General features: G+C 56.7%; 34 protein-coding genes (1 of these 34 running past the window's edge). 17 read left to right on the top strand and 17 right to left on the bottom strand.

Annotated elements, in window-relative coordinates; genetic code table 11:
• Both LHAB_RS02525 and manD read left to right on the top strand, forming a co-directional pair.
• A protein-coding gene (locus LHAB_RS02525; protein ID WP_090043864.1) for a mannitol dehydrogenase family protein crosses the window boundary here: on the top strand, positions 1-477 show its 3' end. 927 nt of this gene lie to the left of the window's left edge; the window shows 477 of its 1,404 coding nt (coding positions 928-1,404); its start codon lies off the left edge, out of view; its stop codon occupies positions 475-477.
• A gap of 3 nt (positions 478-480) precedes the next feature.
• Positions 481-1,701: a D-mannonate dehydratase ManD gene (manD, locus tag LHAB_RS02530; RefSeq protein ID WP_090043779.1), complete on the top strand. Its 1,221-nt coding sequence runs from the start codon at positions 481-483 to the stop codon at positions 1,699-1,701.
• A gap of 157 nt (positions 1,702-1,858) precedes the next feature.
• Here manD and LHAB_RS02535 read toward each other — a convergent pair whose 3' ends face one another.
• Entirely contained in the window at positions 1,859-3,112 is a 1,254-nt protein-coding gene (locus LHAB_RS02535; protein WP_090043780.1) for a putative Na+/H+ antiporter, read from the bottom strand.
• A 229-nt stretch (positions 3,113-3,341) separates the two neighbouring features.
• Positions 3,342-4,106 (bottom strand): helix-turn-helix domain-containing protein, encoded by a 765-nt coding sequence (locus LHAB_RS02540; protein ID WP_090043781.1) that lies wholly within the window; start codon positions 4,104-4,106, stop codon positions 3,342-3,344.
• Between the two features lie 94 nt (positions 4,107-4,200).
• On the opposite strand from LHAB_RS02540, the gene LHAB_RS02545 reads away from it, so the two are divergent.
• The 5 genes from LHAB_RS02545 to LHAB_RS02565 are packed head-to-tail and all read left to right on the top strand — an operon-like array spanning position 4,201 to position 7,728.
• Complete coding sequence (locus tag LHAB_RS02545) at positions 4,201-5,076, top strand: AEC family transporter (RefSeq protein ID WP_090043782.1); 876 nt, start codon at positions 4,201-4,203, stop codon at positions 5,074-5,076.
• A gap of 32 nt (positions 5,077-5,108) precedes the next feature.
• Positions 5,109-5,804: a glutathione S-transferase family protein gene (locus tag LHAB_RS02550; protein ID WP_090043783.1), complete on the top strand. Its 696-nt coding sequence runs from the start codon at positions 5,109-5,111 to the stop codon at positions 5,802-5,804.
• Positions 5,805-5,807: 3 nt separating this feature from the next.
• Entirely contained in the window at positions 5,808-6,506 is a 699-nt protein-coding gene (locus tag LHAB_RS02555) for a glutathione S-transferase N-terminal domain-containing protein (protein ID WP_090043784.1), read from the top strand.
• A gap of 20 nt (positions 6,507-6,526) precedes the next feature.
• Positions 6,527-7,228 carry a haloacid dehalogenase type II gene (locus LHAB_RS02560; RefSeq protein WP_090043785.1) on the top strand — a complete coding sequence of 234 codons (702 nt, stop codon included), beginning with the start codon at positions 6,527-6,529 and terminating at the stop codon, positions 7,226-7,228.
• An 8-nt stretch (positions 7,229-7,236) separates the two neighbouring features.
• Positions 7,237-7,728 carry a DM13 domain-containing protein gene (locus LHAB_RS02565; RefSeq protein WP_090043786.1) on the top strand — a complete coding sequence of 164 codons (492 nt, stop codon included), beginning with the start codon at positions 7,237-7,239 and terminating at the stop codon, positions 7,726-7,728.
• 39 nt (positions 7,729-7,767) lie between these two features.
• On the opposite strand, the gene LHAB_RS02570 is transcribed toward LHAB_RS02565, so the two are convergent.
• Both LHAB_RS02570 and LHAB_RS02575 read right to left on the bottom strand, forming a co-directional pair.
• Positions 7,768-9,852: a reductive dehalogenase domain-containing protein gene (locus tag LHAB_RS02570; RefSeq protein WP_090043787.1), complete on the bottom strand. Its 2,085-nt coding sequence runs from the start codon at positions 9,850-9,852 to the stop codon at positions 7,768-7,770.
• Between the two features lie 33 nt (positions 9,853-9,885).
• A complete protein-coding gene (locus LHAB_RS02575; protein WP_090043788.1) occupies positions 9,886-10,422 on the bottom strand; it encodes a peroxiredoxin-like family protein in 537 nt (178 codons plus the stop codon).
• Positions 10,423-10,916: 494 nt separating this feature from the next.
• On the opposite strand from LHAB_RS02575, the gene LHAB_RS02585 reads away from it, so the two are divergent.
• Positions 10,917-12,206, top strand: coding sequence for a D-alanyl-D-alanine carboxypeptidase family protein (locus LHAB_RS02585; protein WP_090043865.1), 1,290 nt, complete (start codon positions 10,917-10,919; stop codon positions 12,204-12,206).
• A 64-nt stretch (positions 12,207-12,270) separates the two neighbouring features.
• On the opposite strand, the gene slmA is transcribed toward LHAB_RS02585, so the two are convergent.
• The 4 genes from slmA to rfbB all read right to left on the bottom strand — a co-directional run bounded on the left by slmA (position 12,271) and on the right by rfbB (position 15,879).
• On the bottom strand, positions 12,271-12,894 hold the full coding sequence (slmA, locus tag LHAB_RS02590; protein WP_090043790.1) for a nucleoid occlusion factor SlmA: 624 nt from the start codon (positions 12,892-12,894) through the stop codon (positions 12,271-12,273).
• A 36-nt stretch (positions 12,895-12,930) separates the two neighbouring features.
• Complete coding sequence (argB, locus tag LHAB_RS02595) at positions 12,931-13,830, bottom strand: acetylglutamate kinase (RefSeq protein WP_090043791.1); 900 nt, start codon at positions 13,828-13,830, stop codon at positions 12,931-12,933.
• A gap of 67 nt (positions 13,831-13,897) precedes the next feature.
• Positions 13,898-14,788 (bottom strand): dTDP-4-dehydrorhamnose reductase, encoded by an 891-nt coding sequence (rfbD, locus tag LHAB_RS02600; protein WP_090043792.1) that lies wholly within the window; start codon positions 14,786-14,788, stop codon positions 13,898-13,900.
• Positions 14,785-15,879, bottom strand: a complete 1,095-nt coding sequence (gene rfbB, locus LHAB_RS02605) for a dTDP-glucose 4,6-dehydratase (protein WP_090043866.1) — start codon at positions 15,877-15,879, stop codon at positions 14,785-14,787. Before rfbB ends, rfbD begins: the two co-directional genes overlap by 4 nt.
• A gap of 110 nt (positions 15,880-15,989) precedes the next feature.
• Between rfbB and LHAB_RS02610 the strand changes: the two genes are divergently transcribed.
• Together LHAB_RS02610 and LHAB_RS02615 are read left to right on the top strand one after the other, a co-directional pair.
• A complete protein-coding gene (locus LHAB_RS02610) occupies positions 15,990-16,493 on the top strand; it encodes a phasin family protein (protein ID WP_090043793.1) in 504 nt (167 codons plus the stop codon).
• A gap of 22 nt (positions 16,494-16,515) precedes the next feature.
• Positions 16,516-17,175, top strand: a complete 660-nt coding sequence (locus LHAB_RS02615; RefSeq protein WP_090043794.1) for a TetR/AcrR family transcriptional regulator — start codon at positions 16,516-16,518, stop codon at positions 17,173-17,175.
• Positions 17,176-17,247: 72 nt separating this feature from the next.
• Here the strand turns inward: LHAB_RS02615 and LHAB_RS02620 are convergent, their stop codons facing one another.
• Positions 17,248-18,012 (bottom strand): type III pantothenate kinase, encoded by a 765-nt coding sequence (locus LHAB_RS02620; RefSeq protein WP_090043795.1) that lies wholly within the window; start codon positions 18,010-18,012, stop codon positions 17,248-17,250.
• 117 nt (positions 18,013-18,129) lie between these two features.
• Here LHAB_RS02620 and LHAB_RS02625 point away from each other — a divergent pair, with 117 nt between their 5' ends.
• The gene (locus LHAB_RS02625) at positions 18,130-19,560 is read left to right on the top strand and encodes an amidase (protein ID WP_090043796.1); all 1,431 of its coding nucleotides are present in this window, start codon (positions 18,130-18,132) and stop codon (positions 19,558-19,560) included.
• Positions 19,561-19,627: 67 nt separating this feature from the next.
• On the opposite strand, the gene LHAB_RS02630 is transcribed toward LHAB_RS02625, so the two are convergent.
• Both LHAB_RS02630 and LHAB_RS02635 read right to left on the bottom strand, forming a co-directional pair.
• Positions 19,628-20,950: an acetylornithine deacetylase/succinyl-diaminopimelate desuccinylase family protein gene (locus tag LHAB_RS02630; protein WP_090043797.1), complete on the bottom strand. Its 1,323-nt coding sequence runs from the start codon at positions 20,948-20,950 to the stop codon at positions 19,628-19,630.
• A gap of 66 nt (positions 20,951-21,016) precedes the next feature.
• A complete protein-coding gene (locus LHAB_RS02635; protein WP_090043798.1) occupies positions 21,017-21,451 on the bottom strand; it encodes a rhodanese-like domain-containing protein in 435 nt (144 codons plus the stop codon).
• Between the two features lie 195 nt (positions 21,452-21,646).
• Here LHAB_RS02635 and icmF point away from each other — a divergent pair, with 195 nt between their 5' ends.
• Together icmF and LHAB_RS02645 are read left to right on the top strand one after the other, a co-directional pair.
• On the top strand, positions 21,647-24,937 hold the full coding sequence (gene icmF, locus LHAB_RS02640) for a fused isobutyryl-CoA mutase/GTPase IcmF (RefSeq protein ID WP_090043799.1): 3,291 nt from the start codon (positions 21,647-21,649) through the stop codon (positions 24,935-24,937).
• A 35-nt stretch (positions 24,938-24,972) separates the two neighbouring features.
• On the top strand, positions 24,973-25,836 hold the full coding sequence (locus LHAB_RS02645) for a S1 family peptidase (RefSeq protein ID WP_090043800.1): 864 nt from the start codon (positions 24,973-24,975) through the stop codon (positions 25,834-25,836).
• Positions 25,837-25,881: 45 nt separating this feature from the next.
• Here the strand turns inward: LHAB_RS02645 and LHAB_RS02650 are convergent, their stop codons facing one another.
• Genes LHAB_RS02650 through LHAB_RS02660 form a run of 3 tightly spaced genes read right to left on the bottom strand, consistent with a single transcriptional unit; the run spans position 25,882 to position 30,791 of the window.
• Complete coding sequence (locus LHAB_RS02650) at positions 25,882-27,303, bottom strand: TolC family protein (RefSeq protein WP_090043801.1); 1,422 nt, start codon at positions 27,301-27,303, stop codon at positions 25,882-25,884.
• 3 nt (positions 27,304-27,306) lie between these two features.
• Positions 27,307-28,647: an HlyD family type I secretion periplasmic adaptor subunit gene (locus LHAB_RS02655; protein ID WP_090043802.1), complete on the bottom strand. Its 1,341-nt coding sequence runs from the start codon at positions 28,645-28,647 to the stop codon at positions 27,307-27,309.
• The gene (locus LHAB_RS02660) at positions 28,644-30,791 is read right to left on the bottom strand and encodes a type I secretion system permease/ATPase (protein WP_228763321.1); all 2,148 of its coding nucleotides are present in this window, start codon (positions 30,789-30,791) and stop codon (positions 28,644-28,646) included. Before LHAB_RS02660 ends, LHAB_RS02655 begins: the two co-directional genes overlap by 4 nt.
• A 321-nt stretch (positions 30,792-31,112) precedes the next feature.
• Between LHAB_RS02660 and LHAB_RS02665 the strand changes: the two genes are divergently transcribed.
• Genes LHAB_RS02665 through LHAB_RS02680 form a run of 4 tightly spaced genes read left to right on the top strand, consistent with a single transcriptional unit; the run spans position 31,113 to position 34,743 of the window.
• Positions 31,113-32,333 carry a tetratricopeptide repeat protein gene (locus tag LHAB_RS02665; RefSeq protein ID WP_090043804.1) on the top strand — a complete coding sequence of 407 codons (1,221 nt, stop codon included), beginning with the start codon at positions 31,113-31,115 and terminating at the stop codon, positions 32,331-32,333.
• Between the two features lie 26 nt (positions 32,334-32,359).
• Positions 32,360-33,163, top strand: a complete 804-nt coding sequence (locus tag LHAB_RS02670; RefSeq protein WP_090043805.1) for a hypothetical protein — start codon at positions 32,360-32,362, stop codon at positions 33,161-33,163.
• Positions 33,160-33,900: a hypothetical protein gene (locus tag LHAB_RS02675; protein WP_090043806.1), complete on the top strand. Its 741-nt coding sequence runs from the start codon at positions 33,160-33,162 to the stop codon at positions 33,898-33,900. Before LHAB_RS02670 ends, LHAB_RS02675 begins: the two co-directional genes overlap by 4 nt.
• A gap of 3 nt (positions 33,901-33,903) precedes the next feature.
• A complete protein-coding gene (locus tag LHAB_RS02680; RefSeq protein WP_090043807.1) occupies positions 33,904-34,743 on the top strand; it encodes a glycosyltransferase family 25 protein in 840 nt (279 codons plus the stop codon).
• 187 nt (positions 34,744-34,930) lie between these two features.
• Here the strand turns inward: LHAB_RS02680 and LHAB_RS14595 are convergent, their stop codons facing one another.
• From LHAB_RS14595 to LHAB_RS02695, 3 genes are all read right to left on the bottom strand, one after another.
• On the bottom strand, positions 34,931-36,193 hold the full coding sequence (locus tag LHAB_RS14595) for a class I SAM-dependent methyltransferase (RefSeq protein ID WP_194943055.1): 1,263 nt from the start codon (positions 36,191-36,193) through the stop codon (positions 34,931-34,933).
• Between the two features lie 106 nt (positions 36,194-36,299).
• On the bottom strand, positions 36,300-36,620 hold the full coding sequence (locus tag LHAB_RS02690) for a hypothetical protein (RefSeq protein ID WP_194943056.1): 321 nt from the start codon (positions 36,618-36,620) through the stop codon (positions 36,300-36,302).
• 178 nt (positions 36,621-36,798) lie between these two features.
• Positions 36,799-43,011 carry an Ig-like domain-containing protein gene (locus LHAB_RS02695; RefSeq protein WP_304438209.1) on the bottom strand — a complete coding sequence of 2,071 codons (6,213 nt, stop codon included), beginning with the start codon at positions 43,009-43,011 and terminating at the stop codon, positions 36,799-36,801.
• Between the last annotated feature and the right edge of the window lie 14 nt (positions 43,012-43,025).

The following is a 43,025-nucleotide window of genomic DNA, read 5'->3' on the forward strand; positions in this document are numbered from 1 at the left end:
CAAGAAGTTGCCCCGCACCTGAGCCGAACCGACTGGCGCGAGTACCGCGACGCTCTGATCGCGCGCTTTGGCAACCCCTATCTGAAGCACAGCGTGCACCAAATCGCCACCGACAGCTCGCAAAAGATTCCACAGCGCTGGCCGCCCTCGGTGCTGGGCCAGATCGAGTGCGGTGCAGGGTTTGAACACCATGCACTGGCTGCGGCGGTGTTCGTGCGCTACACCCTGGCCGAGGACGAAAACGGTCAGGCCTACACCCTGAACGACCCACAAGCCACGAGCCTCATGGCCTTGGGCGCCGCCCAACGCACCGAGCCCGAAGCCTGTGTGCGGGCGCTGCTGTCCCGCGAAGACCTGTGGGGCAAGCGCTTGCCTGCCCACGCCGCATGGATCGCCCGCGTGGTGCATTGGCACCAACAGATTTTGCAAGGCGGTGTGGACGCCACGGTGCAAGCCCTTGTGCAAGAGAAGTCCTGAGCCATGAAAATCACCGCCGCCCGCGTCATCGTCTGCAGCCCCGGCCGCAACTTTGTCACCCTCAAGATCGAGACCGACCAGGGCGTCACCGGCATCGGCGACGCCACACTGAATGGGCGTGAGCTGGCGGTGGTCAGCTACCTCGAAGACCATGTCATCCCTTGCCTGATCGGGCGCGACCCGCAGCAGATCGAAGACATCTGGCAATACCTGTACAAAGGCGCTTACTGGCGGCGCGGCCCCGTGACCATGACCGCCATTGCCGCGGTGGACACGGCGCTGTGGGACATCAAGGCCAAGATGGCGGGCATGCCGCTGTACCAGTTGCTCGGCGGGCGCAGCCGCACGGGCGTCATGGTCTACGGCCACGCCAACGGCCGCGACACCGCCGAGACGGTCGACGAGGTTTTGCGACACAAGGAAGAAGGCTACATGGCCATCCGCGCCCAAAGCGGCGTGCCGGGCCTGAACAAGGTCTATGGCGTGAATGGTGCGAACAGTGCCAACCGCATGTACGAACCCGCCGACGGCACCTTGCCCAGCGAGCACGACTGGAGCACCGAAAAGTATTTGCGCCACACCCCCGGCCTGTTTGAAGCCGTGCGCGAAGCCGTGGGGCCTGACATCCATTTGCTGCACGACGTGCACCACCGCCTCACGCCCATCGAAGCGGGCCAGTTGGGCAAGGCGCTCGAGCCCATGCGCCTGTTCTGGATGGAGGACCCCACCCCCGCCGAAAACCAGGACGCCTTCCAGTGGATACGCCACCACACCACCACGCCCATTGCGGTGGGCGAGATTTTCAACAGCATTTGGGACTGCAAAACGCTGATCGAAAAACAGCTGATCGACTACATCCGCACCACCGTGGTCCACGCGGGCGGCATCACGCACTTGCGGCGCATCGCCGACCTGGCGAGCCTCTACCAGGTGCGCACCGGCTGCCACGGCGCAACCGATTTGTCACCTGTGTGCATGGGCGCGGCCCTGCACTTTGACACCTGGGTGCCCAACTTTGGTGTGCAGGAATTCATGCCACACAGCGAAGAAATGCTGTCGGTTTTTCCTCACGACTACCGTTTTGAGCGCGGCCTGATGCACTGCGGCGAATCCCCCGGGCACGGGGTGGACATCGACGAGCAACTGGCCGCCAAGTACCCCTACCAAAGGGCCTACCTGCCAGTGAACCGGCTGCAGCACGATGGGACGCTTTGGAATTGGTGAGGTACTGGTGAATTAGATGAGCGGCTTTGCAGCGGTTGCAGACATTGAACGTCGCAAGCTGAACTGCAGCTTCAAGCCACAAAGAGTCATTCATACGGACGCATCCAAAAATATCTTTATCAGCCCAAAGGTTCGAGGGGATTTAGATTCACCCAAATCACAGAAGCCTGAATGCCATTGCCGCCACCATCGTTGGAGGAATTGCTGCCAATAACAATTTACCCGCGCTGACAACGCCCTCGTCAAACTTGCCTTTTAGAATCGCAACGCCAGCCGGGTTGGGGGCATTGGCTATCACGGTCAGGCCACCACCGGTCACGGCGCCCGCAACGATGGCCACCTTGAATTCATCACTCAAACCTGGAACCAGAGAAGCCAAATAGGTCAGTGCTGCATTGTCCGTGATGGCAGTCAGCACAGTGGCTCCATAAAACACTTCGTCGGCGCTCAGACCCATGAGCAGCGGCTGAAGCCACCATGACTGCTGGCCACCCAGAACAACCAGGCCTGCGAGGAAAAAGGCTACTAACAAGGCTTCCCGAAGTATCAGCCTATCTTGATGCACGGCATAGGCACTGGCGTACCCAATGAAAAACAGCAGCAAGCCCATGAACACCACCGGGTGGTGCGCGAAAAGTACTATGCCAAGCAAAAAAGCCAAGTGAATTGCCACCATGATGGGGGGGACAGCCATTCGAGCAACTGCGGGCTCCCCAAGGCCAAGCAGTTCCCGTCTCATTAAAAGTGTCAGCAGGACAGCATTGACAAGGACTGCAATTGCAGCCTTCCAGCCGAAGGTCTGGAGCATGAAACTCAGATCCCATTGCCACGTGGAAGCAACCATCAACACTGGCGGCGCAGCAAAAGGCGTCAAAGTTCCACCAATCGAAATATTGACGAACAGTACCCCCAAAGTGGCGTACTTCAATCGCTCGCTAACTCGCGCGGAGAACACAGAGTCGCGCAGCATGAGCGCTGCAAGCGTCATGGCTGCAGGCTCTGTGATTAAAGAGCCCAGCAATGGCACCACCGAAAGCAGGAGAAAGTAGTTGACCATCGCCGTAGGCAAAGGTGCTAGGCGTGCAATCTGCTGGACCAACACGCCGCAAGCTTGCAGGATCGGTCTTGTGCCTGCTACCACCATGATGGCAAAGACAAAGAGCGGCTCAGTGAAATTGCGCGAATCGAGGTATTCAAGGGTTTGCACCTTACCAGCCAAGGCAAACATGGCTATGGCCAGTACCATTGCCCATAAGCCAAAAACCACCTCGACTTCCCCAAGTAGGTGCCAGATGCCTGCATGACGCGGTTGTGCGTGTGCCAGGTGTTCAAAGTACTTGGTACTGAAGGTGTGAAGGACTGCCAGCGCGAAAATGCCAACTGCGATCCAAGGCAGGAGTGGGTGGTTCATCAATGGGTCTCCAACGGCTTAAGCCGTGCAGTGAGGCGGCCCGACCTTCACCCAACCTGATGCATGAACATACATGCACCACCCATTCAAATGCTATCACGCAAGAAGACTCTTAGTCCCTACCAATGATTTATGCACTTTCGTAATGACGGAATTTAAATGCCTGATGATCACCATATTTTGCTTCGCACAAAAGCAAACAGCACGTAACACGATGCCAATTTGCTATCTAAGAACTGCGACCCAGAGCCCTAGACAAAGTCGATGGGCTGGAATAACCAGTTCGCGTGGCAATTTGTTTCAATCCGATGCCTGTCTGAACCAATTGCCGGGCAATCGCTAACCTCAAGTTTTCTAAATACTTTCCTGGTGTCACATGCATCATGTCTTTGAAATTATTTGCAAATGATGTTCGCGACATGCCAGCCAAATTAGCCAAACCTTCCAAAGTCCAAGGATGCGCAGGCTTGGAATGCATCGCTACCAAACTTCTGGCAATTCGCGGGTCTGACAAGGCCTGAAACAGCCCAGAGGATTGTTGTGGTCGAGACGTCAGGTGACGCATCAAACTGACCAACAAAATATCCCCAGCTCTGTTGATGAAGAAGGGTTGTCCACAACGACTGGTCTGCATTTCACTCGCAATCAACGTCACGACTTGTAAAAGTGATGGATCAGCATCTTTCATAACGATTGAAATTGGCTGAGATATCTCTACCAAGAAGCTTTGTCCCATGGGCCCATCAAAAACAACATCAAAGCTCATCAGGCATTGCTGATCGACTCCAAGAAGCATCTCAAGCGTGAATGTTGTCGGGCAAACCAACAATGACAAGGCCTCTGGCTGAATACCCGAGAAGCTATCTGTTGCGTGTTCAGAAGTCCCCATCTTGATGATGTGCAACGAAAACCCGTTTGGCTTGGTTGTCAATGTGACTTTAGGACTAAGGCCTTCCAATAAGGCGGTGAGTCGATCTAGACGAGGAGCGTCCATTTTGTACGATTTGCAAATTTATATGTACATATTGTTGCACCAAGTGCAGCATACTGCAACGGACTCCAGCTTTTTACTCACCGAGTGAGGGTTCATGTTTTCAAAAATTGCAGCCATCACACTCCCCATCTTTACGTTGGTACTGGTCGGATTTCTTTACAGCCGACGGGTTAAGCCAGACCTTGGGGGTGCCAACAAACTGATCGTCGATATCGCACTTCCCGTGTTGATATTTATTTCTCTGTCTGCCAAATCGTTCGATCCGATAGCTGCCTTGTCATTCACTGGAGCATCCATCGTATTGATTTTTCTGAGCGGGTTGATCGCCTGGCCGTTGGCAAAATTCTCAGGTGCAACGTCGCAAGCGTTTTTGCCCTGTGCCATGTTCACCAATGTTGGCCCGATTGGCATCCCCTTGATCGCCTTAGCCTACGGACCAGAGGGAATGGCAACAGCTGTGGTTTTGCTGGTGATCTCCAACGTTTTGCATTTCACGCTTGGCGCAGGCGTCATGAGCGGCAAAGTGGACTGGCGAATGGTTTATGCCAACCCATTGGTTTGGGCGACGGTGCTGGGTGTGGCCAGTTCTCGAATGCAGTTGGTTTTACCTGATTGGGTACAAACGTCATGCACCATGATTGGTAGTGTGTTGGTTCCAATGATGCTGATGTCACTCGGGGCAAGACTTGCAAGCAGTCAAGTTGCAGATGCGTGGGTAGGTGTCCAGTCAAGCGTGTTGATTTTGGTCGTCAGACTCGCCGCAGTGTTTTTGGTCCTTTGGTTGATCCCCTTGCAAGGCCTAGAGCGCGGGGCTTTGATTTTGTTTGCCTGCTTGCCACCCGCAGTCTTTAATTTCATGCTCGCAGACAAATTTCAGGTGGCGCCTAACAAAGTGGCATCCACCGTCATCGTTGGGCATTTGTTGAGTTTGGCTTTCCTGCCACTCGGCATTTGGCTCGCTTTCGTTTAGTTTTCTTTATCCCTCAGTAAAAGGCATCAGACATGATCAAGTTCTATTTCCATCCCTCACCCAATCCTTTGAAGATTGCGTTGTACTTGGAAGAAACGGGCGAGCCCTATGAGCTCATTCCCGTGGACACGCGCAAAGGTGAACAGCATTCAGATGCCTTCAAGGTCATCAATCCCAATTCGAAAACACCAGCCATGCTGGACGACGATGTTCGCGTTTTCGACAGCAATGCCATGTTGCTTTATTTGGCTGAGAAGATCGGTAAGTTCGTCCCCGCAGACACCCCGAAGAACAAAGCTGAGATGTATTCATGGTTGATGTTTGTCGCCACGGGCATCGGCCCTTACTGCGGCCAAGCTGTTCACTTCAAACATTTCGCGCCAGAGCCCAAAGAATATGCCGTGAATCGCTATGACTTTGAAGCCTGGCGTCATTGGCTTCTGATCAATGACCACCTGGCAAATCAGCCTTACATGATGGGCAATGAGTACACCATTGTGGACATGTCGGTTTGGGGCTGGGCTCGCGTCGTACCCTTTGTTTTAGGCGCTGATGCTTGGGAAAAACTGCCGCATGTCAAACGATTGCTTGATGAAATCAACGCGCGACCAGCGGCTCAGCGTGCAGAAGCATTGAAAACCAAGTTTGCATTCAAGACCGAAATGGATGAAGACGCCCGTAAAAAGCTTTTCCCATCTAACGAGCGCCTCAAAGCCTCTGGAGTGTGACGCATGATTGAGTTTTATTACTGGACCACGCCAAACGGCCATAAGGTCACGATGTTCTTGGAAGAGTCAGGACTGGACTACGACATCACACCCATCAACATCAGCAAAGGCGAACAATTTGCGCCTGCTTTTTTGAAGATTGCACCCAACAATCGGATACCGGCAATTCTTGATCACGCACCAGCAGGTGGCGGCGAACCCATTGGCATTTTTGAATCGGGTGCCATTCTTTTGTACTTGGCAGACAAGACGAAAAAATTCATCCCTCAAGACTTACGTGGTCGAAATGAATGCCTGCAATGGTTGTTTTGGCAAATGGGTGGCTTGGGCCCCATGGCAGGTCAAAACCATCACTTTGTCCAATACGCACCAGAGCAACTGCCCTATGCCATCGATCGTTATGTCAAAGAGACGTCACGCTTGTATGGTGTGCTGAATAAACATCTGTCCGATGGCCGTGAATACATTTGCGGTGACTACTCCATTGCTGACATGGCTTCCTATCCATGGGTTGTCCCACACGAACGGCAGCGACAGGACATGAGCCAGTTTCCCTATCTAACGTCGTGGTTTGAACGGATTGGAAATCGTCCAGCAACCCAAAAGGCCTATGACATCGCCAAGTCAATCAATACAGCGCCGACGGTGGACCAAAATGCAAAGTCCATTTTGTTTGGTCAAGATGCAAAGACTGTCGTTTGATACCCACCTAGGAAAGTTGCATGTCCATAAAAGCGGTTGTTTTTGATGCCTACGGGACCTTGTTTGATGTTTACTCCATCCAAGTATTGGCTGAAGAGCTTTACCCGAGCCATGGCGCTGACATTGCATTGAAGTGGCGCGATAAACAAATTGAGTACACAAGATTGATTACGCAGTCAGATCCACACAACGGATCCGGCAGTCAATACTTCCGCCCGTTTTGGGAACTGACGCGCTTGTCGTTGGAGTACACGTTAGACCGACTGAAACTGAACCGTGCATTCGGGCAGGTTGAAAAACTGATGCAGCAATATGCGCACCTGACTCCATTTTCTGAAAATCTGGCGGTCCTACAAACGATCAAAGCAAAAGGCCTCCCCACTGCCATCCTCTCCAACGGCAGTCTAGACATGCTGACTGCCGCAGTTAAGAGCGCCGGGATGGAAAATGTCTTAGACCATGTCATCTCAGTCGATCCGATACGCCTTTTCAAGACCTCGCCGGAAAGCTATGGACTTGTTCAAAAAAATATTCCTGTTAGCAAAGATGAAGTTCTGTTTGTATCCAGCAATGCTTGGGATGCATTGGGAGCTACTTGGTTTGGTTTCACAACGCACTGGGTCAATCGGCAGGGCTTGCCGTTTGAAGCTTTGACACCCCGCCCTCATTACTCAGGGCCGGATCTCAAGTCTGTCCTGCACTCGCTGAAGTTCATTGATTGATCATTGCCATGAAATTTCAACTGCTTTTAAGTTTCACACTACTCTGCACAGTGCCAAATGCACATGCGCAGCTGCTGGATGCAATTCGCGGTCACGCTCAGGACATTAGGGTGCGATTTGCTGATCATCAAAAGATTGAAGGTGAACTCATCAAACGTGGGCAGATTGACAAAACAGCAAAGGGTCAGGACTTGATACACAACAGCTCTGGTGAGTGGTCTGTTATCAAAGTAGGAAATCAATTATTTTTGCAATCCAGCGAGAACTTCAGATCCAGCCCAGGCCCCGACTACCATGTTTACATCAGCAGCAAGCCTGCGATCAAAGACAACGACGAATTTAGCACTCAGCAAATTGAAGTGAGCCGCCTGAAAAAGCCCAACGGTGCGGCTTTTTACCTCTTAACAACGCAAAACCCAGATGACTTGAGCAGTATGCTGATTTGGTGCAAGCAGTTCAAAGAGTACATTGGATCGGCTGACTTCAAACCTGCGAAATAGGCAAGTTATGCGGGGCGACAAGCCTTACGTCTGGCGGCATTATTTCTTTCTCTTCCTGGCCTGACTGGGTTTTTCGGCATGGGCATAAGCATCAAGCCCAGCTTCACGGTCCAGTGGCACCGTGGTTGCAATGGTGGTCTCTGTACGCGGTTGCAGATGTGGTGGGAAAAATGCCAACTTTTGATTTTTAGCGAGTTTATTTGTTCGCTCCAAATCCAAATCACGCTCGTTCACACCGCTGGGTGAAACACAAACACCGTTGACGATTTCCAAGTCAAACCACCATCTCTTGACCGAATTGCGCATGCCTGCGCCGATTTGATCGTCGTAATCAATGAGCGCTCTTCTGGCACTGGGCACCTTGATTGAAAGCTCAAGGAGTCGAGACGATTCAACAAGGTCTTCTCTGTTGTAGGGACAAGTTTTCATGCAACGCCCACAGGCCGAACCCTTCATGTTCGTTAAGCGGTACTTGCCACATTTCTCAACATCGGGTTTCCATATTTCGTAGCCGTTGAACATCACCTTGGGGCCAAAAGGTATGGCATTGCATGGGCACTCGCGTGCGCATTTCAGGCACATGTTGCAAACAGATTGCAATCCAAAATCAATGGGCTGATCAAACGCCAAGGGCAAGTCGGTGGTCAACAAAACGCTTTTTGAACGAGGCCCGATGAATGGATTTAAAACCAACTCACCAATGCGAGACAGTTCGCCGAGACCGGCCAACAAGGTGGCTGGAATGTGCAGTACATCCGATTCTGCGTTGGTGTGCGCTCGGGAAGAAAAACCCAGGCGACGTAAGTGTGCGCCCATGACACCCGCTATAAAAGCGCCACGCATGTAGCTGCGCATGGACTGCGCACCAGAAATCCAATCGTCCCCCGATGCGCCTTCCATGGTCTCAAAGCCTTGGTCAAGCAACATGACAATGCAGTGCTTGTGACTGGGCTCAATGGGTTTGCCATGCTGTGCTTCATGCGAATAAAACATCCAGGGCTCTGCTTCACAAATGCCGACCAAATCAGCGCCCAAAAAATACGCCAAGGCTTTGATGGACTCTGCATTTTTTTGGGCATCCGACAACGCCCCACTTGTATCTGCAGGCACAAGCCGCTCGTATGTTCCCTGCAGTGGCACCATGTTGCGTATCAAGGGCGTCATCGCAAACGCCAGGGGATGTTTGATCGCAAAGCGCATGCGCTGCACCTTGGCTTTTTCACCTAAATCACCTGCCAATGCGCGCGTGAACAAATCGGCCCGTTTGCTGTTGCGAATAATCTCGTCGCGCAGAATCAGCGTGGTGGGCTCTGGCACCCGTTTCAATGATTCCATGGGGTATCGCCCCAAATGCAGAGGACGCAGTTCGGCTTCCGATTCAGCCCAACCCGGGCGAGTTCCCTGCTTGCCCATGTAAGCGTCGGAGTCTGGCCAATCCAAGGAGGCATCAGTCGCGATGGGGAGATCGATCGCTAAAGGCAAATCGGTGCTGACAGCGGCTATTGCAAAGCCACGCTGCAGAAAAGGCATCTTGAGAACGCCACCCTCAGAACGAGCAATACCAGCGCGTTGTGCCAATGCTTCAAGGTTTAAATGCGTGTTGCCTGTGACATGGCCGCGGGCGTTGTAGCCCAAGGCTCGAAGATATCCGGCCAGCACAACAGCCACTTCCGTGGCGCGTGCATCGGTTCTGGCTTTGTTGCTGCCATGAATCCATGCCGCACCTGGCTCATTTGATTTGGGTTCACGGCTGAATTCAACGAGAAAAATCAAAGCATGGGTGTGTTTCTGGGGCGATTCAGGCGACCCATCCGAGGCATCAATGGCGCACACACCCGCCAGGGTTGCATCTAAAAAATAAGCGCACGCTTTGAGGTTTTTACTTCGAAGACTTAAATCATCTGGCAGCGGTGCACGGGCAATGGCGGTCTCGCCGTCCAGATACTTTTCAAATAAGGCTTGATAAGCGGACAAGGCCTCGTTGATCGAATTCGGACCCGCAGGATTTTTGTCCTTGGGTGATGCGGCTGGGTGTTCTGGCGCATGGGCATCACGCGCAAGCAATTCTGTGGGCAAATCGCCCATGTCAAAGTGTCGAGACCGATTTGAAAATAAACGTGTCATGAATCACCGATCTATCGAATGATCCATGCAGTTTTACACAGCCCCGGTGTATTCACCACGCGCAGGATAGTTTTTAGCCAAAGCAAAATCAATCGCGCCTAACAGATCCGCAAAATTGGGACGTGCAAACGGCATGGTTTGAACGGCGCCGTAATAGAGCGTGGTGTCTGGTCGCACAATGTAGACCGCTGGCTCCGAAAATAAGGCGGGCTCTTCAATGCCAATCGAAGTTAAGCCCCGTGAAGTGCTGATGTACAAACCCCATTGCCTTGCGACATTGAGCTCCAAACCATAGCCCATCCGCAGCCCAGGGGCGTTGATTTTGTCAGCCATTTGGTCTGTACGCTCTTTGGTGTCGCTAGACAAAGCGATCACTTTGACGCCGCGTTTTTCAAATTCGGGCACCAAGCGCGACAACTCCAACAGGTACTTCATGCAAATTGGGCAGTGAAGACCACGGTAAAAAACCAGCAATGTGAAATGATCCGCACCGTCAGCACTCAGATCAAAAGTGCCGTGATTCAAGGTTGGAACCGTGAGCGCTGGAGTTGCTTGGCGGGGGATGAGCATGGAAAACCTTGTAGGGGTCAATTGTGACTTTGTATTCTCACCCATCGAAAGCAACGATTAGGACGAAAAAATTTGCTTTAAGTACAAATATGATGATTCTTGAAGCTTTGTTTTTCAATACATTTGATCGAGACAGATGAGCCGTCCCGTGACCTGACAAGGCTCCACACTTTGAGAAGCTGAAGACCTCAACAAGCATTCACTATTTTCTGAGCTTCATGTCACAAATTCATTTCGCAACCAACGATCATGTTGGATTGAGCAGCTCGGTTGGGGTCCTTCAATGACCATGACTTTATGGCTGCGCTCAGCCTCATCCGCCATTGCCGTTCAAAACCCGCAACCATCTCCGCATCCACATCCATGAACCTCTTCGCCTTTTCGCTGAACGAGGGCTGACCGGCAGGTCCACCAAGCATGGCCTCGCCCAAGTGCCCTTGGCGCCAAAAAACGGGCGCTAATCCGCGACAATCAAGGCCATGACCTTGAACACCATGCATACCCAAAATTTTTCTCTCCTGTCTATCGCCCTCGCCATCGCCGTGGGCTCCCTGCTTCCTGGCACTGGCGCTGTTGCAGCTCCAGCCCACAAAGCCAAAACAAGCACGGCACCCAAAAGCACCGCCAAAGCCAAGGCAAGCAAACCCAAAGCTGCCAAAAAGGCGGCAACGTCGGCCAATGCCTTGCCCCCATTGGAGGCGCAAGTGGCCTTGGCCCCCAACCCACCGGCGCTGCCGGCCAAGGCCTGGCTGCTGATGGACTTTGACTCGGGCGAGGTGCTGGCTTCGGCCAACGCGGACGAGGCCCTGCCGCCAGCCTCGCTCACCAAGATGATGACCAGCTACATCGTCGAGCAGGCGCTTCGCTCGGGCAAGCTCAAGCAAAGCGATCTGGTCACCGTGAGTGAAAACGCTTGGTGCCGGGGCACCAGCGCCGAGTCGTGCATGTATCTGCCGCTGAACAGCCAAGCCACGGTGATCGACCTCTTGCGCGGCATCATCATCCAGTCGGGCAACGACGCGTCCAAGGCAATTGCCGAACACATGGCCGGATCCGAAGCGGGTTTTGCCAAGCTCATGAACGCCGAAGCCCAGCGCTTGGGCATGACGCACACGACCTTCGTGAACCCCACCGGCCTGCCTGATCCAGCGCACAAGTCGTCTGCAAGGGATCTGGCCATTTTGGCGCGCGCCATCATCCGCGACGGCGCTGAGTATTACCCGCTCTACGCCGAGCGTGACTTCAAATACAACGGCATCAAACAGGGCAACCGCAACGCCCTGCTCTACACCGACCCCACCGTGGATGGCCTCAAAACCGGCCATACGGCAGAGGCTGGCTATTGTCTGGTGACGTCATCCAAGCGCAATGACACACGCCTGATCTCGGTCATTCTCAACACGCACAGCGCCCAGGCACGGGCCGACCAGACCCGCACGCTGCTCGGCTGGGGTTTTGGCAGCTTCGAAAAGGTCACCCCATTTGCGGTCAACGCGGTGGTTGAGACGGCCAAGGTCAGCTTTGGCCAAGCCGACACCGTGGCCGCGGGTCTGGGCACGCCATGGATGCTGACGGTTCCACGCGGCACGGCAGTGCAAACCGCGGTGCAGCTCAAGCCCGGGCTGGAAGCCCCCATCGCCAAGGGCGCAGTGATCGGCAAGGTGGTGGCGACATCGAATGGCAAACCCGTAGGCGAAGCCCCGCTGGTAGCGCAGGCCGACGTGGAACGCTCAGGATGGTTGCTGTTGGCCTGGCAGCATGTGCGCAAGTGGATCGGCCAATAAACCGACCCAACAAGTGGGTCGAGGTACCGCACACTGAGGGCGGCCTGCCATGCGCGCTGCCCGCTTAAAGCATCCGCGCCAACGCCGCCTGCAAATGCTCGGATGGCAAACGCTTGAAGCCAGAGCGGGCAAAGCGCTGCAAGCGTCCTTGCATGAAAGCCACCAGCAATGAGGCAGTGACTTGCACATCGGCGGTGGGTGTTGCCGATTCCATGCCCTTGAGCGATTGGCGCAGCTGCGCTTCGATCTTGTCAAACAGCAAGTTGATGCGCTCTTGCAAGCGCTCATGCTCGAGCACCAGCGCATCCCCAATCATCACGCGGCTCATGCCGGGGTTTTTTTCGGCGAACTGAAACAGCAAGGCCACGATGCGGGCCGCTTGTTGGGGGCCGGGGGGTTCGCGGTCGGTGACCTGCCGAATCAAACCGATGACGGACTGGTCAACAAAATCAATCAGCCCTTCGAACATCTGGGCTTTGCTGGCGAAGTGGCGGTACAAAGCCGCCTCGCTCACGCCAATTTTGGCGGCCAGGCTGGCAGTGGTGACACGCTCTGCACCCGGCTGCTCCAGCATGTTGGCCACGGTTTGCAAAATTTGCAAACGCCGTTCACCCGGGCGGGGCCGCTTGCGTGCAGGCGACCCATCACCGTCTGAAAATCGCTCGCTTGCTTGTTCTTGGTCTGACATGTCGCCCCTTATTTAAGCTGGTGACTGCTGCAATGTTCAGCGGCTGCGGATCATGGTGCCAAAGGCTTGCTCGGACAAGACCTCCAGCAGCATGGCGTGGGGCACGCGGCCGTCGATGATGTGCACCGCGTTCACACCGCTCTTGGCGGCGTCCAGCGCCCCTGCAATCTTGGGAATCATGCCGCCGCTGATGGTGCCGTCGGCACACAACTCGTCAATGCGACTGGGGGTCAGTTCGGTGAGCAAGTTGCCTTCTTTGTCGAGCACGCCGCGGATGTTGGTGAGCATGAGCAGTTTTTCGGCTTGCAACACCGTGGCCAGTTTGGCGGCCACCACGTCGGCATTGATGTTGTAGCTTTCGTTGTGGATGCCAAAGCCGATGGGGCTGACCACGGGAATGAACGCATCGTCTTGCAAGCACATCAAGATGGACGGGTCAATGCTCTCGATCTCGCCCACCTGCCCTACGTCGTGTTCTTTGCTCGGGTCCTGGCTGTCGACCAAGCGCAGTTTTTTGGCGCGGATCAGGCCACCGTCGCGCCCGGTCAGGCCTACGGCTTTGCCACCTGCACGGTTGATCATGCCAACGATGTCTTGCTGCACTTCGCCGCCCAGCACCCACTCGACCACTTCCATGGTCTCGGCGTCGGTCACGCGCATGCCCTGAATGAACTCGCCGGTCTTGCCCAAACGCTTCAAGGCCGTTTCGATCTGAGGGCCGCCGCCGTGCACCACCACCGGGTTCATGCCCACCAGCTTGAGCAGCACCACGTCTTCGGCAAACGCCTGCTGCAGCGCGGGGTCGGTCATGGCGTTGCCGCCGTATTTGATGACCAACGTTTTGCCGTGGTATTTGCGGATGTAGGGCATGGCCTGCGCCAGGATCTGGGCCTGGTCATGCGGTGCAACGGTGGGGGCGGCGGTGTTGTCGGTCATGGTGCGAAGCAGGGTTTTCAAAAAGGGGTCAAAAGTTCAAAGGATTGTGCCGCAAGCCCAAGGCGCATCACAGGATCTCGGCGAGCATGCGGTTGACGCCTTGTTGCCAGGGTGGCAGCACCAGGCCAAAGGCTTGTTGGAGCTTGTGGGTGTTCAAGCGCGAGTTCAAGGGGCGCTGGGCGGGCGTTGGAAATGCGGTGGTGGGCACAGGCGCGATCTCGGTCACTTTCAGGCCCAGCTCGGGTTGGAGGAGGCGCGCCTGTGCGATGACGTGGCTGGCGTAGCCGTGCCAACTGGTTTGACCCGAAGCCACCAGGTGGTATGTGCCGCCCAGACCTGGTTTGTGCACAGCGCTGCGGATGGCATGCGCTGTCACATCGGCGATCAGATCGGCACCGGTCGGTGCCCCATGCTGGTCATCGATGACGGTGAGGCGTTCGCGTTCAGCCGCTAGACGCAGCATGGTTTTCGCAAAGTTGCCGCCCCGCGCCGCATACACCCAGCTGGTGCGAAAAATCAGGTGTTGGCAGCCGCTGGCGGCAATGGCTTGCTCGCCTTCGAGTTTGGTCTGGCCGTACACACTCAATGGGCCGGTGGCGTCTCCCTCTTGCCAAGACTGATCGCCCAAGCCATTGAACACGTAGTCGGTCGAGTAATGCACCAACCAGGCGCCCACCTCGGCCGCGGCCTGGGCCAAAGCAGCGGGGGCCGTGGCGTTGAGGATGCGGGCCAACTCCGGCTCCGACTCGGCTTTGTCCACGGCGGTGTGGGCAGCGGCGTTGACGATCACGTCAGGGCGCCAGTCGCGCACCGTTTGCGCCAAGCGCTCAGGCTGGCTCAGGTCGCCACAAAAATCGGTGCTGTGCCGGTCCAGCGCCAATACCTTGCCCAAAGGGGCCAGGCTGCGTTGCAATTCCCAACCGACCTGGCCGTTTTTGCCCAACAGCAAGATCTTCATGTCTGGCGCCCTGTGTAGTTCTTGTTCACCCACTCACGGTAGGCCCCGCTTTGCACGTGCTGCACCCACTCGGGGTTGGCCAGGTACCACTCGACGGTTTTGCGGATGCCGGTCTCAAAGGTTTCGGCGGGCTTCCAGCCCAACTCGGCTTCGAGCTTGCGGGCATCGATGGCGTAGCGGCGGTCGTGGCCCGGCCGGTCGGTGACGTAGGTGATCTGCTGGGCGTAACTGCCACTGGCTTTGGGGCGCATTTCATCGAGCAGTTGGCAGATGGTCTGCACGATCTCGATGTTGGGTTTTTCGTTCCAGCCGCCCACGTTGTAGACCTCGCCCAAGCGGCCGGCTTCGAGCACTCGGCGAATGGCGCTACAGTGGTCCTTGACGTAGAGCCAGTCGCGAATCTGCATGCCGTCGCCGTAAACGGGCAGGGGTTTGCCCGCCAGCGCGTTGACGATCATCAGCGGGATGAGCTTTTCGGGAAAGTGGTACGGGCCGTAGTTGTTGCTGCAGTTGGTGGTGAGCACCGGCAGGCCGTAGGTGTGGTGCCAAGCACGCACCAAATGGTCACTCGCCGCTTTGCTTGCGCTGTAAGGGCTGTTGGGCTCATAACGGTGCGCTTCGGAGAAGGCCGGATCGTCTTTGGCCAAGGAGCCGTACACCTCGTCGGTGGAGACATGCAAAAACCGAAATGGGTTGTGGCTGGGAGCGCGCCCCTGCTCGCGAATGCCTGCATCCGCCAACCCACGCCAATACCCCCGCACCGCCTCCAGCAGCCTGAAGGTCCCAACGATGTTGGTTTCGATGAATTCACCCGGGCCGTGAATCGATCGGTCCACATGGCTTTCAGCGGCGAAGTTGACCACCGCGCGGGGTTGGTGTTCGGCCAGCAAGCGGCTGACCAAGGTACTGTCGCCAATGTCGCCCTGCACCAGCTGGTGGCGTGCATCCCCTTCCAGGCTGGCCAGGGTCTCCGGGTTGCCCGCATAGGTGAGTTTGTCGAGGTTGATGATCGGCTCGTCGCTGGTGGCAAGCCAGTCGAGTACGAAATTGGCGCCGATGAAGCCGGCGCCGCCGGTGACGAGAATGGTCATGAGGATGCGAATCTGGTGGGTGTCGCGGGGCGCGGCACCGCTGTCTCGCGATTTTAGAAGCATTGCGCTGGAACGCAGGTTAAAGTGGCACCTTGTTCAGGAAGTGCACCATGGCCAAATCAAACGACACCACGCGCAACAAAAACAGCACCACCTCGCCACAAGACAGCACCACGCCACCCGCCCAGCACATTTGGCTGGCCGGCTTGGGGGCCATGGCCAAAGCCCAGGAACAAGGCAGCAAAGCCATCGAGGCCTTGGTGAACGACGGCTTGGCCTTCCAGCGCAAAAGCCAAGCCGAAGCCCAGCAACGCCTGCAAGAGGCCACCGAACGCCTGAGCCACATGGCCAGCGACTTTGGCCAACAAGCCTCAGGCCGGGTCGACAAACTGGAGCATTTGTTCGAAGACCGCGTCGCCAAAGCCCTGCACCGCTTGGGCATGCCCACCTTGCTGGACATCCAGATGCTGAATGAGCGGGTCACGCAACTCGAAGCACAACTGTCGGTCTTATCCGGCACTGGCACGAAAAAAACAGCGACGCCATCGGGCAAAACCGTCAAGGCCCAGCGCAAAACAGCCAGCGCCACCCGGCCCGCCAAAAAATCCGCCTGACCGATCCCCGTCAACTTCTGACATGGCCAAAAAAGCCCCCCGCCGAACAGCCGAGCGCATTGCCGAGGTGACGCTGGAGCTGTTCAACCGGTTCGGTGAACCCAATGTGTCGACGACGCTGATTTCGGCCGAACTCAACATCAGCCCCGGCAACCTCTACTACCACTTTGCATCCAAGGACGCCTTGGTCAACCACTTGTTTGACCAATACGAACAGGCCATGCTGGGCTTGCTGGACGCCGCGCCCGATGTGCAGGACATCGAAGACACCTGGTTTTTTCTACACTCGCTGTTTGAACAGGTCTGGAACCACCGGTTTTTGTACCGCGACCTGAACAATCTGCTCTCAGGCAACCGGCACCTGGAAACCCACTTCCATGCGGTGCTGGAGCGCAAAACCCATGCCTTCAGGCTGATGCTGGAGTCCTTGTCCGCTGCCGGCCTGATGCGGATCGGCCCGGACAGCGTGCAAACCCTGTCGGCCAGCATGTCCGTCATGGTGACGTATTGGCTGAGCTATGAATATGTGCGCAACCCCCGGCAAGCCCTGGAGCCCGCCAGCGCCGGCCTGGCCCTGACCCGGGGTGCCCAGCACGTGCTGGCGTTGCTGACCCCGTACATGGCCAGCCAGGACTTGCAAGACCATCTGCAAAGTTTGACGGCGGCGTACAGCGCCAGCTGATGCTTTTTGGAGGCGCACACGTCACCCAGCGCGATGGGGGGCGTGCGGGGTCTGCCGAACCGATCAGGACCTTCAACCAAACCGCTGAGCGGCCAGGGCCAGCAGGCCGTCAAAGATCAGGTTGTCCACCAGCTCGAACTGCAAAGACATGCTGGGGGCCATCTTCCAGCCGGCGCCACCGGTCATGATGCACAGGGGCTCTTGCCCGGTGCGCTCACGCAGGTGCTGCACCATGCGCTCGCAAGCGCCTGCAATCGCGTAGGTGCCGCCGCTGGTCAGGGCATCGCTGGTGTTGGTGGGAAAGGGCGTCACCTCACCCGTGGGCACATGCAAACCGGCCGTACCGGATTCGAGCGCCCGCAGCATGATGCCGTGGCCGGGCAAGATCAAACCGCCCAAAAAACGGCCGCTGGCATCGATGGCCTCCACCGTCACGGCCGTGCCCACCATGACCACCACCAAAGGACGTGAGGGGCCAGCGCCCAGCATGCGGTGACGCGCACCGATCATGGCAACCCAACGGTCAGCACCCAAACGCGAGGGGTGGTCGTAGCCATTGGTCAGCCCCGCCTCTTGGGGACTGGGTACCACCCACTGCGGGACAAAATCCCAAATTTCCATTTGCTCTTGAACCCGGCGCTTGATCGCGTCTCCGGCCACCACACAGCCAAGCATCTGGTCGGGCTTGGTCAGCTGCGCCCAGGCACCCTCTGACAGGCGATCAATGTTTTCGAGGAATTCGGCACCGTGGGCGAGCAGTTGGCCCTGGGGGCTCGGTTGGTCATACAAGGCCCATTTCAGGCGCGTGTTGCCCACATCAATGGCTAAAAATGTCATCCGGTGATGATAATGAGTTTCAGGGGCTGTTTTGCGCTTGGCGATTCGCCGCTTGCGCTCCAAGGCCCGAGAGGGCCGGCACATCATAATCAGAGCCAGCATCCAAAGCGCCCTGATATGTTCACCCCCGAAACATCTGCAACGAGTTTGTCCCGTGCCATCCACCTCAGACAGGTCTCCTGTCAAGAGGTCATGCAGGCCACCCTGGCGCGCATCGAGCGGTTGAACCCTCAGTCCAACGCCATCGTCAGCCTGCAAGATCCCGAAAGTTTGATGACACAAGCGCGCGAGCGCGATGCGCAACTGGCCCGGGGCGAGTCCATGGGCTGGATGCATGGCATGCCCCAAGCCATCAAGGATTTGGCCCATGTCCAGGGCCTGCGCACCACTTTGGGCAGCCCGCTGATGAAAGACTTTGTAGCCAGTGAGGACGGTCTGATGGCCCGACGCATGAAAGCCGCAGGGGCCATCGTCATTGGCAAGACCAACACGCCCGAGTTTGGCTTGGGCTCACACACCTTCAACGAGGTCTTTGGCCCCACCCGCAACGCCTGGAACCCGGCCAAATCGGCCGGAGGCAGCAGTGGCGGCGCAGCCGTGGCGCTGGCCCAGCGCCTGCTGCCCGTGGCCGATGGTTCGGACTTCATGGGCAGCTTGCGCAACCCGGCTGGTTGGAACCATGTGTTTGGCATGCGCCCCTCCCACGGCCGTGTGCCCATGTCACCTGCACAAGATGTGTTCATGGCTCAGCTGGGCACAGAAGGCCCCATGGGCCGCCATGTGCGTGATATGGCCATGCTGCTGTCGGTGCAAGCCGGCGCAAACCCCGGTAACCCACTCAGTCTGAGCGATGACCCAGCACAGTTTGCTGGCGCACTGGACAGCAATCCCCAAGGCCAGCGCATCGGCTGGCTGGGCGACCTGCAAGGCTACTTGCCCATGGAGGGCGGCATTCTCGACATCTGTCAGACGGCCTTGAACAGCTTTGGGGCCATGGGTTGCACGGTCGACGAAGCCCGTTTGGGCATGGCGCCCGAACAGATCTGGCAGGCCTGGCTGGTTTGGCGGCAGGCTTTGATGGGACCACGCATCGCGCCTTTCTTGGTCAACCCGGCCAACCGTGCCCACATCAAGCCCGAAGCGCTGTGGGAGCATGACCACTCCCTGAACCTGACAGGCGCGCAACTGATGGCCGCCAGCGCCAGCCGCACGCGCTTTTACCTGAGCATGTTGGCTTTGTTTGAACAATTCGACGTGCTGGCCATCCCGGTGTCACAGGTCTGGCCCTTTGATGTGGGCCTGCGCTGGCCGTCCAGCGTGGCGGGGCGCCCCATGGACACTTACCACCGCTGGATGGAGGTGGTGATCTACGCCACCTTGGCAGGCTTGCCCTCGATCAGCGTGCCAGCCGGTTTTGGCGCCAACGGCCTGCCCATGGGCCTTGCCCTGATCGGCCAACCCCAAGGGGATTTGGCGCTGCTGAAGCTGGCCCACGCCTACGAGATGGCGAACCAGGACATGCTCAGCCAGCGGCCACCGGGGATTTGAATACAGGGCCCACGCAAGATACCCGCAGGCGTGGGCATGACAGCGCTGATCTCATGCCCCGTTCACCTCAGGCTTGGCCCATCCGGCTCCAGCCTGTGAGGTCCAGCGAAGCGAGCGCCATGATCTTGGCCGAATCCACCAACTCCTGGATGCCCACGTACTCGTCTGGCTGGTGTGCCAAATCCAGAATGCCGGGGCCGTAAGCGATGCAGTCTTGCAGTTTGCCCGTGCGCACAATGTGCTTTTGGTCGTAGGTGCCGGGACTGGCAATGTAGCTCGGTTCACGCCCCAGCACGCGGGCAATGGCGCGGGCTGTGGCGTCGACCACCGGCGCGTCTTTGGGCGTGGCGGTCGGCACAAAACTCATGATGTCGCGGATGCCGTAGTCAAAGCCCGGCCGGGTGCGCTTGAGTTCGTCGAGCATGTCGATGATTTCTTGCTTGACGGCTTCCAGGTTTTCTTCGGCAATGAAGCGCCGGTCGAGCACCGTGCGACAACTGTGCGCCACCACCGGCGCAGGCGTTTGCGCCGTGGGCCAGCCGCGTTCGTCGTTGGCATAGTGCTGCTCGACCTGGCCGCCATGGATGCTGTTGATGTTGAGCGTGCTCACCCTGGCGCCAGGCGGCTCCACCGGCTCGGCCGTTTTTCGGGCTTGCAGGCGTGGCTGCAACTGGGACTCCAGCAAATGGATGAAGGCACTCATGTGGTTGATGGCGCTGTCGCCCAGAAACGGCATAGAGCCATGCGCGATGCGGCCCCGGGTTTCCACCTCGCCCCACCACACGCCCCGGTGGCCCAGGCAGATGCGGTCCACCCCCAAAGGCTCGGGGATGATCACGTGGTGCACCCGGGGCTTGCTGAAGTAGCCACGCTCGGCCAGATAACCCACGCCGGCAAAACCGCCGGACTCTTCATCCACCGTACCGCTGATCTCCAAAGCGCCCGGAATGGGCAAGCCCGACTCGATCAAGGCTTCACAAGCGATGATGCTCGACGCCAGGCCGCCCTTCATGTCACAGGAACCACGGCCATACACCCGGCCGTTGACCACTTGGCCGCCAAAGGGCTCGTAAGTCCAGCCCGAACCGGCCTCGACCACGTCGATGTGGCTGTTGAAATGCACGCACTCGCCCGTCGAGCCACCTTGCCAGCGGGCCACCACATTGGTGCGGGGGTGGCTGTCGCTGTCGCCAGGGGCGCCAATGGCACGCACGTATTCGACCGCAAAGCCTTTTTTAGCCAGGCGTTCGCCGATGAAATGCGCGCAGGCCTCGTAGGCATCGCCTGGCGGGTTGACGGTCGGGATGCGCACCAGCGCTTGCGTGAGGGCAGTCACCTCGTCACGCTTGGCCTCGATGCGCTCCAGGAGCTTGTGAACAGCAGAATTCATGGCTCCAGTCTATAGGTCGCCACCTGTGACGCGAAGTCACACAGGGCACAGGGCAGTCCCCGAGGGTCAGTTTTGCTGCCAAGGCAGGCCGCGAAAGCGCCATCCGCCCTTGTGGCCACGGTGCGCCTGCTCGTCGGGGTCCCCCTCAAAGCCTTCGAGGATGTTGTAGGCCTGCAGGCCCAGTTCTGAGGCACGCTGGGCAGCGGCAATCGATCGCACACCACTGCGGCAGAGCAGCACCAGCTTTTTGCCACCCGCACCCAAGGCCTGGACACCCGCGTCAAAACCGGGGTTCATTGCCATGCCGGGCCACTGTTTCCAAGCCAAGGCATGGGCTCCGGGCACAAAACCCACCCAGGCGCGCTCGGCATCGGTGCGCACATCCACCAGCTCGGCCTCACCCGATTGCACCCAGGCCCAGGCCAGTTGGGGGGACACATCGCCTGCATAACCGGCGGCGGGTTGAACGTCTTGAGCCAAAGGGGTCGAGGGTGCAGTCATGGGGGCATTCTGTCTGTGCAAGGGACTCGGAGCGGGTCCCTGATCGGGGTGGAATCATAGCTTTTTGCAAGCCCAACAAGGTGTCAGTGACAGGACAGGCCGCAGCGGCTAAGATGCGGGTTTTGGTTGACGTTTACGTCAACGTCAAAGCCATCCCCCATCCAACCCTGCGATCCGCCCGCTAACGGAGACCCCATGACCGACCTGTCCGCCGAATTCAAAGCCCTGGCCGAATACCGCCCGACGCACAAAGTGCGATTTGTCACCGCCGCTTCACTGTTTGATGGCCACGATGCGGCCATCAACATCATGCGCCGCATCTTGCAGAGCATGGGCGCCGAAGTGATCCACCTCGGCCACAACCGTTCGGTGGACGAAGTCGTCACCGCCGCCCTGCAAGAGGACGCGCAAGGCATTGCCATCAGCTCTTACCAGGGTGGGCACAACGAGTATTTCAGTTACATGGTGGACCTGCTCAAAGCCCGGGGCGGCGAGCACATCCAGGTCTTTGGCGGCGGCGGCGGTGTGATCGTGCCGGCCGAGATCCGCGCCTTGGCCGACAAAGGCGTGCGCATTTTCAGCCCCGAAGACGGCCAAAAAATGGGCCTGGCCGGGATGATCGGCGAGATGGTCATGCGCTGCGACCAGGACGTGAGCCCCTTGGCCCCCAAGACCGTGGACGCCATTCAGGGCCACGGGGAGATGAACTGGCGGGCCTTGGCTCAACTGATCACCGCCTTGGAAAACGACAAGGCGGACGCCGGCGTGGTCAAGGCGGTGCGGGAACAAGCCGCGCAAAAGAAAGTCCCCGTGCTGGGCATCACGGGCACCGGCGGTGCAGGCAAGTCCTCGCTCACCGATGAACTGATTCGCCGCCTGCGTCTGGACCAGGGCGACGCCCTGCGTGTGGCCGTGATTTCCATCGACCCCTCGCGCCGCAAAAGCGGTGGCGCCTTGTTGGGCGACCGCATCCGCATGAACGCGATCAGCCCCTGGTCGCAAGGCCCGCGCGTGTTCATGCGCTCGCTGGCCACGCGGGACTTTGGCAGTGAAATCTCAGCCGCCCTGCCCGACGTGGTGGCTGCGTGCAAGGTGGCAGGCTTTGATGTGATCGTGGTCGAGACCTCGGGCATTGGCCAGGGCGACGCGGCCATCGTGCCGCATGTGGATGTGCCCATGTACGTGATGACGCCCGAGTTTGGCGCGGCCAGCCAGCTCGAGAAAATCGACATGCTGGACTTTGCCGAGTTTGTGGCCATCAACAAGTTCGACCGCAAAGGGGCCAGTGACGCCCTGCGTGACGTGGCCAAGCAAGTTCAGCGCAACAAAGAAGCTTGGACCATCCCCACCGAGCAGATGCCGGTGTTCGGCACCATGGCCGCGCGCTTCAACGACGATGGCGTGACAGCGCTGTACCAAGCCCTCAAGGCCCGTTTGGCCGAGCTGGGCATGAAAACCACCGAAGGCCGTTTGCCTGTGGTCAGCGTGCGCTACAGCACCCACCAGAACCCCGTGGTGCCTTCAGCACGTACGCGCTATTTGGCTGAAATCAGCGACACCGTGCGCGGCTACAAAAAACGTGCCATTGACCAGTCGCGCCTGGCCCGCGAAATCCAGCAACTGCGCGCCGCCGCCCGCATGCTTGAAGTGGGCAAATCCGGTCGCGCCAAGGCCGCCGAAGCGGCGATGGACCTGGCCGTGGCGCGGGAAGAAACCCAAGACCCCCACGCCCGCAAACTGTTGGCCCAGTGGCCCGACATGCAAAAAGCCTATGCGGGCGACGAGTACGTGGTGAAGATCCGCGACAAGGAAATCCGCACCGCGCTCACCACCAAGTCGCTGTCTGGCACCACCATCCGCAAGGTGGCACTGCCCCAATACGAAGACGACGGCGAAGTGCTCAAGTGGTTGATGCTGGACAACGTGCCCGGCAGCTACCCCTACACCGCAGGCACCTTTGCCTTCAAGCGCGAGGGCGAAGACCCCACCCGCATGTTCGCCGGTGAAGGCGACCCCTTCCGCACCAACCGCCGGTTCAAACTGGTGAGCGAAGGCCTGCCGGCCAAGCGCCTGTCCACCGCATTCGACTCGGTCACGCTGTACGGCAACGATCCCGACCTGCGTCCGGACATCTACGGCAAGATCGGCAACTCCGGTGTGAACGTGGCCACGCTCGACGACATGAAGGTGCTGTACTCGGGCTTTGACCTGTGCAACCCCACCACCAGCGTGTCGATGACGATCAACGGCCCCGCGCCCTCGATCCTGGCCATGTTCATGAACACGGCCATCGACCAGAACCTCGACAAGTTCAAGGCCGACAACGGCCGCGAGCCCACCGAAACCGAAGCCGCCAAGATCCGTGAATGGGTGCTGGCCAATGTGCGCGGCACGGTGCAGGCCGACATCCTGAAAGAAGACCAAGGCCAGAACACCTGCATCTTCTCGACCGAGTTTTCGCTCAAAGTGATGGGCGACATCGCGCAGTATTTTGTGCACCACGACGTGCGCAACTTCTACTCGGTGTCCATCTCGGGTTACCACATCGCCGAAGCCGGCGCCAACCCGATCAGCCAACTGGCCTTCACGCTGAGCAACGGCTTCACCTTTGTGGAAGCGTATCTCGCGCGTGGCATGCACATCGACGACTTCGCGCCCAATCTGAGCTTTTTCTTCAGCAACGGCATGGACCCCGAGTACACCGTCATGGGCCGTGTGGCGCGCCGCATCTGGGCCGTGGCCATGAAAGAAAAATACGGTGCGAATGAGCGCAGCCAAAAACTCAAGTACCACATCCAGACTTCGGGCCGCTCGCTGCACGCGCAAGAGATCCAGTTCAACGACATCCGCACCACGCTGCAAGCCTTGATCGCGATCTACGACAACTGCAACAGCTTGCACACCAACGCGTTTGACGAAGCCATCACCACGCCCACCGCAGACTCGGTGCGCCGCGCCATGGCGATTCAGCTGATCATCAACCGCGAGTGGGGCTTGGCCAAGAACGAGAACCCGAGCCAAGGCGCGTTCATCATCGACGAATTAACCGAATTGCTGGAAGAAGCCGTGCTGGCCGAGTTTGAAAAAATTGCCGAGCGCGGCGGTGTGTTGGGGGCCATGGAAACCGGCTACCAGCGCGGCAAGATCCAAGACGAGTCCATGCACTACGAGATGCTCAAGCACACCGGCGAGCTGCCCATCATCGGCGTCAACACCTTCCGCAACCCCAAGGGTGACGAAGTCATGGAGACGCTGGAACTGGCCCGATCGACCGAGGAAGAAAAGCAGTCGCAGCTCAAGCGCCTGAACGACTTCCACGCCTTGCACGCTGCCGAATCGCCCGCCATGCTCAAACGCCTGCAGCAAACCGTCATCGACAACGGCAATGTGTTCGAGGTGCTGATGGACGCGGTGCGTGTCTGCTCATTGGGGCAGATCACCAATGCCCTGTTTGAGGTGGGCGGTCAGTACCGGCGCAACATGTGATCTTGTGTTCAACGCGCTCTGATCCTGCAAGTGCCATGAACGCATTTGAAAAATCGACCTGCAATACATCGATGCACGCCGCATTGCCCTTTCTTGGCACAGTGTCACGGCGGGCCCATGCGCGGACCCAACGTCTTTTAATGGGTCTGGTCTGGAGTCTGTGCCTTACGGCAACAGCGCAAACAGGCCCACCGTCAGCGCCCATTCACCCAACAGCGCCCAGCATCGACAGCGAGCGCGCGCAAGTGTCATTTGGCACCGGGTTTTCCATTGGCAACGGCTTTGTTTTGACCGCACAACATGTTGTGAAGAATCTGCCTAAAGTTTTGGTGGGCTCGACCCTGACGGGCAAATGGATCAGTTCCGAAGTCATCAAGACTGATGCTGTGCTGGATCTGGCCCTCATCAAGACCACACTCGAACTCCCCGGACTGAGCCTGGCCAAGTCCGGCCAAATTCCAATGGGGCTTGAAATCACAGTGATTGGTTTTCCACAACCAAGAATTCAGGGGCTGACCCCCAAAATAACGCAGGGCATCATCAACGGCTATCCCAATCAGAAACAACAAACTGAGGACAGGGGATACTTTCAGATCAGTGCCGAAATTTCACAAGGCAACTCTGGGGGGCCCTTGCTGGGGCCGGACGGGACCGTCATCGGCATGGTCCAACGCAAACTCAACACTCAGCGTGTCTTGGACCGCACGCAAGAGTGGACGGTCAACGTGGGTTTTGCGTTGAGGTCGTCGCATATTTTGGGATTTCTGGAAGGCACAGCGGCCACCGTGCACATCAAACCACTTGAAATACACAACTTGCTGCGGCCATATCAGATCTATGAAAAAGTGAACCCTGGCATTGTCTCGATCATTGCAAGGCCGGAGCCAGCCAACAAATAAGGGCCCACACACCTCATCCAAGACGCAAACACCCTCTGGGTGCGATCACTCAGCCGCCAATCCCAAAAACTGGTTGAGCAAAGCAGCGGAAGCGAGCAGTTTGTAGGAGGCCAGTGCTTTATCAACCTCTGCATCGATCAAGTCTCTGCCTGAAAAATACAGCGTCTCTTGTGCGGTCAACAAATCCAGTAGCGTTCCGCGTCTATACGCATACTGCTCACGAATCATGCGCAGCGAATCCGCAGCAAGGCTGGCGGCCAGGCGACGAGATATCAGCAAGGGCTCTGCAGATTGAGTCTCCAGGATCAGTTGCTCAATTTGCCGCTTGTACTCCAACTCTGCCGCTTGCAACTCCTCTTGTGACTGCATCAGTTTCTGAACTGCCTGATCAATCCGCGCAGAGTCAGCACCGCCGGTATACAAAGCCTGCTTGGCAACCAAGGATATGGCCCTGTCCGTGCCAGGTGTGCCAGGAGCAACCCAATCGCGTCGGGTTGAACTCATCTCCAGGTTGATACTTGCAAATGACTTGGCGCGTGCATTTTTGGCATCGGCTTGGGCCACAGCCAGTGAAGCCTGAGCGAGTCTCACCTTCCAACCCAACTGGCCTGCCAAGCCCAAGTCCGACATCAAATCACCCGCCGCATTGATGTCAAACACCGGACTGTCAAAACGGACAGCCGCAATGTCGTTGCCAAAATACTCGCGGTAAGCTGCCTGCACAGAACCCAGATTTTTCCGGTAGGTGGTCACATTGGCGCTGGCCTCGGCCAATCTGGATTGCGCCCTCACCACATCGCTGAGTGTGCCCCCACCAATATCCTGCCTTTGCTGAACCAAATTGAGGATGGATCTGCGCGCGTCCTCATTTTTTTTGGCCAGTTCAAATTGCCTGAGCGTCCTCACCAGTTCGTGATAAGCCTGCACCGCCTTGAAAGCCACATCGGACTCGGATGAAAATTGCCGGTACAGGCTTTGTTGGTCTTTGGCATTGGCGGCATCGATCTGGCTGTTGGTGGCGCCAAAATCGTAAACCAGCTGCCGAACGGTCACATTGAAGCTGGCGTTGTTGTAGGCCCGTGCCGGAGTCCCAGTTATGGTGCTGGGGTCATTGTTGACCTTGCCATTGCTCAGTTGGGTGGAAACCTGTGGATACCATCCAGCCCGCGACTCCCTGACCGCAAACTGGTTGGCCCTGCGTGCTGAGCGAACTGCTTTGACATCAGGGTGCTGGAGTGCCGCATCCACAATCGTTCCACGAAAAACTTCCAGCTGCGCCTCACCCCAAGTGCGCCGAGCCTCTGACATGTAAGGCTGCATAAAAGCAATTTGAGACTCGCCCAAGCTCATGACCAAAGAGTTCACCTCTTGCGGCAATTGAACGAGCGGCGGCTGACTCTGAGCGCAAACACCGATGGCGTACAGAGAAATAGCACCAGCCATCCAGGCTGAAGTCATTGATTTCATGGTTCAGCGCTCCCTGAACGCATTTTCCTTGACCGCCACCAAAGGCTTTGACAAGTACTCCCAAATCGTTCTGTGGCCCGTGATGATGTCCACCTGTGCCTGCATGCCAGGCATCACCTCAAATTTGTTGCCCCGCACTTCCATGCTCGAAGAAGTCTCGATCCTGGCCACATAAAAACTTTCACCTTTTTCATTCGAGACGGAATCGGGCGCAATATGGACCACCTTGCCCACCAGCGAACCAAAAATCGAATAATCGTACGCCGTGAGCTTCACGTTCGCCAATTGCCCCACTTTGACAAAACCAATGTCGCTGGGCAACACATTGGCCTCCAGCACCAGTTGCTCATCCACAGGCACCACCTCAACAATCGGCTCACCGGGCTTGACCACACCGCCGACGGTGTTGACCATGACCCGGTTGACAATGCCCGAGACGGGTGAGCGCATTTCGGTTCGGCCTTTCTTGTCCTGCAAGCTGGGCAACACTTCTTTCAGCGAACGGTACTCGGCCAAGGTTTTGTTGGACTCAGCACGCGCATCCGACCGAAACTGCCGCACCGCGCTGTCTTTTCTTGCCAACGTCTCGCTCACGGCAGACTGCAAGCGCTTGATGGCCGATCGCGCCGTTTCTTCACGCCCTTCGGCATCGGCCAGCGTTCTCTCCAGGCGGACCAACTCCAGTTTGGGCTCCAGTCCCCTGGCGACCAGTCTGGACAATATGTCCCTTTCTTCGCGCCCCAGCTCCAGCATCTTGCTGGCCGTGACCAAGGCAATGCGGTTTTCTTGAAGCTCCTGGGTCTTTTGGTCAATTTGCGCCTGCAACATTTCCAACTGCGACTTCAATTGACCAGCGCGGGTTTCGAAAGCATTGCGCTCCAGATCCACAAACTCCTTGCCGGACTTCAACAACTGCGCGTCAAAAACGGGCAGATTACCCTCGCTTTCTGCGTTCAGTCGTGCAAGTCGCGCGGCCAAGGCATTGGCTTGCTGCAAGCGCGATTGGAGGTCCGAGTCAAACTGCGTTTCACTCAAAGACACCAGCAAAGTTCCCTCGGACACCCTTTGGCCAGCCTTGACATGGATGGCCGACACAATGCCCCCCTCCAAGTTCTGAATCAACTGAATTTTGCCGGAGGTGATCACCCTTCCCTGACTGCGGGCCACCGTCTCTACGCTGGCAAAATAAGCCCAAACCATCAACCCCAAGGTGATAGAAGCAATCACATACAGCAAATATGTCGACGCCTTCTTCACCTCGCCCAATTGACCGGCCTCGGCCACACTCAGCTGCTTTTGACCTGCATTGCCCCGCAAAGTAGCCAGCTTGTCTAACCAGCTCATGGTGTAGCCCCCTTTGCCGCCGCAGGGCCCAGCACCAAAGATTTGGGGCCATCGGCCACCACCTTGCCTTGGTCCACCACAATCACCCTGTCCACCAAATCGAGCAACGAAGACTTGTGCGTGATCACCACCAAAGTCGAAGCGGTCAAATGGCTCTTGAGCCGATCGATCAGCGCTTTTTCTGCATTCATGTCCATCGAACTGGTCGGCTCATCCATGATCAAAATAGGCGGCTTGCCCACCAACGCACGGGCAATGCTCACCGCTTGACGCTGCCCGCCCGATAAACCCTCGCCGCGCTCGGCCAACTTCAGGTTATAGCCATCGGGGTGAGGGGCAATGAAATCGTGCACTCCGGCAATTTGAGACGCCCACAACACATCCTCATTGCTCGGACGCAAACCTCCCAAGGCAATGTTGCTGCCCACCGTGCCCGAGATCAGCCACACATCCTGCAAAACAGTCCCGATGTTTCGGCGCAAATCCGCCTTGTCAAACTGCCTCAGGTCACAACCATCCACCAACACAGCCCCCTCGGTCGGCACCCGCAGGCCCTGCATCAATTTGGACACCGTGGTCTTGCCCGACCCCACACGCCCCAAAATCGCCACTTTTTCACCCGCTTTGATGGTGAAAGAAACCTTGTCCAAGCCCCCCGACTGCTGGCCGGGGTATTGAAAACTCACGTTTCGAAACTCGATGTCGCCCGCAATCTTCTCGCGTGGAATGAACGTGGTTTGAGGCGGGTGCTCGCGCGGCGACTCCATCAACTCTTTGAGCGCCTTGTAGCTCGAAAACGACTGGTTGATCCGGGTCACCAACTGCGCCAACTGCGACAGCGGCGCAATCGCCTTACCCGCCAGCATCGAACACGCCACAATCGCCCCGGTCCCGATGCTGCCATCATGAGCCAACACAACGCCATACGACACGATGGCAATGGTGGCGGCTTGCGAGCTAATAGTCGCCACGTTGCCGGCAAACTGCGACAGCATGCGTGTTCTCAGGCCAATCTGCGCTTGGTGCGCAATCGCCTTTTGCCAACGGTGGCGCATCTGTGCACCGGCACCAATGGCCTTCACAGTCTCCAAACCGTTCAAGGTCTCCACCAAGACACCATGTTTGTTTTGATCATCCTCAAAACTCGTCTGCACCAAACGCTTGAGCGCAGGCTGCACCACCAAACTGGCACCAATCATCACAGGGATGATGATCACCAACACCCAAAACAAAGGCCCGCCCACCATCGCAATCACCACCAAAAACAATATGGCGAACGGGATGTCGATCAAGGTGGTCAGGGTAGCCGATGTCAAAAAATCCCGAATCGACTCATACTCTTTGAGCACGCTGGCCATGGCACCCACCGACCCCTTGCGTGCAGCCAAATCGATGTCCAACACCTGCTCAAACAAACTGTCGGCAATGACCGCGTCGGCTCTGGCACCCGCCACATCCAAAAAGTAGCCCCGCACAGTCCGGATCACAAAATCACTGAACAACACAAAACACACCCCCACCACCAAAGCGGTCAGCGTGTCCATCGCGTTGTTGGGCATCACCCGGTCATAGACGATCATCGAAAAAATCGAGGCTGACAGGGCAAACACGTTCGTCAAAAGCGCCGCCAAAGCCACCTGCCAGTACATCGACCGCGCCGCCAACAAAGGCCCAAAAAACCAATGCCCCATGCGCCCTTTTGGCAAATGCGCCTGATCTTTTGGGGGCCTGAGAGGCGGTTGCACAGACATGCACAAGCCGGCACTCGCCGACATCAGCGCTGCCAAATCACAACGCTCCAAAGCGCCACTGCGAGCGGGCCACATCACCATGGGCTCATCCCACTCGTGCGAAGGCAACAAAGCCGCACACCCCCCCGAATGGAGCTTCACCAACACCGGCTGGACCGCTTGCGTCAGCAAATCCAAGGTGCAAGGCGCCCACTGCACCGACAAGCCCAAGCTCTGCAAGGTGTCGCCCACCAGGTCCCAAGTCCACCCCGCGTCCGGGTCGGAAACCCTGGCCCGCAAGGCCGCCTCGGACATCGGCTTGTCCAAGTGCGCCAACACCGCCAGCAGACAGGGCAAAAAGTAGTCCGGCGCGTCTTCCACCGCGGACGGAACCTCAGCGGTCTGCTGCATCATCTTGGAAAGAATGGAATCTGGAGAGTTCAAATCAGCACCCTTGCCAACTTTCATGATTTTATAGAAATTTCAGGTTGAAACCTCATAATTCGGCCATTACCTAGGTAATTTCCGAATTTAACCACAAAATCAACTAAGCGTCAATTTTATCTTTGTAAATTGGTGCAGCATCAATGTACTTCGATGGAGCGCCTGCAGCCACCCTGCCCATTTACAACCTGTGCCCAGGGATGCAGTGAAGAAGCAAACAGCGATTCGCATCGACTAACAACATTGTCAAATGCAGTGCTGGACTATAATTAAGTAACAAATTTAACAATTATGAGCACGTCAGCCTCACCAACGGGATGGAACACATCAGCTCACACGCTCTGGGGTCAAGGCAGCCAAAAAGCCGCCGTGGAAACGGTGCTTGCAGACATCAACAGGCACGGGCCGCAAAAACCGCCAGCGCTAGTTAAGCAGCTTTCGTATTACGCTTTTTTGATGGGCAACCCGGCTGCTGCAGCAGCTTTTCTTGAAGTTACATGTCCCTTCTACCCGGACGACACCGAGTTATTGCTTAATTTAGCGGTATGCCTCTCCCGCTCTGGCAAGCCAGCGCAAGCCATACCCCACCTGGAACGCCTTCGCACGATGGAATCAGGTTCTGTCGTGGTTTGGGACAGCATGACATCTTGCCTACATGCTTTAGGGCGCGACGATGAGGCCATTCAGGCTGGGACGCAAGCTCTTGTGCTGAAAGACCAGCAACCGCGCCCTCAAGCGCCGCAATGGCAGGCGCCCACCAACTTGGTAACCGTGCTTGAACAGGCCGATAAAAGGCGCCGGTTGGTTGCCTTTAGCCTCTGGGGTACCAACCCCCGTTATCTGCTGGGCGCCCTCGACAACGCTCTGGCTATGCCCCTGGTCTACCCCGGTTGGCAGGCGGTGTTCTTCGTTGATGAAAGCGTACCGCCAGATCTGCGGCACGCACTTGAGGAACTCGGGGCAGAAATTAGGCTGCAGCCTAATGGACAAAGTCAGCGCCAAAAGCTGGCATGGCGCTTCATGGTTGCCAATGACAGCGATGCAGGGCGGTTTTTGGTGCGAGACGTTGACTCGGTTGTCAACGAACGGGAAAGCGCTGCAGTCCAGGACTGGATCGAATCCGGGGCACTGTTTCACGTTATGCGGGACTGGTGGACACACACTGACCTGGTGCTTGCAGGCATGTGGGGCGGCGTGGCAGGGACACTTCCACAAATCTCGTCTCTTCTGGAAAACTATAAGCCCCCTCATCTTGAGACGCCTAATGTGGACCAGTGGTTCTTACGAGACATCCTTTGGCCCTGCCTGCGCCAAAGCGCAAAGGTACACGACCGTCTGTTTTCGCCGCCCGGGGCTCAGCCCTGGCCGCTACCCTCTCCCCCCGGTAATCTTCATGTGGGACAAGATGTCCATGCGGTGGGCCGCAACGCGCAGGCACAGCGACTAGCCCACTGGATCGCTCGACTACCTAGCCTTCAGGGGCAGACATCATCAAATACTGTGGCCACTTAGCCGCTCCTAGTTTTTACAGGTAAACAATGACAAAGCACCTTCCAAGCCAAACCATATCTGGGCAGTTGGCCATCAGATCAAAGAAGGCTGTTGCGGCCAAAGTGGATATCGCCACTCCCTCGTATGGCTCCCAATACTCTGGGGCTTATGTAACGTCCCTTTATAAGCTCCTCACCCATCAAGGTCTGCACAAGGTCAAATTTGCCTTTTCGTACATTGACTATGCGGACATCGTGGTAGCGCGTAACTATCTGATCTCTAATTTTTATTTCAACAAGCCCGACTGCACCCACATCCTCTTTTGGGACGACGACATGGGCTTCGAACCAGCCCTGATCGAAGCCATGCTGGCTGTTGACAAGGATTTGGTCGGCGCGCTTTACCCCAAGCGTGCAATCGACTTGAGCCGCCTACACGCCCAGCCCGATATAGCCTTCGCCAATGCCTACGCCCGATCATGTGAATTCATCGGGAACCTCCCCAAAGTGGGCGTCAAAGTGAGCGGGCTGCCCTTCGTGCAGGTAGAGCAATGTGGCACTGGCGTTATGCTGATTTCCCGGAGTTGTATCGACACGATGGTGAGCAAATGTCCTGAAATCGTGGATCAAAAGCGTTTTAAAAAGTTTGGCTTCGCCAACCGAATGAACTCTTTCATCACGCCTTTCAACAAGATAGAACTGGAGGACCGCGAACTCTCAGAAGACTTCTCCTTCTGTCACCGCTGGGTCAAGCAATGCAACGGCCAAATATTTGCCAGCGTAGACCACCCCATCGAGCATGTGGGCCAGGTGACCATCAAGACCCGATACACCGACAGAGACAGCGCATGAAGATTCTGATCGCCTCGCCCAGCTACGATGGTTTAGTACGTGTCGAATACATGAAATCGATCATGGCGATAACCAATTACTTTGAGAACGCCAATATCAAGTGGGAATTGTTGACCGAGTCATCGACGCTGCTGCATGTGATGCGCAGCGTGATGGCCAGCAAAGCCATGATGGATGAGGGCTACACACACCTGCTCTTCGTGGACACCGACATGGGGTTCCCCGTATCTGCAGTTCAGAAAATGATTGAAGCCGACAAAGACGTTATCGGCTGTGCATATCCCTATCGCAGCATACCCCTTCACGAGGAAATCCCGTCCGGGCCCAAGACATTCCGAGCGGCCATCTCCGAAGTAGTGCCCTATGCTGTTCGCCTGCGACCTGGCCAGAAAAAACTAGAGGTCAATAATGGCATTTGCGAGGTCGGCAGTCTCGGGACCGGTCTTCTTCTGATCAGCGTCGCAGCGCTGAATAAAATGGTTACGTCCGGTGCCACCAAGCCCTACGGATGCCACTTCCCATACAACCAGTGGCACAAGCACGGTACATACCATGGCTTCTTTGAGCACCTTATCGTTGACGGGCAGTACATCGGCGAAGACTACTCCTTTTGCAAGCGATGGGTCGAAGAGTGCAACGGGACAATTTATGCAGTGATCGACCAAGAAATTTTCCACGTCGGCCAACTGCCTGTCATTGGCAGGTACATAGACCGCATCAAGGCGGGTAAGGTGTAAAAGGTGAAAGCGGTTTACATCAACCTGGCTTCAGCCATTGAACGAAGGGAAGCGATCGAAAAGTCTTTTGATGATACCGGCAAGTCGGGTTGGACTTTGCTTAGACAACCTGCAGTTAGAGTCTCCGACACCAACTACAAAGGACCGCGCCTTCGCCATACCGGCGCTGGCCGTACGCTATCCCCCGCCGAAGAGGGTTGCTACCTGAGCCATAGAGCCGTGATCGATCTCTATGCCGGCCGCGACGTCCCCTTACTGGTTCTTGAAGACGACGCACTGCTCACCTCTCACTCTTTCGAGATTATTGATGGTTTCCTGAACTCTAAAGAAGCAGACTCTTGGGATCTCATTTTTACCGATGTGATCGTCCCAAACGCCGACGGCATGGTGACGTTGTTCAAGCTCAAAAAGTCTTTAGCTGAAAGATCTCTTAGGGTGATCGACTTAGCGACCCTCCCGTTTGCAGGAGCCACCGCCTATGTAGTGAATCCAGGGATCGCCAGCAAATTGGTGGAATGGCTGAGAGAACCTGTCTTGGAGTCGATGCCCTATGACATGGCGATTCGAAAGCTCATTTATGAACGACGTCTGAGAGCCTGTGTACTCTTCCCCTTCCCGACGTCCGTGAACGCCTATGCAAACCAGTCTCAAATTCAAGATGTGAACGTCTCTACGGCGGACCTCCTCTGGAATACATTTCGACAGATGGTCTGGGTTGGCGCTGATCCAAACTCTTTTCAGAAGACACTACAAACTATCGAAGAGATGTATGTTAATGAAGATGCAAGAGCACTGGGCATCATCCTTTCTGCGCTAGCTTCCGGATCCTACGTGCCAAAGTAGCATAAAAGTATTTCCTTGAGTTGGCCCCCTGAAACACAGTCTCGTCGGCATTTCTTAAACTAAAAAACAGGGATACGGCCGTGAATATGACTAAATTTTCAAAAAATAACCATTAAATTAACTTAAATGACACCCCAAAAAATTATATTATTTTAAAATATTCACACTCTCTCCCACTCAAGTAAATTTACACTGGAGCAATACATTTAACATTTAGACTCGTCCCCACTCCTTTGAGTCGATGAAGTGACCAGTCGAAATAATTGACAGGCAGAAAATCCTTAGCATCGTATCGTTCGATTTGAACAAATCCAGATTTAGTCAGCAACTGCGAGATTGATTGCATATTATGACCAGAGAAATGAACATTCTCCGCATATTCTTGACCCCCGTAAAGAGCAGGATGTATATCTTGAAAAGAAACAATCTTGTCTACGTACAAATTTACTAACCTATCAAAATCAGGCATAGCGAGACGTAGAGTACCACCAGGTATCAATATCCGTTTGATTTCGCACAAGCAACTTCCAATCTGTTTGTGCGAAAGGTGTTCAGGGCCGTGACAAAAATAAATTTCAGAAGCTGACGCAGTAGAAAAAATACTCAGATCCTCAACCGACGCAATTATATCTGGAGAAACCTCAGCGCGGATGTCCACGCCGATGAAACCGGGTAGTCGCTTATCGCCACAGCATAAATGAAGTTTCAATGGGGAAGAAGGTAGGACCTGCTTGTCCAGCGCTTCTGAAAAATCTCTACGAGCAATCGACGTTTCATAACGAGGATTTGAAACCTCTACATCCTCTATCCTGCATGGGGGAAGGAATAAATAAGCTCCATTATACCTCTCATTGAAACTAGTTCTTGGATTATCATCATTGTGAAGGATGACACAATCCATGCAAGGGTTATAAACATAATATCCATGTGCATAAAGAGCCATAGCAAACAAATGTTCGCATCCCGCAATACCGAGTTGATAATCACATGCTGCAAGAAATTGCTGACTAGGCTGATGATTAAAAAATAGCCAAAAATCTTGAGAAACCTTCGGATTGGGATGAAGCTTTCCATCAATTTCGTGCCGGGAAATTGCGGCGACCGTTGATTTGGATGATACTTTATACAAGAGGGCATCCAGAGTATCATCAAGGAAAATATCTGTATTGGAGACCGCCACGTGAGAAAATAAATGCCTATCCTTACCGAAGGCGATTTTTAGTATATCCTTATAGGTAGAGCGCTTATCTGTGCGGATAATATTTATTTTTGAATGCTGATTATTTATCTCAACACCCTCAACAATGATCGTAATCCTACCAATAAAATCATGCTGCAAATTATGTTTTATACACTCACACATTCTCTTAAAAAGATCAGGATTCCGAGCTTTATATAGCTGAACAACTAGGTGCAAACTAGGCCGGTTCTGTAATTCAGATGAGTGCATGACAAGTTTAGAGATTTGATGGAGCAAAGGTTGTTATAAAGACTCAAAGCCGACTAGTTTTTTTAGAAACTAGACGGGAGGAAGCCAAATGCACTGCCAAATTAATTTACCATAAACCAAACCGCAACAGAAATTTTGGACTATTTTTTAATTTTAAAGCCCGTTCAGCCCTTGCCTTGGGAGCCAAAGTTGAGTTAGATGTCTTGAGCGATTTGACCGCCTTAAGCTTAGCCTTATCACCCAGTTTCTTGGCCAGCATCAGCACCATCTCAGGTTTAAGTTGCAAATGCAGCCGAACCCCTTGAACCTGCACCAGCAAACGGACTTGCTCGGCACCACTTTGCAGCTCCATCTGCTCTAGCACCCCAGGGCACAGAAACATCAAATGTGGCAACGGTTGTGTCAGCCATCGCAGCAGAATGCGCAATCACCTCCGGCAACACCCCGAAGCACCTGGCACATCAACTCCAAAGGCAGTGACATGGCCAGGGGCTCCTGGGCGCTACGCTCGAAAACCAACGCGGCAGCCGCCATTCCATTCACCCGCGGCACGAGGTGCACGCGGGTGAAGGACTGAAGCGCAACCTGGCCCTGTCGCGACGCGATCAGATCGTGTTGTGCTCAAACAAGGGCAGCAACCTGTTGACTTCTGCGCCCGCTGACGTCATGGCATTGGTCACATCGGTGGCCACGCCCTGCCCGTACACCGTCAGGGGAGACAGTAGTTGAGGCGTAGTTTCGACCGCTGCCACAAAGGCTTGAGCCACGTTGGTCTCGGTGGTCATCTCCACCCTCAAGGTACCCAGCAGGTCAACCACAGCCGCACTCGGTGTGCCGTTGTCGCTGACCACTTGGTTATTGAAGGTAAAGATCTGGTTGCCAGAAGCGTAGGTCTTGTTGAGATCGCCCAATGCAACAGCTTGACCAGCCTTCAGCACTTGGCTCAAATCCAGATCATCACCAGCACGAGCACTCAGGTCGTTGATCACGGCCTTCAAGTAAAGATTGCCGTTGCCTGCGTCCAGAGAACCCACCTTGAAGGTGTCACCACCGGTGCCGCCCGTCATAACCACCGTAGCAGCCACGCCGCTTGTGTGACCTGTCGTTGCAGCCACCAGCAAGTCGTTGCCGGCACCGCCGCTGAGCAAAGCCGTCTCACCATTCAGACCCTTATCGGCCACAAGCAAGTCATTGCCAGCCTCGCCAAAGATCCTGTCGTCGCCACCGCCGGTGCTGACCACGTCGTCGCCGTCACCCGCCAAAATGGTGTTGTCACCCCGGTTGCCGACAATCACGTTGGCCAGGGCGTTGCCCACCACCTTCATGTCCGCATTGCCGAGCAGCACGATGCTATTAACCTGTGCGTCCTGACCTGCCGGCATGTTTTGCCCTGGTGCCAGATCCACATAGCCCAACTCCAGCGTCAGCAAATTGGCGCCACGGTCCGCACCACCGATGGTGCTGCTGTTGCCCATGAACACCATGCCTTCCTTTTGCACCACATAAGTGGTGGGCGAGGTGATGGCGTTGTCGGCAATGTAGATCACATCGCCGCTGCTGGCCAAGGCCATGGCTTGGTCGATCGAGCCAAAGCCATCGGCACCCACCACCCACACACGCACTGGCTGAGACGGATCGTTGGACGCAAACACCAACTCTTGCAAACCGTTCACAGCCACAAAGGTGCCATTGAGGTTGACCTCCACATCGTTGCTGACGTTGGTCCTGAACATGCCATCGAGCTTTGCGATCAGGCTGTTGGCTGGCAGTGCCGAGAGCGTCGAATCAAACACCATCACCACCTCTGTGCTGTTCGCGTCGGCAGCCGCAGCAGTCAAACTCGCGTAGCCGTTGGTGGTCTTGCCCATCACTGAGGTGGTATTGGTTCCCACCAAGGCCACATCCACAGTACCTGACAGCGTCTCAAAGCGCAGACGCTCCACCCCTTGCAGGGTATCGGTCTGGCCTGCTACTGCCACTTCGAAGGTGTTGTCAGACTTGCGGGTCACCACATTGCCCAACGCTGCCAGCAAAGCATCCTGGCTGGCCAACGGATGGCTCGCTGGGATTGCACTGGTCACACCCAGCACAGCAGCGTTGTAGACCACGGTGTCAGAACGGCCATTGAAGTCGGCCGAATCCACGATCTCATCGTCGCCCCTTCCACTGCCGATCGCGATCGAGTTGGCGCTGCCCAAGAGTTCAGTGTCGATGTTCAGCGTCTGACCCACAGTGCTACCAATCTGGAGCACGCCGTTGCCCGTCACGCTAAACGCCGTACTGCCCACATTGATCTGCTCGGCCTGCACATAAGCCATGGCAAATTCACCAGTGGCCTTCGCGAAACTGAACACTGGAGTGCTGACAGACGTTGCAGACCGCACGAAGTCAGGCAAGGTCACATCACTGCTGCTGCGCCATGCGCCAATGAGCCAATCTGCTGCTGACCCGGTGCCAGCCACCGTCACGGTGTCATTACCAGCGCCGCCTACCAGATACTCCACTTCTCGGGTTGCATCGAACACTAAGCTGTTGACGTCGCTGTTGTCGCCGCTGCCGCCCAGCTTGCCTTCGGCAAACACACGGGTCTGGGTCACACCACTGGTCAACTCCGTCACATTCGAAACGTTACCCGGACGCAGCGGAGCAGTAATGGTGCCCGTAGTGGCCAAGTCGTTGCCCGCCAGATCCTGGACAGCCACTTCGTTCACCGTCACCATGCCCGAATCGGCGCCAGGGTTGGTGTAGCGCAGCTGCACACCCAAGCCCTTGGTCACCATCTGGCTCAGCGCAAGGATCACTGACTTTCCATCACCGTTAAGGCTTACCGATTCCACACCAATGGTGTAGCCAGCAGACGTCACAGTGAACGCGTTCTTGAGTGCGTCGTCATGGTTGGCCAGATGGAGCGCCTGGTTCAGGCGCAACTCAATCACCTGCCCCGTCACTTGACCACCACCCGAGACCACGTCCCTGAGTTGAGCCGTCCAACTCGGGTTGGTGCCACCCACTGCAGCCAATGTCGGCGCCACCTTGTCGATGGTGATCGCCTGCGTCTGCACCGTCTGGTTGCCCGCAACGTCGGTCGCGGTCAGCTCCAGGGTGTAGGCACCGTCTGCCAAAGTAGACAAGTTGCCGGTCACGTTGCCGCTGGCATTCACGCCATTGGTCGCCAAGGTGTGCACCACATCACCTGCTGCGTTCTTCACCACAGCAGTTGTGCTGGCGATGCCGGCTAAGGCATCACTGACCGTGTAGGCTTGGCTAAAGCCTGTGGCTTGCGCCAGGCTCAAAGCGGTGTCTGTCAGAGCCGGCAAGTTCAGCGTCGGGTTGGTCTTGTCAACCGTTACGGTCTGAGTCTGCACCGACTGATTGCCTGCATTGTCCGTGGTCGTCACTTCAACGGTGTACAAACCATCGGCAAGGCCAGAGAGGTTGCCAGCCACCTGACCATTCGTGGTGGTCAAGGTCGCACCGCTCATCACTGTGCTGCCCGACTTGACGACGGCCACCGTGTTGTCCACACCCGCCACGCCCACGTCCACGGCTGTGTAAGTCTGGGTGTAGCTGGTCGCCTCTGCGGCAGTCAGCTTATTATCGGCCAGCGCGGGCAGGGTCAAGGTCGCTGCAGTCGCATCGAATCGAACTGTCAGGTCCGAGCTCGTCACATTGTTGCCTGCAGCGTCAAGGTGCTTAGCCACCAGCGCATTGGCGCCAGGGGTTAGTGCCGTTGTCAGGGTCACATTCACTGTGCCTGCGGCCGCCTCCTCTGTCGTCAGCACCGCGCTGCCCAGCACCGCACCACCCTTGAGGACCTGGATCGTGTCGCCTGCTTCAGCCCGGCTGTTGTTGAACGTCACAGCAAAGGTCGACAAAGCAACATTGGTCAGGTTGTCCGTCGTGTCCGCACTGTCAGAGGTCAGGTCCAAAGCCACTGCCGTGCTGATCAAGGTGTCTACAACCTGGTCAACCTGGGTTGCGTTGGCCACCGTCAACGACATCACGCCATCAAAGCCCGGCGTTGGCGTCACCGCCATGGTGAACACTTTGCCTTCTTCACCTGACACCGTGCTTGGTACCAAGGCACCCTTCGTACCGTTGACCACAGTCACATCAGCATCAGTGAAGTTGGTCACCGGTGTTGCAAATGTGAAGGTGTACACCACTGCACCGCCAGCAATGCTGGCCACATTGGACTCATCTTCAGTGATGGAGACCACCACTGGGAAGACCAGCGCACCGGCTGCGCCTGTGAAGGCCACCAAGCTGTCGTACTCTGCTTTGCTGACCACGTCCGTGGTGATGAAGCTGTCGACGCCCATGGTGCGCATCAAGCCCAAATCAGCACCTTTTGCCAACAGAGCAGCAGCCGAAGCGTTGATCACCACCGTATCCGAGCCATAGAACGTCAAGTTCTTGGCCAAGGCAGCAGAAGCGTCTGTCAAGCTCACATCCAGTGAGCCCGCTTTGACCAACACCGAGCCGTTAGGCGCTGCTGTAATCGCCGCTGCCGTGCTGGCAAACGCATCCAAGATCACGAAGTTCTGGATCAGCGCTCCGTTGGTCGCTTCCAATGCCACAAACTCAACACCAGTCAGCGTGTCAGAGCCCGTGAGCGGTGTGCTCACCGTCAATGTGCCCGACTGGCGTGCAAACACCGCATCTGTAGCGACTGTTCCGCTGATCACCGCTGTGTCGTTGCCTGCACCACCGTTCAGGGTGTCGTTGCCTGCAGCACCGATCAAGGTGTCGTCGCCCGCACCACCACTCAAGCTGTCGTTGCCGCCCGCCACGTCGTACAACACGTCAGCGCCTGCCGTGCCGGTCAGGCTGCTGGCATCTGCTGCGCCTGTGTCCACGCCCAGTTGCGTGTAATTGGCACCCAACACCAAGCCAAGGCGGCTGGCGTCATAAGAACCCTCAACGCCGCTGATCGTCGCAGCCTGGCCCCATGGCGCTGGGCCATTCAGGGTTGCACTGACATCCACACCAGTGCCGGTGACGTTGTTAATGTGGGTGTAGTTGTAAATGCCCACCGCACTCTTGCCAAATGCGCCAGTCATCTCCACATTGCTCAACACCACCGTGCCTGCAGCCATTGGCGCAGCGTAAGCCGCCGTCGAGCCTTGCAACAACACACCGTAGTGTGATGCCGCCGCCGTGGCTGTCGTGACACCCAAATCACCCGCAATCTTGACATCCGTGATCGTCGCATTGCCGTCAAAGCCCCAGGCCACAATGCCCTGGTGCTTGGCCGCATTGCTGGCCACCTCGTTGTCTTGGCTGATCTTCACATTGGTGATCACCAGATCACGCAGATCAGACGTTGCGCTTTGCACGTCMACAATCACGCTGCCGTTGCTCTGGCCCACAAACTCGCTGTTAGTGACCGTCAAKCTGTCAACCATCGTGCCACCCTGAGGGCCGAAGACAGAGACCGCCTCCGTTCCACCCACAACCTTCACGCCGCTGATCGACACGCCAGACACTGTGCCCTGCACCACAAAGGTTGCCGACGTCGTGCTGTTGATCACCACATCTGGGCCGTTGGCCGTGTTGCCATCGCTGGCACCTACGATCTCAATGGCCTTGTTGATCGTGATCTGGCCGTTGTTGTCGTACTGGCCTGCAGCCAGGTCCAAACGCGTCACCGTCGCATCAGTGCCCATCGCCAACTCAGCAGCCGCTTTGAGCGTCTCTGAGCCTGCCGAAACATTTAGCGTCATCGTCAGCGCACTGTCGTTGCCCACGCGTGCCAGCAGTGCGGCAGCATTCGCCACCGTCACAGCACCCGCGTTCAAGCCCGTGTTGATCACCGACACACCATCAATGTTCAATCCGGTCTCTGTTGAGCCGTCGACTTGGAACAGCCCCCCGGCATTGCCGTAGATCGCCGCAGCCGTGTCAACAACAGTGACCGCATCATCCAGATGGAAGCTCGCGCCCTTGTCCAACACCGCCTGCGCCTGTGCCACCGTCAGCGTCACCGCCTGRCCAGCCACCAAYACATCGCCTGCGCCTGCAGCTGCAATCGCCGCATCCAGCGTCAAGCCACCGTTGGCCTSRTCAATGACCACATACTTCTGGCCACCGTGCTGCNNNACCACTTCCACGCCRTCMARCACCGTGTCTKTGCCCTSTKCRCTGGTGATCGTCAATTTGCCWGYACYGTCRCGWGCAAATGTAGGCGCAGTCGCAGAAACAATCACGACCGTGTCCGCACCCGAACCGCCGCTCAATGCGTCGTTGCCTGCACCACCACTCAAGGTGTCGTTGCCAGCACCACCACTCAAGGTGTCGTCGCCTGCACCGCCGCTCAGGGTGTCGTTGCCGCCCACGGCGTCGTACAACACATCCGCACCCGCTGTACCTGTCAAGCTGTTGCTGCTTGCCGGTGCCGTATCCACACCCAGTTGCGTGTAATTGCTGCCCAACACCAAGCCAAGGCGGCTGGCGTCATAAGAGCCCTCAATGCCACTGATCGTCACAGCCTGGCCCCATGGCGCTGGGCCATTCAAGGTTGCACTGACATTGACATTCGTCCCAGTGACGCCATTAACGTTGGTGTAGTTGTAGATACCCAGCGCACTCTTGCCAAATGCGCCAGTCATCTCCACATTGCTCAACACCACCGTGCCTGCAGCCATTGGCGCAGCGTAAGCCGCCGTCGAGCCTTGCAACAACACACCGTAGTGTGATGCCGCCGCCGTGGCTGTCGTGACACCCAAATCACCCGCAATCTTGACATCCGTGATCGTCGCATTGCCGTCAAAGCCCCAGGCCACAATGCCCTGGTGCTTGGCCGCATTGCTGGCCACCTCGTTGTCTTGGC

It is taken from the genome of Limnohabitans sp. 2KL-27, assembly GCF_001269345.1.
Classification (GTDB): Bacteria; Pseudomonadota; Gammaproteobacteria; order Burkholderiales; family Burkholderiaceae_C; genus Limnohabitans_A.

Bases quoted from the DNA above. Each gene is read 5' to 3' on its own strand.
- manD (WP_090043779.1), top strand. From the start codon at position 481: ATGAAAATCACCGCCGCCCGCGTCATCGTCTGCAGCCCCGGCCGCAAC.
- LHAB_RS02535 (WP_090043780.1), bottom strand. From the start codon at position 3,112: ATGAACCACCCACTCCTGCCTTGGATCGCAGTTGGCATTTTCGCGCTG.
- LHAB_RS02540 (WP_090043781.1), bottom strand. From the start codon at position 4,106: ATGGACGCTCCTCGTCTAGATCGACTCACCGCCTTATTGGAAGGCCTT.
- LHAB_RS02545 (WP_090043782.1), top strand. From the start codon at position 4,201: ATGTTTTCAAAAATTGCAGCCATCACACTCCCCATCTTTACGTTGGTA.
- LHAB_RS02550 (WP_090043783.1), top strand. From the start codon at position 5,109: ATGATCAAGTTCTATTTCCATCCCTCACCCAATCCTTTGAAGATTGCG.
- LHAB_RS02555 (WP_090043784.1), top strand. From the start codon at position 5,808: ATGATTGAGTTTTATTACTGGACCACGCCAAACGGCCATAAGGTCACG.
- LHAB_RS02560 (WP_090043785.1), top strand. From the start codon at position 6,527: ATGTCCATAAAAGCGGTTGTTTTTGATGCCTACGGGACCTTGTTTGAT.
- LHAB_RS02565 (WP_090043786.1), top strand. From the start codon at position 7,237: ATGAAATTTCAACTGCTTTTAAGTTTCACACTACTCTGCACAGTGCCA.
- LHAB_RS02570 (WP_090043787.1), bottom strand. From the start codon at position 9,852: ATGACACGTTTATTTTCAAATCGGTCTCGACACTTTGACATGGGCGAT.
- LHAB_RS02575 (WP_090043788.1), bottom strand. From the start codon at position 10,422: ATGCTCATCCCCCGCCAAGCAACTCCAGCGCTCACGGTTCCAACCTTG.
- LHAB_RS02585 (WP_090043865.1), top strand. From the start codon at position 10,917: ATGCATACCCAAAATTTTTCTCTCCTGTCTATCGCCCTCGCCATCGCC.
- slmA (WP_090043790.1), bottom strand. From the start codon at position 12,894: ATGTCAGACCAAGAACAAGCAAGCGAGCGATTTTCAGACGGTGATGGG.
- argB (WP_090043791.1), bottom strand. From the start codon at position 13,830: ATGACCGACAACACCGCCGCCCCCACCGTTGCACCGCATGACCAGGCC.
- rfbD (WP_090043792.1), bottom strand. From the start codon at position 14,788: ATGAAGATCTTGCTGTTGGGCAAAAACGGCCAGGTCGGTTGGGAATTG.
- rfbB (WP_090043866.1), bottom strand. From the start codon at position 15,879: ATGACCATTCTCGTCACCGGCGGCGCCGGCTTCATCGGCGCCAATTTC.
- LHAB_RS02610 (WP_090043793.1), top strand. From the start codon at position 15,990: ATGGCCAAATCAAACGACACCACGCGCAACAAAAACAGCACCACCTCG.
- LHAB_RS02615 (WP_090043794.1), top strand. From the start codon at position 16,516: ATGGCCAAAAAAGCCCCCCGCCGAACAGCCGAGCGCATTGCCGAGGTG.
- LHAB_RS02620 (WP_090043795.1), bottom strand. From the start codon at position 18,012: ATGACATTTTTAGCCATTGATGTGGGCAACACGCGCCTGAAATGGGCC.
- LHAB_RS02625 (WP_090043796.1), top strand. From the start codon at position 18,130: ATGTTCACCCCCGAAACATCTGCAACGAGTTTGTCCCGTGCCATCCAC.
- LHAB_RS02630 (WP_090043797.1), bottom strand. From the start codon at position 20,950: ATGAATTCTGCTGTTCACAAGCTCCTGGAGCGCATCGAGGCCAAGCGT.
- LHAB_RS02635 (WP_090043798.1), bottom strand. From the start codon at position 21,451: ATGACTGCACCCTCGACCCCTTTGGCTCAAGACGTTCAACCCGCCGCC.
- icmF (WP_090043799.1), top strand. From the start codon at position 21,647: ATGACCGACCTGTCCGCCGAATTCAAAGCCCTGGCCGAATACCGCCCG.
- LHAB_RS02645 (WP_090043800.1), top strand. From the start codon at position 24,973: ATGAACGCATTTGAAAAATCGACCTGCAATACATCGATGCACGCCGCA.
- LHAB_RS02650 (WP_090043801.1), bottom strand. From the start codon at position 27,303: ATGAAATCAATGACTTCAGCCTGGATGGCTGGTGCTATTTCTCTGTAC.
- LHAB_RS02655 (WP_090043802.1), bottom strand. From the start codon at position 28,647: ATGAGCTGGTTAGACAAGCTGGCTACTTTGCGGGGCAATGCAGGTCAA.
- LHAB_RS02660 (WP_228763321.1), bottom strand. From the start codon at position 30,791: ATGATGCAGCAGACCGCTGAGGTTCCGTCCGCGGTGGAAGACGCGCCG.
- LHAB_RS02665 (WP_090043804.1), top strand. From the start codon at position 31,113: ATGAGCACGTCAGCCTCACCAACGGGATGGAACACATCAGCTCACACG.
- LHAB_RS02670 (WP_090043805.1), top strand. From the start codon at position 32,360: ATGACAAAGCACCTTCCAAGCCAAACCATATCTGGGCAGTTGGCCATC.
- LHAB_RS02675 (WP_090043806.1), top strand. From the start codon at position 33,160: ATGAAGATTCTGATCGCCTCGCCCAGCTACGATGGTTTAGTACGTGTC.
- LHAB_RS14595 (WP_194943055.1), bottom strand. From the start codon at position 36,193: ATGCACTCATCTGAATTACAGAACCGGCCTAGTTTGCACCTAGTTGTT.